The sequence below is a fragment of the Catenulispora pinistramenti genome (genome assembly GCF_018274385.1).
In the GTDB taxonomy this organism is placed as follows: Bacteria; Actinomycetota; Actinomycetes; order Streptomycetales; family Catenulisporaceae; genus Catenulispora; species Catenulispora pinistramenti.
In genome coordinates this window covers 1-56223 of the sequence record NZ_JAAFYZ010000024.1, presented here as the reverse complement: position 1 = coordinate 56223, position 56223 = coordinate 1, and the positions used below count along the sequence as shown (strand labels likewise).

Genomic DNA, 56223 nt, shown 5'->3' with positions numbered 1-56223 from the left:
GCGACCGACAGCGCACCGGCCACGATCAACGGCCGATGCTGCTTCTGCAACGCGTCGAGCGCCATCCCCAGCGCACCCGACCCGACGACCCACACCACGCCGAATCGCAGGAACCGGCCCAGCGGTCGGTCCCACAGCCATCCCAGCGGCTTGAAGGGTTCCACGAGGTCAGCATCCTGAGAAGCCGCGCAGGCGTCAATGGCCGACCCGGCGAGATGAGACGCCCGCGACCGCGCCGGCCCTACCGCCAGCGTCAGCGCCCGCGAGTGTCCCATCCCAACCGCCTCGGACCAGCGCCCGCGACCGCGTTACCGCAACCGCCATCGCAAGCGCTAGCCCGTGGCTCCGCCCTACTCAGCAACCAACCAAACCACCACATCAACCTCCAAAACCGCCCCCTCAACCTCCTCCGACCCAATCAGCACCCGATACCCCTCCGGCAGCGCCACCGGCGCCGCCGACAAGTTCGCGTAGCAGAGCACCTCCCCGCGCCGGAACGCCAGCACCCCGCTCGGCGCCGCGATCCACTCCAGCGGCGTCCCGTCGCCGAGGCCGCGCCCCAGCCACTCGCGCCGAATGTGCAGCAGCGCGCGGTAATGCGACAGGGTCGAGTGCGGGTCTTGTTCCTCCGCGGCGGCGGTGCGGTTCTTCCACTCCGCGGGCTGCGGGAGCCACGGCGCGGCGGTCGCCCCGGCCGGCGAGAAGCCGAACGGTGCCGCGTCGCCCGACCACGGCAGTGGTACGCGGCAGCCGTCGCGGACCGGGCCGTCGTGGTCGCTGTGGTGGCGGTTCGGGTCCTGCCACGTCTCCGGCGGCAGGTCCTCCACCTCCGGCAGTCCCAGCTCCTCGCCCTGGTACACGTACGTCCCGCCGGGTAGCGCGTTGATCAGCTGCATCGCCGCCCGCGCGCGGCGCTCGCCGAGGGCGTGGTCCACTGGGGTGCCGTACAGGCGGCGGGCGTCGGTCAGGGAGGTCTGCGTGCGGCCGTAGCGGGTCGCGTGCCGGATCACGTCGTGGTTCGACAGCACCCACGTGGCCGGGGCCCCGACCGCCGCCAGCACCCCCAGCGTCGCGTCGATCTCGGTACGCAGCGCCGTGGCGTCCCACGGGCAGCTCAGCAAGCCGAAGTTGAAGGCCGTGTGCAGCCGCGTCGGGGTCAGATAGCGTGCCACCCGCGAGGCGTCCGCGACCCAGGCCTCGGCCACGAACACCCGCTCGCCCTCATAGGAGTCCGCGACCTGTCGCCAGCCCTCGTAGATGGCCAGCGTCTCGTCGCGGTCGAAGTACGGGTGGTCCGCCGCCACGCCGTCCAGCATTCCCGCGGCGGCGGAGGCGGACGCGACATCGGGGAACGCGGGGTCCTTCGTCAGACCGTGCGCGACATCGATCCGGAACCCGTCGACCCCCAGATCCAGCCAGAACCGCAGGATGCTCTCGAACTCGGTCCGCACCTCGGGGTTCGTCCAGTTCAAGTCCGGCTGCTCCGGCGCGAACAGGTGCAGGTACCAGTCTCCGGGCTTCCCGTCGGCGTCGACGGTGCGGGTCCAGGCCGGCCCGCCGAAGATCGACGGCCAGTCGGTCGGGGGTTCCGAACCGTCCGCGCCCCGTCCCGGCCGGAAGTGGTACCGCGACCGGGCTGGGGAATGCGGCGTGGCGGCCAACGCCTCCTGGAACCAAGGATGCTGATCCGACGTGTGGTTCGGCACGATGTCCAGGATCAACCGCAGCCCGTGCTCGTGCGCGTCGGCTATCAGTGCCTTGGCATCCTCCAGCGTCCCGAACAGCGGATCCAGCCGCCGGTAATCGCTCACGTCGTACCCGGCGTCCACCTGCGGTGAGGCGTACCAGGGGTTCAGCCACAACGCGTCCACCCCGAGCGCCGCCAGATACGGCAGCCGCGACCGCAGCCCGGCGACATCGCCGACCCCGTCTCCGTTCCCGTCGGCGAAGCTGCGGATGTAGACCTGGTAAATGACGGCGTCACGCCACCAGCTGCTCATGTATTTCACTCCGAGACTCGATATAGGGGGATGGCTCAGCCGCGCTCGACGCGCCACACGTGGAAGGCCGGACCGTCGGAGGGCAAGGGGGCTCCGGGGACCAGATCCGGCCCGCCCAGCAAGTGCGAGGCGGCGAACGGCGCGGCCACCGGCTCGTGTGCGGTCCGGCTCACCTGAACCACCACCGTCTCCTCCGGTAGCGCGCGTTCGAACAGCACGAAATCCTCAGCCGCGTGCAGCCACCGCAGCCCGCCGGATCGCAGCGCGGCATGCGAGCGCCGCAGCGCGATCAGCGAGCGGTACACCTCGTACGTACCCTGATCCCACGCGCCCTCATCCCACGGGAACGGCCGGCGCCCGTCCTCCGTGTGCAGCGCCCCGGCCACCCCGACCTCGTCCCCGGCGAACACCATCGGCAGCCCCGGCAACGTCATCAACAATGCCACCCCGAGCGCCTGCCGTTCCGCGCCGACCACGGATCGGAACCGGGGCATGTCATGCGAATCCAGCAGCGTCATGTTGTGCGTGACGGCGCGCCACGGGATCAGCGCCGCGAACTGGCGCATCACCGCGGCCATCTCGCCGCCGCCATGGACCGGCGCCGGACCGGGTACGCCCCACAACTCCGGTGTTCCGGGACCGCCGAGCCAGCCCAGCACCGGCCGCGTGAACCCGGCGTAGGCCATCGTCCCGTGCCAGCCGTCGCCTTGCAGCGTCGCCGACGCGTCGAACTGGTGCTCCGCCAGCAACAACGTCTCCGGCGCCACCGCCCGCAACGTCTCCCGCACCGACCGCGCCATCCGGGCATTGAGATCGATCGCCCCGTACCGCCCCGCCGACTGCGCGACGTCCACGCGCCAGCCGTCCAACCCGAACTCGGCGGGATACCGCGCGATCACCGAATCCGGACCCTCATACAGTCGCCGCCGCAGTTCCTCGGACCGGTGGTCCAGCTTGGGCAGCGACGGCACGCCGAAGAACGACGCGTACTGATGGCGATCCGCCCCGAAGTAGTAGAACCCTGCTTCGGCACTCGCCGGGTCGGCCTGCCCGCGCCGGAACCAGGGATGCATGTCCCCGGTGTGGTTCAACGTGATGTCGCCGAGGACCTTGATCCCGCGCAGGTGCGCCTGTGCGGTCAGCTCCTTGAGCGCTTCATCGCCGCCGAGCAGGGGGTCGACGAAGTCGAACGACGAGGCGTCGTACCGGTGGTTGGAGCGCGAAGGGAAGAACGGCGTCAGGTACAGCGCGTCGATCCCGAGCCCGCGAAGATAGTCCAGCTTCTCCGCGATGCCCCACAAAGTTCCGCGGTAGACCTGCTTCGTCCCGGCCGGTGTCCCGTATGGCACCGGATCATCCCATTCGGCCGGAACGGCCCAATCCGGCAAGGCCCCCACCGGATGCGCCGCCGACCGCGCGAACCGGTCGGGGAAGATCTCGTAGACCACCGCACCCTCGGCCCACGCCGGTGGCGGGTCGTAGGTGGGCAGCTTGAAGTCGGCGGTGTCCGTGACGTCGACGTCGTGCAGCCCGGTGCCGTTCAGCCACTGCCGCCGCCCCGGCTTCCCGGGCTCGATGAGGAACCGGTACCCGAGTTCGGCGTTCACCACCGGCACGCTCGCGCGCCACCAGACCTCGTCGCCGGTCTCCCGGTCCACCAGCGCCTCGGTGTAGGCGGGCTCGCCGTCCGGCGTGCTGCGCACGTGTACCCCGCGCGCCGCCATCGCCTTGGAGGTCCGCACGAACACATCGACCTTCTGCCCGACCCGGGGCGCGGGATCGCTGACGTACAAAGGCGATCCGTCGTGGTGGGCCGAGGGGCCGAGGGCGGGGGGATTCACGGGCATGGGCACGGCTTTCCGGTGGGCACAGCATTGGCGCGACCCGGCAGACGCTAGGCAAACGGATCGTGATCCGTAAGAGGTTGCCGATGTTTGCCGCTGTGTTTCACCCTTCTGCTTCCATGTTTCGCAACGAAACACCTATAGTGCGGCGCATGTCTTCTCGACTCGACGACATAGCCCGCCAGGCCGGGGTCAGCAAGGCCACGGTCTCCCGCGTGCTCAACGAACGCCCCGGCGTCAGCCCGCAACTGCGCAAAGCGGTGCTCACGGCGCTGGACGTCCTCGGCTACGAACGCCCGTCCCGGCTACGGCCCCGTAGCGCCGGCCTGGTCGGCCTGCTGCTGCCGGAGCTGGAAAGCCCGATCTATCCGTTGTGCGCACAGGTGATCGAGACGAACCTTTCGCGTCAGGGTTTCACCCCGGTGCTGTGTTCCCAGACGCCGGAGGGCGCGGGGGAGGACGAGTACGTCGGCATGCTGCTGGACCGCGGTGTCTCCGGCGTCATCTTCGTCTCCGGGATGCACGCCGACACCGGCCAGGACCACTCCCGCTACCGCGATCTGGTGGCGCAGCGGCTGCCGTTGGTGTTCGTCAACGGGTTCATCCCGAACCTGGAGGCACCGTTCATCTCCTGCGACGACCGGGCCGCCGGGGAGCTGGCGGTGGCGCACCTGGCCGAACTCGGGCACCGCCGGATCGGGCTGCTGCTGTCCTCCGACCGGCACGTCCCGGCCCGCCGGCAACTGTCCGGCTACCGCACCGCGATGGAGACCCGGTTCGGGGCCGGCGGCTACGAACCGGACCTGGTGGACATCTCGTTCCCCGGGGTCGAGGGCGGGTACGCCGGGGCTTCCAGGCTGTTGCAGCGCAACGTCACGGCCATCGTCTGCGGTTCGGACATGATGGCGCTCGGTGCGATCCGGGCCCTGAAGCAACATCACAAGCGGGTCCCCGAGGACGTTTCCGTGATCGGTTACGACGATTCAGTCCTCATGGGCTACACCGATCCACCGCTGACCACGGTGCGCCAGCCGGTGCTCTCGATGGGTGTCGCCGCAGCCCGGACCCTCATCGACCAGATCCGCGGGGTGACCATCCGCAAGACCGAGTCGCTGTTCTTCCCCGAGTTGGTCGTGCGGGCCTCCACGGGGCCTCTTGCAGAAACGTAGAAACAGAAGTGCACGGACCTGAAACAGCGACGCAAGAAGCTGCAACGGATTGTCCGGTCCGAGTTTCCAGTTAGGGTCTGCGGTGTTAACGGCGAGTCACGGCCGGACCCCGCCGACATCAACGCTCTGACCTGTCTTCTTCAGGTCGTACGCGGAGCTGAACTCCTTCCCCCAACAACTGACCAAAGGGGTCATGGTGAGATACCGTCCCTCCTTGACGACCGCGGCTGTCGCGGTCGTAGCGGCAGCTCTTTCCCTGACCGGCTGCTCCAGCTCGTCCTCGAAGTCCGCTGCCGGATCGTCCTCCTCGCCGTCGGCGTCCGGTTCCAGTGCGTCGACCGCGGCTGCGGCCTCCGCCGGTTCTTCCTCGGCCAGCGCGCCGCCGGTCCGCGACCCCAGCACCGACCTGGTGATCTGGACCGACGCCCAGCGCGCCCCGGTGTTGCAGCAGTTCGCCCAGAGCTTCGCCACCGCGAACGGCATCTCGGTGAGCGTGCAGCCGGTGTCCACCGATCTGCAGTCGGCGTACGTCACCGCCACCGCGGCCGGTAAGGGCCCGGACATCGTGGTCGGCGCCACCGACTGGATCGGCAACCTGGTGCAGAACGGCGCCATCTCGCCGCTGCCGCTGACCGCGGCCCAGAAAAGCGGCTTCGAGACCACCGCGTTGAACGCCGTCACCTACAACAGCCAGGTCTACGGCGTGCCCTACGCGACCGAGAACCTGGCGCTGATCACCAACACCGGTGAGGCGGCGGCGAATCCGGCCACGTTCGAGGCCATGGTGGCCAACGGCCAGGCCGCGGTGAAGTCCGGCAAGGCCTCCGAGGCGCTGGCGATGCAGATCGGCCAGCAGGGCGACCCCTACACCGCGCAGCCGCTGCTCGGCTCGGCCGGCGGCGACATCTTCGGGACCAAGCCCGACGGCAGCTACGACCCCTCGCAGGTCGGTGTGGACAATGCCGGATCCAAGGCGTTCGCCGCGCAGCTGGCCAAGTACGGCGAGAAGGGCCAGAACGTCTTCAAGCGCTCCATCGACGCCGACAACGCGGTGTCGCTGTTCACCTCCGGCAAGACCCCGTACCTGATCTCCGGCCCGTGGTCGCTGGAGCAGATCCGCAAGTCGGGCCTGAAGTACGCGATCAGCCCGGTCCCCGGCTTCGCAGGACTCGGCCCGGCCGAGCCGTTCGTCGGCGTGCAGGCGTTCTACGTCTCGGCCAAGGCCAAGAACGCCGCGCTGGCGCAGGAGTTCACGCTGAACTACCTGACCCGCAAGGACGTCGAGGAGGCGCTGTACAAGGTCGACCCGCGGGCCCCGGCCCTGACCGAGGCGTACAACGACGTGTCCAAGACCGACCCGGACATCGCCGCCTTCCAGGCCGCGGCCGCGCACGGCGTCGTGCTCCCGCAGATCCCGGCGATGTCCGCGGTCTGGGGCCCGCTCGGGATCGCCGAGGCGGCGATCGTCGGCGGCGCCGACCCGAACACCTCGATGACGAACGCCGCCACCCAGATCCGCGCGGCGATCGCCAAGGGTTAGCCGGCCAACGGTTGGCCGGCCACCTCCTCATCCGTCCTTGAAACCGCAAGCCTCCGCACGGTGCGGCGACTCGAATCGCCCCCGGGCCGTCGCACCGTACGGAGCCGAAAGAAAGCAGGGGAGCGGCTGTGACCGTCTTGCCCTCTGAGCGTCTGGCCCGCCTGTCCTGGCCACGGGTCGTCTTCGTCGGCCTGGTCGTGCTCTTCGCGGTGCTCACCATTCCGACGCTGGTCGACAAGCACTCGTGGACCGGCGTGGCGGTCACCGTCGCGGGGACGGCGATCCTCGCCTACGTCTACCTGACCCCGAAGCGGATCGCGGCCCGGTTCCTGGTTCCCGGCACGATCCTGCTGCTGGCGTTCCAGGTCTACCCGATCGGCTACACGATCGACACCGCGTTCACCAACTACGGCGACGGGCACCGGCTCAGCCAGTCCCAGGCCGTGGCGCAGATCGAGGCCGACTCCGTGATGGAGAACCCCGGCGCGCAGCGCTACGAGCTGTCGGTGGCGACCAAGACCGCCGACACTTCCGGTGCGTTCGTGTTCTTCCTCACCGACCCGAACGGGAAGGTCGAGCGCGGCGACGCCGCCGGGCTCACGCCGGTCCCGGACTCCGAGGTGACCAAGGACCAGTTCACCGGCAAGGTGATCACCGCGGCCGGCTGGCACATCCTGACCGGCATCCAGGTCAACGGCCTGGGCCAGCGGCTGGCCTCGTTCGCGGTGCCGACCGGCAGCGGCTTTATTAAGTCCGTCGGCCTGTCCGAGGCGTACGTCGGCCAGTTCACGATGAAGTACGACGCCGCCGCGCACACCATGACAGACACCCGGACCGGCACCGTGTACAAGGCTTCTGACGGCGAGTTCAAGGCCGCCGACGGCTCCGGCAAGACGCTGCCGATCGGCTGGAAGGTCAGCGTCGGGTTCAAGAACTTCACCTCGGTGCTGACCAACGCGACCATCCGTGGACCGTTCCTGCGGGTCCTGGTCTGGACGATCGCGTTCGCCGTCCTGTCGGTGCTGAGCACTTTCGGCCTGGGCCTGCTGCTCGCGGTGGTCATGGACCATCCCCGGATGCGCGGCCGAAGGCTTTACAGCTCCCTGCTACTCCTGCCCTACGCGATGCCCGCGTTCATCTCGACCCTCGTCTGGGCGAGCATGTACAACAAGGACTTCGGCCTGCTGAACAAGCTCTTCGGCACCCACATCGACTGGCTCGGCAGCCCCTGGTCGGCGCGCGGTTCGGTGTTGCTGACGAACCTGTGGCTCGGCTTCCCCTACATGTTCCTGGTCTGCGCGGGCCTGTTGCAGGCGGTGCCGCAGGAATTGAAGGAGGTCGCGAGGGTCGACGGCGCCTCGCCGTTCCGGGTGTTCCGCTCGGTGACGATGCCCACGGTGCTGATCGGCGCGATGCCGCTGCTGATCGCCTCGTTCGGCTACAACTTCAACAACTTCAACGTGATCCGGCTGCTGACCGACGGCGCTCCGTACCCTTCCGGCAGCTCCACCGCCGGTGACACGGACATCCTGATCAGCTACACCTACCGCCTCTCGTTCGGCGGCCAGGGCGCGCAGTACGGCCTGGCCTCGGCGATCTCGTTCCTGCTGTTCGTATTGGTCGGCCTGATCTCCTACGCCGGCTTCCGGCAGACCCGACAGCTGGAGGAGGTGTACGCCCGATGAAGGACCGTCTGTGGTGGCGCCACCTGATAGGCATCGCCGCCCTGGTGTTCGCGCTGGTCCCGATCATCTTCCTGGTCTCGGCCGCGCTGAACCCGGTCGGCACGCTGTCCACCACCTCGCTGATCCCGAGCGGGGCGAGTCTGGCCAACTTCAGCAAGCTGTTCCACGACCCGAACTCGCCGTATGTCCGCTGGTACGTCAATACCCTGGTGATCTGCGGCGTCTCGTCGGTTCTCAACGTCCTGATCGGCGTCAGCGGGGCGTACGCCTTCTCCCGGCTGCGCTTCCGCGGCCGGCGGCCCGGGCTCACCGGCATCCTGCTGGTGCAGATGTTCCCGAACTTCCTGGCGCTGACCGCGCTGTACCTGCTGTTCATCAACATCGGGAGCGTGCTGCCGGCGTTCGGCCTGAACACCTCGCTCGGCCTGATCGTCGTCTACCTCGGCGGCGCGATGGGTGTGAACACCTGGCTGCTCAAGGGCTACCTGGACACCATCCCGGTGGAGCTGGACGAGTCGGCGCGGATCGACGGCGCCACCGAGGCGCAGGTGTTCTTCCGCATCATCTTGCCGCTGGCCCGGCCGATGCTGGTGGTGGTCGGGCTGTTCTCGTTCGTGTCGTTCCTGAACGAGATCATCCTGGCCGGCGTGTTCCTGACCGGCAGCGCGCACAAGACGCTGGCCGTCGGCCTCTACGGCCTGGTCTCCGGCAACCACAACACCGACTACGGCGAGTTCGCCGCCGGCTCGCTACTCGCCGGCATCCCGGTGGTCCTGATCTACCTCTACCTCCAGAAGTATCTCGTCAAGGGCTTGACGGCGGGCGCCGTCAAGGGCTGATCCGCATCATTCGTATAGGAGAGGCAACCATGCAACGACGCCGCAGACTCGCGTTGGCCGGCACGGCCGTGAGCCTGGCCGCGGCCACCGTGGTGACCGCCGCCGCGGCCCCCAGTTCGGCCGCCCCGATCCGGTCCGGCAAAACCGCCGCGACCGCCGCCGCCGCGGTGAGCTCCACCCCGGTCAGCACCGGCGACATGACCAACGACGTCATCTACCAACTGCTCACCGACCGCTTCTACAACGGCGACACCGGCAACGACAACCCGTCGTCCGCGCCGAACCTGAACGATCCCACCCACACCAACTGGCAGGAGTACTGGGGCGGCGACTTCGCCGGGGTCACCGCCAAGATGCAGTACCTGTCCGACCTCGGCGTGGGCGCGATCTGGATCTCGCCGCCGGTGCAGAACGTCAACGTGCCGGTCCCCGACAGCAACGGCAACACCACCGCGGGCTACCACGGTTACTGGGGAATGGATTTCTACACCCCCGAGCCGCACTTCGGGCAGTGGGCGGACTTCGACGCCATGGTCGCCGCGGCGCATGCCAAGGGCATCAAGGTGATCATGGACTGGGCGGTCAACGACTCCAACCCCGAGGACACGAGCAACCCGAACTACGGCGCCGGCGGCGCGCTGAAGCAGAACGGGACCACGCTCGCGACGTACGATAACGACCCGAACGGCTACTTCCACCACAACGGCGGCGTCGCGGACTACAACAACCTGTACGACGTCGAGTACCAGAACCTGTTCAACCTGGCCGACCTCGCGCAGGAGAACCCGGCCGTCACGAACTACGTGGAAGGCGCGGTCAACACCTGGCTCGGGCACGGCGTGGACGGCATCCGCATGGACGCCGTGAAGCACATGCCGGGCGGCTGGCTCAAGAGCTACGTCGACAACATCGAGGGCTCGCACAGCGTCTTCATGTACGGCGAGTGGGCCGACCCGAGCAGCGCGCCGCTGTGGCCGAACGAGGTGAAGTTCGCCAACACCGACGGCCAGTCGCTGGAGAACTTCGACCTGAACACCGCGGTCCGCGACGTGTTCGCCAACAACGCGAACATGTCGGAGCTGGACTCGGAACTGAGCCGCCAGCAGAGCTCCGTCAACTGGTCCAACGACCTGGTGGACTTCGTCGACAGCCAGGACGAGAACCGCTTCCTGTCGGTCAATAACAACACCACGCTGCTGGACCAGGCGACCGTGGTGGACATGACCGTGCCGGGCATCCCGTCCATCTACTACGGCGACGAGCAGTACCTGCACAACGACACCACCAACTCCTTCGGCCAGGTCGGCGGCGACCCCTACAACCGGCCGATGATGAGTTCGTTCGCTGAGAACACCCGCGGCTTCGGCGACATCCAGAAGCTGGCCGCGTTGCGCAAGAGCAACCCCGCGCTGCGCTACGGCACCTCGACCCAGCGCTGGATCAACAACGACGTGTACGTCTACGAGCGCAAGTTCTACAACGACACGGTCCTGGTCGCGGTGAACAAGAGCACGTCGGCCAGCTACCCGCTGACCAACCTGAACACCGCCCTGCCCGCCGGCAGCTACAACGACGTGCTCGGCGGCGCCCTCGGCGGCGGCACGCTGACCGTCGGCGCCGGTACCGGCGGCAACAATCCCGTCGGCTCCTACACCCTGAACCCGGGCCAGGCCGCGGTGTGGTCCTACGTCGCCCCGACGCAGTCCACCCCGCAGGTCGGCAACATCGGCCCGACCATCGGCCACAGCGGCGACGTGGTCGCCGTGACCGGCACCGACTTCGGCTCCTCCGCCGGCACCGCCACGGTCGGCGGCGTCCCGGCGACCGTCGACTCCTGGTCGAACGGCGAGGCGGACATCACCATCCCCTCGGGCGTCACCCCGGGCCTGGCCTCGGTGGTGCTGAAGTCCTCCGGCGGCGTGGCGGGCAACGCCATCTCCTACCACGTGGAGACCGGGACTCAGGTCCCTGTGACATTCAACGTCACCGGCACATCGACCCAGCCGGGCGACGAGCTCTACTTGGCCGGCGACCAGGACGAACTCGGCAACTGGAGCACCGACACCTCGGTCGCGATCGGGCCGATGCTCGACCCGAGCTACCCGACGTGGTTCACCATGGCCAGCGTCCCGGCCGGGGCGAACATCCAGTTCAAGTTCTTCATCAAGCACTCGGACGGGACCGTCACGTGGGAGAGCGGTTCGAACCACACGTATACCGTGCCGACCTCCGGGACGGGGAACGTGACCGTCGCCTGGTGAGGCGTATCTGAGTCCTGATGAACAGGCGGCGACCGGGTTGAGGGGCCCGGTCGCCGCCGCTTTGTCGTCAGAGGACCGAAGGGCACGCCCGCGGGCGGTCAGCTCACCGCGGCAGTCCGCTTGTCGTCGCCGACGGGTCGATCACCCCGCCGTCCATCGACGCCGGCAGCATCGCGCGCACCTCGTTCGTGGCCGCCACCTTCGACGCGGCCGTCGTCACGGCCGGGATCGTCGCGGCCGGGCTGGCCGTCGCGGCGGCCGTCGCCGGGCTCCCGCGCCACCCGGACGTGTCCGTCCCGGTCGGTGCCTTCGAGGCGATGTAGGCCGCGTACACGCCGAACCACTGCGCGTCCGTGTACGGCGACCATCCGTGCTGCTTCTCGCGGCCGTAGGTGAAGGTCGCGTCGGCCGGGGGCGAGGTCTGCGAGTCAAGGTTCTGCTGGAGCAGCTCCACGGCGTCGTTCAGGAAGTACGTGTCCATGTCGCCGACGTACATGTGGATCTCGCCTTGCAGCCGCGGGCCGAGCGTCGGCCACTGCGCGGCCAGCTTCGCGTCCAGGTCCTTCGGCTTCCACTGTGCGGCCACGGTGTGGTCGATCGCGCCGGTCCGCTTGTCCCAGACCAGCGCCGGGTAGCCGTCCTTGCCCTGCGGCCCGTACACCGCCTCCCAGATCGCCCACGCGCCGCCGCTGCGGTCGTGGTCGCCCAGGGCCAGCTCCCACAGGTTCTCCTGGGCCATGTCGTAGATGGTGTCGCCGGCGGTGTTGCGGTCGTCGGGGCGTTGTGTCGGGTAGTCGAACTGGCGCAGGGTGTTGTAGGCGTTGGCGTCGTCGTAGATGTCGACGATCTGGTGCCGGTGGAAGTCCACCGGGTCGGGGTAGCCGGCGAAGGTGCCGCCGAACACGTCCGGGTTGAACACCAACGAGGCCAGCGCTTCCCAGCCGCCTGTCGAGCCGCCGGACGTGACGCGGGCCCAGGGTGCGGCGATCGTGCGGAACTGTGCGTCCAGGGCCGGGATCAGCTCCTTGGTGGTGGCGGTGCCGTAGGGGCCGACGTTGGGGGAGTCGACGATGTAGGAGGAGTCGTAGAACGGGTTCTCCTCGCGGACCTCCACGCTGATGAACTTCGGCGAACTCGGGTTCAGCCAGAACTGGGAGAAGGAGTTGCTGCCGTCCTCCTTGAAACCGTGTGGCGCGGCTTCCGTGAAGTGCGCGAAGTGGTATTCGACCGGGTAGTGCACGTCGGCGTTCTTCGGGTCGTCGTAGCCCTGCGGCAGCAGCACGTTGGCGCCGATGTAGATCGGCGTCCCCCAGAACTTGGTCAGCGCCGGGCTCAGGATCTTGATGTGCTTCACGTGCTGGCTGTCGGCCGGGTTCCCCTGTTGGCAGGTGCCGCCGGCCGGGATCGGGTCAGCCGGCGTGATGACGTGGTCCAGCGCCAGCTTGATCGGCCGGTCCTGGTCGCCGGTGATGGTGATCCACTGCGGCGTGCTGTACATGTTCCGCGGCGAGTTGAATATGTCCTGGCCGTCGCCGCAGGGCATGTGCATCTGGACGGTCGAGCCGTCGCCGCGGTGGAAGGTGTCGTAGACGGTGAAGAATGCCTGGACGTAGTACCGGCCCGGCGGCAGCTGGTTCAGTGCGGCCAGCGGGTAGCCGTAGGTCGAGGCGCCGGAATCCAGGGTCACCGAGCGCCCGGGCCTGAGCCCGTTCACGTCCTTCCCCCAGTACGGCGCGCCATTGATGATGTTGATCTGCTCGCGCGGATCGGAGTCCGCGTTGGTGGACACGATCACGAACGCCCGGCCGTCGGCGGGCGCGGCGCGGGTGGCGGCGGGGAACGAGACGTCGAACTTCAGCTCGTGCCGCGGCCGGGCGGCGGCAGCGGTGGCGCCCACCAACGCCAACACCAAAGTGAGCAACACGGCGGTACGTTTCCGCAAAGACAACCGACGAGACATGCGGCACCTCCAGGGCGCGCTGTCGGGGGAAAAGGGACGGTGCGATCCTTACCCGGCGCTCACCAGTCAGAATCCTGATCGCAGCTGAACACCGGTCGACGCCGAACCGTCCGCGGCGGCTTCAAGGGCGGCCTGCTCGACGCCCCAGGTGAGTTCCTCGGCCACCTCCGGCGCGATGGCGCGGGTGTCGAAGTGCACTGATACAGCCAGCGCGCCGTCGGCGTCGTCGATCGTCACCGACAGCGGTTCGGCCGGGTCCGGCCGGCGGTCCAGCCAGCCGAACGCCGACGTCGACCCGCCGCGCGTCCGCTGCGGCCCGCGCGGACTCGGCGCGGCCGTCGTGGCGTAGTCGACCCCTGATTCGGCGGCGTGCCGATCGTTGAAGTACATCGCGACCTCCGGCCCGCGACCGTGGTCGACGGCGAACCGGTCGAGCATCGCCGCCAGGGCCTCGGGATCGAAGTAGGCGTTCTTCACCGCGGCCAGCGACGCGCCGCGCGCCCGGTCCAAGGCCTCATCGAAACCGGTGTCGCCCAACTCCAGCACCAGCAGTCCGCTCTGGGCCGCGAAGCAGACGACGTCGGCCAGCGCCGACCGGAAGCGGTTGCCGACCCGGGGCCGGATCAGCACGCGGTCGGTGTCGGCCAGCCGGGCGAAGGCGATCGCCGTCGCCGTGGTGAGCACGACGGACTCCTCCACCGCGCGCCGGGCGGCGATCGTCGCGACCGCGGCGGCCAGCGCGGGGGAGACCAGGCGTCCGGACCAGTGCCGCAGGCGGCGCGGGCCGGGACGCAGGGCCGGCGGCGGTCCGGCGGCCAGCCGTTCCAACGACTTCGCGAAGTACCGCAGTGTTCTGTCTTCGTGCCGCAGCCCGGCCTCCGACGCCTGCCAGCGCGCCTGCTCCAGCGGCTGCATTCCCGCCGGTTCCCGGTCTTCGCCGGCGGCGACCTCGCGGATCATCACCGCCGCACCACCGGCATCGAGGGCCAAGTGGTGCATGATGACGACCAGATGCCGGCACACCCCGCCGCTTCGGACCACCGCCATCCGGATCGGCCACTCTGCGCGCAGGTCGTAGGGGCGGCGCCGGTAGACGGCTTCCACCCGTGCGGCGAGTGCGTCAGGGTCCTGTCCTGGCGGGGTGTCGTAGACGTCGAGGAAGGTCTCACCGGCCGAGGCCACCGACTGGCGGACCTTGCCGCCCGGTGCGTCCTCGACGGCGCCATCGTGGACGCCGTCGAACACGAGCCGGGTCCGCATGGACTGGTAGCGGCTGTGCAGATAAGCCAACTCCGCCGCGACATCCTCCACGCGCGTCCCCGGCGCCAGCGGCCGCCGCCCGCCCTGCGGCAGCCAGTTCCGCTGCCGGATCATGGTGACCCAGATGTCGCGCTGCCCCCAGGTCAGGGCGGCGCGGCCGGAATCGGCCCCGGCGAACGTCACCCGGATCCGTTGGCAGGGCAACGGCTCCGGCCGCGACCCCGGCCCGAGCCCCGGCAGCCAGGCGCCGGCCAGGAAGTCACGATGCCGCTGTCGGGTCGCGTCGACATCGACGCGGCCGCCGAAGTCCCGGACCAGCCACTCGTCGGTGACGACCCGGACCTCGGCGGCCGACACCACGGTGCGGACGGCTTCGTCCCACGCGGCGTTCGGATCGGCATCGGCCCGCAGCGTGAGCAGGAGGTCGCGGCGTCCGCCGCCGATCGGCACGGCCACGCAGACGGCGATGTCGGGGAAGGCGGCCAGCACGGCGGACTCCGCGGCCGTGCCTTCTGCCACCTCGCTGCCGGTCCGCACCTGGCCCCCTCGTCGTTGTTCGGCGAAAGGGCCAGGATAGGGATATACGTGTTCTGTGATCCAGCCGCGATCCGGCTACCGGGCGGCGTCCTCCAGATCGGCCGCCGCCCCCAGCGCGATCGGCGTCCCGGCCGACTCGATCACGGCCCAGTCGTAGTGCATCGGCACCAGCCGTGCGGCGTACCACTCGTCGGTCTGCTCCGGCACCACCCAGCCGCTGGCCTCCCAGTCGCCGAGGTCGAAGACGTAGCGGGCGACCGAGCCGGAGCTGGCGGCGGTGGTCTCGACGCCGTGCAGGCCGGCGGCGCGCACGGTCTCGTTGTCGCCGGGGACCGGGCGTCCGGCCACCGCCGGGACGCCGGGGAGCAGTGCGGTGAAGCGGCTCTGGTGCAGGCGGCCCCAGGTCCAGTCCGCCAGGTCCGGGCCGATCTCGCTCGCCAGCCGTTCGGCCGCGCGGTCCAGCGCCTGGCCGACCGCGTCCGACCAGGGCCCGAACAGGGACTCGTCACCGGCGCGGGCCCCGGCCAGCAGCGCCTGGAACGACAGCCACAGCGTGCCGGTGCGCTGCTGGGGCGACAGGAGCTGGGCGTGCGAGGCGTCGGATCCGGGCAGCGGCACGGTGGTCAGCAGCTCGCGGCGGGCCTCGGTGTAGACGGTGGCGGCGACCGAGCCCAGGCCCATCGTGCCGTCCCAGCCCCGCAGCAACTCAAGGAGCTGCGAACGCCGGCCGCCCTCGGCCGCCTTCACGTTCCCCAGCGAGGCCACGAACTCCCGCGCGGTCAGCGACGACACGTCCGCGTGGATCCGCTCCATCGCCGCGCGGTCCAGAGCCTGCGGCGCTGCCACGCCCTCGCGCAGCAGCTGCAGGATCCGCGTGGCCCGCGCCGGCCCGGCGAAGTCGTGCGCCACATACGGCGTGGGGTCGGCGGTCGGCCGGTTGTTCGCCGAGACCAGCAGCCCCTCTTCGGGATCGCGGGCCGCCGGCATCTGGTCGAACGGCACCCAGCCCCGCCATTCGTAAGCCGGGTCCCAGCCGGGGACCGCAGCCCACGAATTCGCCTGGTCCCGGCTCGGCACCCGGCCGCGCAGCCGGTAGCCGATCGCGCCGTGCACGTCGGCCGTCATCAGGTGGTCCACCGGCACCGACCAGCCGCGCATCACGTCATCGAGCTCTGCGACCGAGGTGGTCTTGAGCATCGGCAGCAGGCAGTCCAGGGTGCGGTCCGGTTCGGCGGTGCCGGTCCAGCGCAGCGCCAGCCCGGTGTTCGCGGTGTCGTCCTGGACCACCACGCCGCCGCGCGGGCTGGTGTGCACGGTGATCCGCACCGGCTCGGCGTCCCGGACGGTGATCAGCTCGGTGCGGGTGTCCAGCCGGTCCAGGTTCTCCACGAACAGGTCTTGGTCGTCGCCCATCCCGTGGGTGATGCCCCAGGCCACGTGCGCGTTGTGGCCGAAGTGCGGGAAGCCGGGGACGCCGGGGAACGACAGGCCGATGGCGTCGAAGGCGTCGCAGGACACGTGGTTCTGCCAGTACGGGCCGGGTGTCTCGAACGGCCGGTGCGGGTCCCCGGCCAGCAGCGGACGGCCCGAGGCGGTGTACGCGCCGGAGACCGCCCAGTTGTTGCTCCCGGCCGCCGGGTCCGCCGAGGCGGCCACGGTCTCGACCTCCGCCAGGCCGTTGAGCCAGCCGCGCACCTTCTCGCCGTGCCCCTCCGGCGGCCCCGCGGTGTCGACCCGCGCCACGGCCCCGGTCGGCAGCACCATCAGCTCCTCGCGGGCGTTGGAACGCACCCGCCAGACGACGCCGGCCGGGGCCACCGGTAACAACGCGGTCCGGAACAGCTTGTGCGCCATGCTTCCCATGCCGACGTGCCGGCCGAGGTAGACCGCGACACTGTGCCAGGGCTCCCACTTCCGCGGCGGCTCCGGCAGGTCGCACCCGGCCAGACTCGTGCCCAGCGCGTCGTTCACCCCGTCGGCGTAGGCGGCGAACACTGCCTTCGTCTCGTCCGCCAGCCCTTCATAGGAAAGGCGGGCCGCCGCCGCGAGGCCGACCCGCCGGGAGAACATGTCGTCGGTGAGAGCTCGCGATCCGACGACCTCCGCCCACGTTCCCAGGGCTTTGCGACGGACGTACTCCATCTGCAGGCCCCGGTCCAGGGCCGCGAGATGGCCCTGGGCGCGGAACGCCGCCTCGACGGACGCCGCGCGGGCGTGGGGGATGCCGTGCTGATCGCGATAAGCCTGCATGGTCAGCCATTCTGCATGGCCGTCCTGGCGATCGGCAGCAGGGTCTACCCCCAGACGACGGTCAGGCCGTCCCGTCGCCCGACCCGCTCCAGCGTCCGGGTCACCGCCTCTTGCAGAGCCCTGAGCTGCTGTTCGTCGTCCGCCTCGGCACGCAGTGCGAGCTCGGTCGGACCCGCTGTCAGCTCGCACCGGGCGGTGCCCAGGGTGATGCGGCCGGTGGTGTCGGACGTGGCCTCGGCACTCGGGCCGGCCTGGCCGCGGCCCGACCGGAAGCCATGACCGGGGCCGTGGCGCAGGCGCGAGGCGTGGGAGCAGAGCTGTTGCAGATAGCGGCCGGCGCGGTCGGTGGCCACGTGGGCTTCGGCCGTGGGCATAGTCAGGACTCCTCTTGATTGCGGGTTTGATTGCGCGTGTAGCTGGCCAGCCATGCGGTGACGCCGTCGGGGGCCAGGTTCGACAGGCACCTCGTCTCGCGGATCTCGTCCACGGTCCAGCCGTCGGCGAACGCCTCGTGCAGGTCGGCGCGCGAGACCTGGTGGGGCGGGTTCGGCGGGCCCACGTGGAGGTCGCTATAGCCGAGGACGTGCAGCCGTCCTCCTGGCCGCAGTACCGAACGCAGCCCGGCGACGTACTGCTTGCACGCCGGGCCTTTGAAGGCGTGGAACACCAGCGAATCCAGGACGGTGTCGAAGACCTCGCCGAGTTCGGCCAGGTTCCGGACGTCGAACCGGATGAACCTCGTTCGGCCGTCCAGCGAACGCTCCCGCGACAGCTGCGCGGCCCGCCGCAATCCTTCGTCGTCGCGATCCACGCCTGTCACGTGCAGCCCCGAGGCCGCTATGAGCAGCGCGTTCTCCCCGTAGCCGCAGCCCACGTCCAATACCCGGCCGCCGAACCCGCCGGCCTCGACCAGCGCTCGAACCGCGGGCTGCGGCTCGCCGACGTCCCAGGGCGGGGGAGAATCCATGGCTTTCATGGCTTCAGTTTTTCGATACAGAGTGTCTCTGTCAATGGCACTATGTCTCGATCATCGACAGAGTGGATAGCATGGACCCCGTGCCGAAGATCTGGAGCGACACCCTCGCCGACCACCGCGACTCCGTCCGCGAGGCGATCCTGGACGCCACCGCGGCCCAGGTCGGCGAGCACGGCCTGACCGGCGTCACGATGTCCGGCATCGCCCAGGCCGGCGGCATCGGCCGCGCGACGCTCTACAAGTACTTCCCGGACGTCGCCTCGATCCTGGCCGCCTGGCACGACCGGCAGGTCGTCACGCACCTGGCGGAGCTGATGGAGGCGGCGGCCAAAGCCTCGGACGCGGACCGGCTGGCGGTCGTGCTTCGTTCCTATGCCCAGCGGAACCGTCGCGACCGAGGCGACCACCACGGCCCGGACCTCGCGGCATCGCTGCACCACGCGGCCGGAGTCGAGAAGGCGCACCGGCACTTGGAACACTTCGTCAGTGAACTGATCGCCCAGGCTGCTGCTCGCGGCGAAGTGCGTACCGACGTGCCGCCGCCCGAACTCGCGGTGTACTGCGTGAACGCGTTGAACGGTGCCGGCAGCCTGCCGTCGAGGGCGGCGGTGGAGCGGCTGGTGGCCGTTACGCTGGCCGGGCTGAGGCCTTAGGCGCTCGCTCCGCGCATCAGCTCGACATAGCTCCACAACCGCGAAGCACCCTCCAACAACGCTGCCGAGCGCTGGTCGAGCCAGAGCCGACGATCGGCCAGCGCCTCCTGCAAGGCCTCCGAGCCGCCGGTGCGCCGCAGGCCGTCGATGATCGGCCGGATGCGGTCGAACAGGTAGTGGCTCTGGCGCAGGGTGTGGATGATGCGGGCGTCGCGGACGTCCCGCGCGCTGTAAACGCGGTATCCGGTAACGGGTTCGCGGGCCGGGGCGAGCAATCCCGCTGCCTCCCACACCCGCAACGCGGAGGTGCGCACGCCGAGCAGCCGGGCCAACGCGCTCACCCGAAGGCCGTCCGGCGCATCGGCCGCCGGCTCCTGCGCGACAGCCGCCGCCAACGTGCGCTCGATCTCCACCAGCGAAGCCCGACCGTGATGCAACGCCGCGTGCGCCGCGTCCAACAGCTCTGTGGCCTCGCTGACCCGCCGTTCGCCGACCGCCGCCACGATCGCCCGCGCGTCCGGGGCGCCGACCCCCGGTGCGAGAGCGGTATAGGCGAGCAGCGCGGCCAGATGCCGCTCGTTGTAACGCCGGTACCCCGACACGCTCCGCTCCGCCTCCGGAAGCGCTCCGGCCGCCTCCAAGTTGCGTACTTGCTGGGTCGACACCCCTGCGGCGCGGGCCAAGTCCACCGGACGCACAGCGGAACGCTCCTCTCGGTATCGGCCTTCTCATAGCGGCTTTAACCCCGGAGTTTAAACTTTTACCTTCACTTGCGCGGTATGAAGCGCGAAAGTCTCAACAAACACTTCAAAGATAAACTTTAATCATGCAAAACGTGACGGAATGGATCGAGGTCCGAGGAGCCCGAGTACACAACCTGCGGGCCGTCGACGTGGCGGTCCCGAAGCGCGCCCTGACCGCCGTGACCGGGGTGTCCGGTTCGGGCAAGTCCTCGCTGGTGTTCGACACCATCGCGGTCGAGGCCAGGCGCCAACTCAACGAGACGCTGCCGGCGTTCGTCCGCGGTTTCCTGCCGGCGCTGTCCCGGCCGGCCGTGGACACCGTGGAACACCTCCCGGCGGTCATCATGGTCGACCAGCGGCGGCTGCGCGGCGGCGCGCGCTCCACGGTCGGCACCATCACCGACATCGCGCCGTTGCTGCGCCTGCTGTTCAGCCGCGCCGGGGAACCCTTGGTGCCGCACGCGGACGCCTTCTCGTTCAACATGCCGGCCGGGATGTGCCCGGCGTGCGAAGGGCTCGGCGAGGCGACGGTCGTGGACCTGGACGTGTTCCTCGACCGCTCCCGCTCGCTCGACGAGGGAGCGCTGCTCTGCGAGGTCTTCGCCGTCGGCAGCCGGAACTGGCAGATCCTCGTCGGCTCGGGGCGGTTCGACCCCGCGCGGCCGGTCGCCGAGTACTCCGACGCCGAACTGCACGATCTGCTCTACGCCGATGACGGCATCGTTGCCATGGAGTTCCAAGGCCAGGCCTACAACGCCTCGTATGAAGGAGCCGTCACCAAGTTCCGGCGGCTGTATCTGGACCAGGACCCTGAGACCCGCGGCGGACGCACTCGCAAACTGATCGCGGCGTTCACGACCACCGCCTGCTGCCCGGACTGCGGCGGCACACGCCTGTCGCCGCTGGCTCTGTCCAGCCGGGTCGCCGGCTACACGATCGCGGATCTGTCGGCCATGGCCGCCTCGGACCTGGTGACCGTGCTGGATCAGATCTCGAATCCGACGATCGAGCCGTTGCTGAACGCGCTGTGGGCACGGCTGGAGGATCTGGTCGGCATCGGTCTGGGATACCTGAGCCTTGACCGGCGCACCGCGAGCCTGTCCGGCGGCGAGGCGCAGCGGGTGAAGCTGGTGCGGCAGCTCGCGTCGAGTCTCAACGACCTGTTGTACGTGTTCGACGAACCGAGCATCGGGATGCACCCGCGCGACGTGTCCCGCATGACCGACCTGCTGCGGGCCTTGCGGGACAAGGGGAACAGCGTGCTGGTGGTGGAACACGACCGGGACGTCATCATCGCCGCGGATCACGTCATCGACCTCGGGCCCGGTGCCGGGACCGCCGGCGGCGAGGTCGGCTACACCGGCGACGTCACCGGCCTGCGCGGGTCCGGGACGCTGACCGGCCGGTTCCTCGACGAGCCGGTCCGGCTGAAACCGGACCACGCGCTGCGCGAACCCACCGGGAAGCTGCCGGTCGTCAACGCCCGAGCGCACAACCTGACCGGGTTCGACATCGACTTCCCGACCGGCGTGCTGACCGTCGTCACCGGCGTGGCCGGCTCGGGCAAGTCCTCACTGGCCCACGCCGTGCTGCGGGTCCAGCACCCGCAGGTGATCGCGGTCGACCAGTCCGCGCCCGGGGCGAACCGGCGCTCGACCGTCGCCACTTACACCGGTGTGCAGGACCGGATCCGCAAGGCCTTCGCCGCCGCGAACGGCGTCCATCCGGCGTTGTTCAGCGCGAACTCGGCCGGGGCGTGCCCGGAGTGCGCCGGGCTCGGCGTGATCGAGCAGGACCTGGCGTATCTGGACACGGTCACGTCGATGTGCGTGGCCTGCCACGGCCGCCGCTTCACCGAAGACGTGCTGGGATACCGGCTGCGCGGACTGTCGATCGGGGACGTGCTGGAATCGACGGTGGCCGAGGCCGCCGAGTTCTTCGCCGCCGATCGCAAAATCGCCTCGATCCTCGGCGCGCTGGCCACCGTCGGCCTGGACTACCTGCGCCTGGGCCAGCCGCTGACCACGCTGTCCGGGGGTGAGAGCCAGCGGCTGAAGCTGGCCGGACACCTGTCGGAGCCGGGCGGTGTCTACGTCCTCGACGAACCCACCACCGGCCTGCACATGAGCGACGTGCACCGGCTGCTGGCGGCCCTGGACCGGCTGATCGACGAGCACGGCGCCACGGTGATCGTGATCGAGCACAACCTGGACCTGGTCGGGCACGCCGACTGGCTGATCGACCTCGGGCCGGAGGCGGGGGCCGGGGGCGGATACGTGCTGTACGAAGGGACTCCGGCCGGGTTGCTGACTACAGAGGGATCACACACGGGGGAGTACCTGCGGCGCGCGGTCGGTGGGGCTCCGATCCTGGGGATCCTGGAGCAGGCCGCGCGATGACTCCCGAATTCCTCCCTGAATTCCTCACCGCGGTCGCGGAATCCGCCGGCCGGGTCGCCGACACCTTCCAGTCGCTGCCCTTCCGGGCCGACCGGCCTTACGATCCGCGCCCGGTTGCGACCGTGGCGGCCGAGGAGTTGGCTGTTTTGTGTGACGTCGTGGCCGCTCTCGACCGGCCGTTGGTGATCGGCGGGGACACGCCGACCAGGACCGAGCCGTTGGGCGTCGACCTCGCGGGCTTGATGAGCTTCTTGCAGCTGGTCGCGGTGCTCTATCACGGGCTGGAGACCGTGCCCCCGGTGCTGACCGTGAGTGCGGGACGAAATCTGTCGGCGACCCAGCTGATCGCGCGGCGCGTGCGGGACCGGGCGCGCAGGGAGGCGATCCGGGCCTGAGCGGGACCATAGACTTACGTTCTCGTCCGGGCACTCCGGGCGGTTAAGGAGGACTGAGATGGCTAAGCGCGGTAACAAGAGGCGAGGTCGTAAGAAGAAGGGCGCGAACCACGGCAAGCGCCCCAACGCCTGAGCGACCCTTCAGGTCCCGCTCCGAGCTGCTGCTCAGAGCGGGACCTTGTGGTTTCCGGGGATCTTCGGCCGGCCTCCTGCCGATCTTCGACCTCCGCAATTAATACGCATCCCATAATTTCAAGGTCTCATGTATTATGAGTCTCGTATCAATGACGACGGAGGCTTGCCATGAGTACCGACCCGGGCACCAGCACCGCCGGCCGATCGACCGGCCGCATCGACTTCACCTTGATGTACGTCACCCACGACGCCTTCCGCCGCGATCTGGCGCGGCTGCGCCGGGCCGCCGCCGAGGGCCGCACCGACAGCGTCGGCGTCCGGCTCGGGTGGGCCACCTTCAAGCAGCAGCTGCACGTCCACCACACCGCCGAGGACGAGGCGCTGTGGCCTCGGGTCGAAGCCGCCTGTGCCGGCCGTCCCGATGCCGCCGAGCTCCTTGCCGCTGAGACCTCGGCCGCTGAGATCTTGGCCGCCATGGCCGCCGAACACGCGAGCCTGGACCCGTTGCTCGAAGCCGTGGACGCCGCTTTGGAACAGCGCTCGGCGGATCCTGCGGATCCCGCTGGTCCCGCCGAGCTCGCCGGTCCTGCCGATCTCGTCGGTCTCGTCGGGGACCTTGAAGCAGCGCTCGGCGGCCATATGAAGCATGAGGAAGACGCCGCGCTGCCGTTGATCCAGGAGGTCCTGAGCCCTGACGACTGGGCCGCCTTCGGAAAGACGATCGCCCGCAAGCAGAAGCTGTCGGGCGCCGCCGTCTACGTCCCGTGGGTCATCGACGGCGCTGACGAGGCCCACCAAGCGGCGTTCTTCCACGCTATGCCCGCTCCCGTCAAGGTTCTGAATCGCCTGTTCTGGGGGCCGCGTCACCGCCGGCGTCACCCCTGGGTCTGAGGGGGAGCGTGGGGCGACGGTGATCGACATCTCTTTGACGGCTGCCCCTGGCGGCCCTACGCTGCCCAAGCAAGGTACTGGGATAGGAAGCCGGTGAGATTCCGGCACGGTCGCGCCACTGTGAGCCCTCCCCTCGTCGGGCAGACGAGGTGACGGGTGAGTCAGACCCTCCCCGGTCGACCCGCTCCATCGAACAGGGACGCTGGATCCCGAAGGAGGCTCATTGTGAGCACCATGCCCGTTTCTTCCCCTGCCCCGACTTCCGTTCCCACCCCGCTGGTGGTCTCCGCCACCAAGGCCCGGCTGTGGATCGGCGGCGCGCTGCTGTTCGGGCTGCTGGCGTACTACTTCATCGGCGTGGACCAGGGCGCGGTGTCGGTGTTCGGCAGCGACATGCACATCCACGAGTTCGTGCACGACTCCCGCCACCTGCTCGGCTTCCCCTGCCACTGAGCGCGGGGAATCAGAGCCCTCATGGAAAAGCAACTCATCACGCGCGGCCTGCTGGCCGGCGCGCTGGCCGGCCTGGTCGCCTTCTGCTTCGCCCGGATCTTCGCCGAGCCGGTGATCGACAAGGCGATCGCCTACGAGAACGGCCGCGACGCCGCCCAGGCGGCCCTGAACACGGCCGCCGGCCTGCCGATCGACCCCGCCGGCCCGGATCTGTTCAGCCGCACGGTGCAGAGCAACATCGGCATCGGCGTCGGCCTGATCGGCTTCGGCGCGGCCATGGGCGCCCTGTACTCGGTGGTCTACCTGCTGTGTCTGGGCCGCGTCGGCCGGATCCAGCCCAAGGTACTGGCCCTCCTGGTGGCCGGCGCCGGTCTGGCCGGCATCTACCTGGTGCCCTACCTGAAGTACCCGGCCAACCCGCCGGCCATCGGCCACCCCGAAACCATCAAACCGCGCGCGGCCCTGTACCTGACGATGGTCGTCTGCTCCCTGGCCTTCATCCTGGCCGCCACCTGGCTGGGCCGCCGCCTGGCCCCCCGCTTCGGCAACTGGAACGCCACCCTGCTCTCAGTGCTCGGCTTCGCGGTCGCGATCGGCATCGTGATGGCGATCCTGCCCAGCCTCGGCGAACTCTCGGCGAACGTCCACGCCTACGGACACCACGCCACCGAGACGCCACTGCCCCTGACGGACCCGAAGGGCAACATCGTCTACCCGGGCTTCCCGGCCGACGTGCTGTTCTCGTTCCGCTTCTACTCGATCTGCAACCAGCTCATCCTGTGGGGCACGCTCGCCCTGATCTTCGGCCCCCTGGCCGAGCGCGTCCTGCGCCCGGTGATGGAACGCGCCGAGGCGACAGGCGGCGCGGGTTCGGGTGTTACCGCGGCGGCGGTGTGACGGCTGCCGACGACAGATTGACGGCCCCGGCGGTAGTGAGCGAGGAGCTTGCTGCGCTGGGGCCTTACTTCGGGGTGGGCTTTCACGGCGGGGTTGGTGGCGGCGCGGCGGAACAACAAGCGGGGCTGTGGCGACCGATGCGCGAGCTGGTCGACCATCCTGATGTGCTGGTGGAGCGGGTCGCGGGGGTTCGTGGCTTCTTGGCTGCCGGGACTGGTCAGGAGGCGGCGGGGGTGGAGCTGCGGGTCGCGGCGTCGGTCGTGCACCTGGGGCTGGTGGCGCGGGTGGTTTCGCCTTTGCTCGCGCTGGCGGTGCTTCATCAGCGGTGCGGCCGTGTCCGGGCAGCAGATCTCTGGTGGCAGCCGACACTCGGCAGCCTCTTTCCGCTGTCGTTGCGCGGAGCGGCGCTCGACTCCGGCGCCACGTTCGCCGATGGCGTGTTGGGCGGCGTGGTCGGCGAGTTCGGTATGGCGATCGCCCGCTTCGGCGTCAACGAGCGCATCGTGCGCGGCAACGTCGCCTCCGCTCTGGTCGGCGCGGGCAAGATGCTCTCCGCAGCGCATCCCGAGGCCAGTGCCCTGATGCAGGATCTACTTTCCGGCCCCTACCTCGCGGGCTCCGGCGCCTTCGAGCCGGACGGCACGTTCCGCCGCCGCAGCTGCTGCCTCATCTACCGCGCGGCTCCCGACCGGGATGGGGCGCTGTGCGGTGACTGTGTCCTGGGCCCGGCGCGTGGTGCAATGGACACCTAGATCGAAACAGGACGGAGCGGGACCATGCGCATCGCGGTGTCGGCGGATGAGGTGGCCGGGGTGGCCGCGGAGATCGGGCCGGAGTTGGAGCGGCGCGGGCATACGGTGCTGCTCTTCGGTGCACTGGTCCCGGGCGAGCGTGCGGATTGGGCGTGGTGCTCGGAGGCGGCGGCGCGGGCCGTTGCCGAGGGGCGTGCTGATCAAGCGGTGGTGGCGTGCTGGACCGGCGCCGGGGCGTCGATCGCGGCGAACAAGGTGGACGGTGTGCGGGCCGCACTGTGTACGGACGCTGTGATGGCCGACGGCGCGCGCAAGTGGGCCGACGCCAACGTGCTGGCCCTCAGCCTGCGCCTCACCTCTGAGCCGCTGCTGGTCGAGATGCTGGACGCGTGGTTCGCCGGCGAGCCGAGCGCCGATCCGGCGGATCAGGCGAATGTGGAGCATGTCGCGCAGATCTGAGGTGCGGTCGCGGCGCGGTCGGCCTGAAGCCGTGAGCGTGAATCATGCAGATGAGCCGACTGTCGCGGAGCTCCGGAGTTCCCCGGCGCCCGCTTCCCGTTCGACCCGGCGACTCCCCGAGTACCCGCAGGAGCAGATCGCTTGGCGTACGCGGCGAAGGCGTTCTTCGCCGCGTAGCGCGCCTCGTCTCCTTCGCGGCCTATTCCCGGGGAGTCACCTTGCGGACCGCTGTCGGCGCCCCGGGCCGCCCGGCTGGTTTGGAGGTGTTGCCGGGCACCCCGACGCAGGTGAACAGCAGGGCATCCGGGGTCTCGGGATCGCCGAGCAGCGCCGGGATCTCGGTGTCCAGGAACGTCATGCCGGTCGCGCTGGCGTCCAGAGCGTAGGCGGCCAGGTGCAGCCGGCCCTCGACGATGCCCGCGGCGAGTTGGGCTTCGCGGTACTCGCGGTCCGACAGCCCGGCGACGTCGGTGCCGGCGATGACGACGAACGCGGCGTCGCGGCCCAGGGCCTGGCCCAGGCAGACGCGGTGGAGTTCGGCGCGCATCGCGTCCTGGTGTTCCGAACGGACCGGATTCCCCAGCTCTGGCCAGCGATACAGCCCGGAGGGCAGGCCGGTCACGTCGTGGACCGCGATCCAGTGCGGGACGTCGATGCCGCGCAACGCGACGCTCATGCAGGTACGCAGGGTCTCCAGCGGGAGGCCGCGGCTCGGGTCCATGCGGCGCTGGGATCCGCGCTTGACGATGACCGCGTCGAGTGTCGGGGAGTCCTGGGTCGGCACCGTGGGGGTGTCGAAGTCCCAGGGTTCGCCGAGCCGGTCCAGGTCGCCGGCGTGCTGCGCGGCGGTGACGAGCGGGAACTCGGCGGGCTCCGGGTCGGTGACGCCGGCGACCGGCGGTTCGGCCGCCGTGATCGACGGTGCTCCGGCACCGAGGGTCACAAGGGCGATCGGCCACTCGTGGACGCCGTCGACTCCTACGAGCTCTGATACGGCGGCATCGGGGAACCGGGTGAACAGGCGCGGGGCGAGGCCGCCGGAGTCGGCGAGCGCGAGGAGCTGCGAGAGCATGGTGCCGCAGTCCCAGTAGATGTGCCGGAAACCGCGCTCGGCGTAGCGCCAGCCGGTGCGCCAGGGGACGCCGGTCACGATGATCGTCGGCGCGCCGGTGTCGGTGTCGGTGTCGGAGCCGGATCCGGTGCCGGAATCGGCGGGCGGCGGTCCGATGCGGACGAGGGCGTGGTCCACCGGGTCGTACCAGTGCACGCCGGAAGGCAGGTCGGAGCCCGGGAGCTCGGGGATCGCGACGTATAGTTCGAGCGGGAAGCGATTGCCGGCCGAGCCCGAGGCCCGGAAGAGCACGGTTCCGAAGTCCTCCTGCCGGCTGCGCACGACGCCCGCCGCCAGGAACAGCACCCGGCTCAGCGCGGCCAAGTCCAGCGGCGCGGTGCCGGCTGATGCCGACTCGGTTCCGGTCGGCGCGGTGCCGCCCTGGCCGTCCGACGCCGACTCGGCCCCGGCTGACGTCGTCCCGCCGAGCACCGCGAGCGCCGGCTTAGACCCTGCCGGCAGATCCCGGGGCAGCGCGGTCCGGGGCAGTGTGTCCTGGTATGACTTCACCGGCGGTGTGCGCCGCTTCTCGTCGTTGGATTCGATGTCGTGCCGGATCCGCGGGTCGTCCGCGCGCTTGTTCCACTCCCAGTCAGGGGCCAGACGCGTCAGCCTGTGCAGCGCCCCGGTAGCCGATTCGATCTGGTTGTCTTCCACAGCATTCACCACTTGCTCCCCGCCAGTGCTTCCCTTAGCTGCGGCGACACCGCATCGGACTGTGCCAATGCCCCGATATGGTCGTGCCCCGCCAGCTCGATTACCTCGAATCCTAGGCCGCCCGGCTCCGGTGCGTCGGTGTGATTGCGGCGGGCGATGGTGGGGACCTCAGGAGACCTGGGCTTGTCCGAGTTACTACGGAACAGTATTATCCGATTCCGTGAAGACCGGATCCGTATCACCTGAGGAATCAGCCCTTCTCGCCCTCCAGCGCGCCACTCACGCCACACTGCACAGGCTGGCCACCGAACTGGTCGACCTGGACCTCACGTCGTCGGAGATCAACGCGCTGGCGAACCTCGCGGACGGCCGCGGCCGCACCGTCTCCGACCTCGGCGCCGCGATCGGGACCAAGCCGACCACGCTGACCGGGGTCCTGGACCGGCTGGAGCGGCGCGGGCACATCACCCGCGGGACGCTCGCGGGCGACCGCCGCTCGGTGCTGATCGGGCTGACACCGTCCGGGCGGACGGCCGCGGACGCGATCCGGCAGACGATCGACACGTTCGAGCGGCGCGTGCTGGCATCGCTGGGCCCTGAGAAGGTCGCGGCGTTCCACGAGGTGCTGCGGGCATTGACCGAGGAGTCGAGATGAGCTTCCAGGCGTTGTACGACGAAGTCATGGCCGGCTCCGAACGCTTCGGACACCGGCAGCACGTTCACCTGACGTGGCTGGCGGTCCGGCGTTTCGGCACCGCCGAGGCGATCACCGTGGTGAGCGACGGGATACAGGAGACCGCGCGCTACGCCGGAGCGCCGCAGAAGTACCACGCCACCGTCAGCCGGGCGTGGGTCGAGGTGGTCGGATACCACGCCGCGGAGCACCGGGTCGACGAGATCGACCAGATCGACGAGAACGAGAACTCCGAGAACTCTGAGAACTCCGAGAACTTCGAGAACTTCGCCGCGTCGAATCCGGCCTTGCTGGACAAGCGATTGCTGTCCCGCTTCTACTCCTCGGCACTGCTCGCGTCCGCCGAGGCCCGTGCTGATTGGGCGGAGCCGGACCGTGAGCCGTTCCCGTGGACGGTGAACAGGTAGGTTTTCTCTGGGACGCAACACGGGGGAAGACCGCTATGACCGAAGAAGTGATGACCACCGCCGCCGAGGAACTGTCCGACGCCGACGAACTGTCCGACGCGGAGCTGGCGGCGCTCGCCGCCGAGCTGTGCGCGGCGGTCCTGGCGCGGCCCCGGCCCTTCGGACCGCCGTGGGCACATCCGCCGCTGGCCGCCGGCCCCGCCGACCAAATCGACAGCATCGGCAACCCGTACTGGCGAGTCGTCCGGAACCTGCCGACCCAGATCTGGGACGACAGCGCCGGTCCGACCACCATGTGGCTGCATGCCGACGCCGGGATCCGGGACCGGGTGCGGGCCGCCGGTCTGGACCGGGACGGGTTGTCGCGCCGGTACAGCTGGTCGATCCCCAGTCCGGGGGACATCGCGTGGATCGCGGCGACGGCCGGTGAGCGCGGCGTCGTTGAGATCGGCGCCGGTGGCGGCTACTGGGCCTGGCTGATGCGCGCCGCCGGTATCGACACGCTCGCCTACGATCCGTTCGCGGCGTCGGAGCTCAACGGGTACGCGAAACGCGCCTACACCGCTGTCGAGCCCGGCGACGACAGTGTCGCGGCCCTTCACGGCGACCGGGCACTGTTCCTGTGCTGGCCCAACAACGACGACGCCTGGGCGGCTCGCGCGCTCACCGCCTATCGTGGTGATCTGCTGATCTACGCGGGCCAGGAGGCCGGTGGCTGCACTGCCGACGACCGCTTCTTCGAGGTCCTCGAAAGCGGCTGGGAACAGGCCGGCGCCAGTGCGGATCACGTCACCTACGTCGGCGTCCCCTGCCGCCTGACCGCTTGGCGTCGCTGAGGTCGACTCAGACGTCGGCTCAGAACGCCGGCTCAGGACATTGACTCAGAACCCGGTTACCGGGGCGGCGACAACCGTCGGGTGATCCGGCCGAACAGTTCCTCCAGCGGCTCGCCGAGTTCCCGCCCGAAATCGGTGAGCCCGTAGGTCACCCGGGGTGGCGTCGTCGGCTCGACCTTGCGCCAGACCAGGCCGTCCTCGACCAGGGCCCGCAGCGACTGGGACAGCATCTTCTCGCTGACGCCCTGGATCTGGTCGCGGAGCTCGTAGAAGCGGAGATCGCCCTGCCGCAACGAGATCAGGACCCAGATTCCCCAGCGGCTGGTGACGTGGTCGACCACATCGCGCGCCGGGCAGTCGGTGTGAAACACGTCATATCGGGGTGCGGTCACGGGGTCGGTGAGCTGTGCGCCTGCCGTCATGGGAGGAGCTTACCCCAGGGTATGTCCTTACCAAGAGTTAGCCCGATCTCCTAACGTCGTCAGCACGCAAGAACGTCGGCACGAAGGAGCAGTTCATGATTGTGGTGACCGGTGCTACCGGAAACATCGGGCGGCCGTTGACCCAGGCGCTCGCCGCGGCGGGGGAGCAGGTCACGGCGGTCTCGCGGCACCCCGCCGCGGTGCCGGAGGGGGTGCGGCACGTGGCGGCTGACCTGGCCGACCCGGCCGGCCTGGAGCCGGTGCTGGACGGCGCGAAGGCGTTGTTCCTGCTGCTGTCCGGCGGTCTGCACGCGGCCGACGCGGACCCGGCCGCCATCGTCGGTGCGGCCGCGGCCGCCGGGGTGCGCCGGATCGTTCTGCTGTCGACCCAAGGGGTGTCGACGCGGCCCTTCGGCACGACCCGGATCATGATGCGGGGGCTGGAGGACACGGTGCGGGAGTCCGGCATGGAGTGGGCGATCCTGCGGCCGGGTGGCTTCGCGTCCAACGCGCTGTGGTGGGCCGAGTCCGTCCGCACGCGGCAGCTGGTCGCGGCCCCGTTCGGCGACACCGGCGTGCCGGTCATCGACCCGGCGGACATCGGCGAGGTGGCGGCGGCGACCCTGACGGACGGCCGGTTCCTGGGCGGCGTGTACACGCTCACCGGCCCGGCGGTGATCACGCCGCGCCGGCAGACCGCGGACATCGCCGCGGCGCTGGGGTCGCCGGTCCGCTTCCAGGAGCTGACGCGCGCGGAGGCGAAGGCGGGGATGGAGCAGCAGGGGATTCCGGGCGAGCTCGCCGACGACACGCTGGACATCATCAGCGCGCCGAACGCGGAGGAGTCGCAGATCAGCCCGGATGTGGAGCGGGTGCTGGGCCGGGCTCCGCGGTCCTTCGCACAGTGGGCGGGGCGGAACATCGAGGCGTTCCGCTGAGACGCGGAATCCCGCGACCGGAACACAGAGCTCTGCGAAAAACAAAGTCCCGCCGCCGACAACCCTCGTCGGCGGCGGGACCCGATCGTGCGGAACCTGCCCCGGTGTCCCGGCGTGCCCCGGTGACCCGGAACCGGCCGGTACTAGATGTAGCCCAGGGAGCTCAGCGCCGACTTGATGGCCGGGCCCGCCGCCTGGAAGCCCATGCCGCCGTTGAGGACCAGGGCGCAGAAGGCGATGTCGTGCGTCTTGTCGAAGACGATCATCCAGCTGTCGGTCGTGGGGGTGTCAGAGGCCTCGGCGGAGCCGGTCTTGGCGCCGAGGCCCATGTTGTGCGGGAAGACCGTGGACGCGGTGCCCTCCGGGGAGTTGACCACGCCCTGCATCAGGGAGACGAGCTGGCTGTCGACCGCCGGCGGGAGCGGGGTGGCCGGGATCTGCGGCGTGCCGGGGACCAGGATCGGCTGCTTGAACTGGCCGGTGGACACCGTGGCGGCGACCGAGGCCATGGTCAGCGGGGACATCGTGATGTTGCCCTGGCCGAAGGCCTCGCGGGCGAACAGGCCCTGGCCGTCGGCCGGCGGGACCTGCTGGTCGCCGGGGGTGCCGTAGGTGGCCGGGCCCATGCCCAGGTCCCACTTCTGGTTCATGCCGAAGTAGGTCTTGGCCTCGTTGGTCAGCGCGCTGTAGTCGCTGCCGAGCTTGCCGTCCATCGCCAGGTGGACGTACGCGGTGTTGCAGGAGACCAGGAACGCGTCCTTGAGCGTGGCGTTCGGGAATCCGCTGCGCAGGCTGGCGTCGTTGTTGATGATCTGGCCCTCGACGGTGGCGTTGGGGCTGCAGTTCACCGAGTCGGTGGTCTTCAGACCCTGGGTGAGCGCCAGCGCGGTGGTGACCACCTTGAACGTGGAGCCCGGCGCCCGGGTGCCCTGGTACTCCAGGGCCGTGAAGCTCGGGTCGTTGCTGGCCATGCCCAGGATGTAGCCGGTGGACGGCTGGAGCGCGACGATGCCGGAGTTCTTCCAGGGCTTCAGCGCGCTCTCGAGCGCCGACTGGACCTTGGGGTCGATCGTCGTCTTCAGGGTCGGGGTGGTCCCGTTGGATGTGCCCAGCGGCCAGTCCTGCGAGTTCGGGATCTGGTTGTTGGTCTTGGGATCGATGAACTGGATGGTGAGCTGCGTCGGGTTGGCCGGGATCGCGGCGTGGTTGGCCAGCGTGTTCATCGCCGGGGCCAGCGTCGGGTGGGCGGTGAGGTTGATCGGGTTGCCGGTGCTGTCGGTGACGGTCTGCTTCGGTGCCACCGCCTTCAGCAGCGCGGTGGGGCCGAGTTGCGGGTTGATGACCGAGGAGGACCAGTGCACGACCGGGGTGCCGGACGGGCCCTGGACGATGTCCAGGGACGACGGGTAGGCCCAGACCAGGTTGCCGGCGAAGGTGTCGTTCACGTTGAAGCCGAAGCGGGCCAGCGCCGACGAGCCGGAGGACGAACCGCCGGACGGGGTGGCGGCCGAGCCAGAGGTCGACGTGCCCGAGGTGGACCCGGACGGCGTGGACCCGCCGCTGTTGGCCTGGACGTTCTCCTGGGAACCCAGGGTCAGCTGGACCTTCTGGGCGTTCAGCGAACCGGCGATCGCCTTCAACCGGTTCGTCGCGTTCGTGGTGTCGTCGGTGAGCGCACCGGCCCCGGCGTAGTCGCCGCTGGACCAGGCCGCCAGGAACGCCTGCGCCACGCTCTGCGGCGTGGCCGCGGGCGAGGAACTGGTGCTCGCACCGCCGGACCCGCCCTTGGCGTCGCCCGACGCCTTCGACTTGCCGCTGCTGCCGCCGCACGCGCTGGTGGCCAGCAGGGCCGCCGCCGTCAGGCCACAGGCCGCAGTCTGCAACGCCGTTATTCGCCGCCCCGTCATTCTGTCATCTCCCCAAGTGCTTTCGGCTGTCCCGCACGAAGGCGGTATCGGCCAAACTACACTGTCAAGCCTTTCGGCCAGGCTTCAGGGCTGTTTCTTTGTTCGATTTGTCAACCATCGAAGGGTCCGGCGGCGGATGGGTCGCCGCCGCCGGAACCTGGCGAATCTCAATGCGTCCGGATGACGTCCATGAACGCGCTCACCGAGAACTCGGCGTTACCGGCGCCGGGGCGGCCGTAGCCGGGCGGGACCGGCAGGCTGTACTTCTCGAAGGTGTCGCGCCAGGCGCGCAGCAGCTTCACGAAGTACTCCAGCGACGGGCCCTTCTGCCGGCCCAGGTTGCTGGTCGGCTCCGGGCACCAGGTGGTGAACCGGGGCATCACCCCGTGGCTCATGAAGAAGTCCAGGCCCTCGGTGGTGGAGGCGATCGCCTGGTCGACGTCGGTGAACCCGTGCGGCTCGGCCATCTCCACGCCGCCGACGAAGTTCGGGATGACGTTGGTCGGGCCGAAGATCTCGGCGGAGTCCAGGATGCGCTTCATCCACTCGTCGCGGCCGACGTAGCGGTCCTTGCCCGGGCAGATCCAGGCGAACAGGTCCTTGTCCCACACCTCGTAGTTGGGGTGGTAGACCCGGTACCCGGCGTCGAAGAGCATCTGGACCTCGTCCACCGGCAGCGCCTGCACCACGGCCTTGGGGATCCAGCGGCCGGCGAACCGGGACTCGATGGCCTCGGCGAAGCGCGCGTAGAACTCGCCCTCGCGCATGCCGTCCAGCTTCTTGGTGATCGAGCCGCCGGTGACGGTGTAGGCCTTGGTGACGGTGTCGTACTGGTTGATCAGCGTCATCGCCTCGACGATGTCCTCGATCTCCTTGACCGCCGTGTACTCCCGCCCGGCCGCCCGCTGCTGGCGGAAGTTCTCGTTGAGGTCGCAGAAGCGGCACTCCTCGTCCCGGCCCCAGTACTGGCACAGCCGGTAGACCGTGAGGTACACCAGGTAGCCCCACTCGATCGCCGGGGCGATCTGGCTGATCTTCTTGCCGGAGGACAGGGTGTGCTCGTAGTAGGCCGGGATCGGCGGGAACTCCAGGTCGGCCAGGTACACGCCCTCGCAGTTGAGTGCGAGCTTGCCGTCCCGCAACTCCACGATGTACGGGCTGTCCGGCGCGACCCGCGTGGACACCACGGTGCGCCGCAGGTCGTAGGGCCCGCCGGTCATCCGGATCTCCTCCGGGGCCCGGAACTGCGCGTGCTCGGCCATCTCCGCGACCGGCACCAGGTCGAAGGTGAAGATGAAGTAGTCCTTGGGCTTGTACCCGCTGGCCACCCGCAGCGCGTCCGGGCTGAACGCCAGGCCCTGCCGCAGGATGTCCTGCTTGATGACGGCCTCGACCGGCAGGTCTGGGAACTCCGCCATCATGCGTTCCAGCTCGCGTGTCGTCGCCCCGTCCGCTGTGAGTTCAGCGACCATCGTGGACCTCGCTTCCGGCTAATCGGGTCAGGTCTTGAATATCTCATGCGGGCCCGGCGCCGGATGCCCGCGGTGCCTTCAGCGGGAGCATCAGATAGCGGAAGTCGTCGCGGGCCGGGACGTCGAGGGACTGACGAGGCATGAGGACGGTCGGCTTGCCGGGCGCGGTGAACGACAGTTGTGCGTACGGCGTGTCGATCACCTGGAGACCGTCGAGCAGGAAGGCGGGGTTGAACGAGGCGGTGGTGTCCTCGCCGGTCAGCACGGCTTCGACAGACTCAGAGGCCTGCGCTTCGTCTCCGGCGCCGGCCTGCAAGGAGAGCGTGCCTCGGGCGAAGGCCAGGCGGATCGGCGAGGTGCGTTCGGCCACCAGCGACACGCGCTTGGCGGCGGCCAGGAACGGAGCGGTCTCGACGGTCGCGGTGGTGGCGTAAACGGATGCGAACAAGCTGCGGTACTTCACGAACTCGCCGGACAGCAGACGCGAGGTCATCTGCCGCGGGCCCCTGGGGTGGTCCTGTGAGGCGAAGCCGATCAGGCCCGCGCCGCTCTGCCCGCCGTCCAGCGCCAGCGTGACCCGGTCGCGTCCGGCCAGCGCGCGGGCGGCGGCGGCCATGACCTTGGCGGGCAGGAGCGCGGTGGTGGCGGGGCAGTCCGCGTCGGGTTGCCAGGGGAGCTCGCGGTACGCCAGCCGGAAGCGGTCGGTGGACACCAGGGTGAGGGTGTCGCCGTCGATCTCGATCCGGATCCCGGTGAGCATCGGGACGGTGTCGTCCCGCGCGGCCGCGACGGCCACCTGAGCGACGGCCTTGGCCAGGTCCGAACCGGCCACGGTGCCGGTGGCGCCGGGCATGCCCGGCAGCTCGGGGTAGTCCTCGACGGGCAGGGTCCGCAACGCGAACTGGGACGAGCCGCAGGACAGCAGGACCTTCGACCCCTCAGAGACGATCCGCACCGGCCGGTCCGGCAACGACTTGGCGATGTCGGCGAGCAGCTTGCCGTGGACGAGCAGGCGCCCGGGCTCGCCGACCTCGGCGGTGATCCCGGCCCGCCCGGAGGTGTCGTAGTCGAACCCGGACACGCTGACCGAGCCCCGGTCGGAGGCCTCGAAGAGCAGGCCGGCGAGCACGGGCGCGGCGGGGCGGCCCGGCAGGGATCGCGCGGTCCACGCGACCGCCTCGGCGAAGATGTCTCGCTCGGCCTCGAACTTCATGGGCACCGCTTTCTGGTCGCGACGAAGGATGACGAAGGATCCTGATGTGGGTCGGGCGGCATCTTGCCCGGTGGCACCCACGGGCGGCGGTCGTCCCGGCGCGGCGGCGATCCGGGCGATCTGATGGGGGAGAGCTTCGCGCTGGCGATCGCCTGCCTGGCTGCCGGGCAGGCGTGCAGCTGGGCAGGCGTGCAGCTGGGGAGGCATGCCTGCCACGAGGTGTGCAGCTCGGGTGGCATGCCTGCCACGAGGTGTGCAGCTCGGCAGGTGTGCCGCAGACGGCCGCCTCCGACAGGCGACCCCGCCCCGGCCTGGGCATACTGGACCCGTGTCCAGCACGGACTGGGTGCTGCACGTCGACCTCGACCAGTTCATCGCGGCTGTCGAGGTGGCGCGGCGGCCGGAGCTGCGGGGCCGGCCGGTCGTGGTCGGCGGTCAGGGCGATCCGACGCGCCGGGGCGTGGTCGCGACCGCTTCGTACGAGGCGCGCGAGTTCGGCGTCCACTCCGGGATGCCGCTGCGCACCGCCGCCAAGAAGTGCCCGGACTGCGTCTTCCTGCCCGCCGATCGCGCCGCCTACGAACGGGCGTCCGAGCAGGTGATGACCACGTTGCGGGAGTTCCCGGTCGTGGTCGAGGTGATGGGCTGGGACGAGGCGTTCCTCGGCGCCCGCACCGAAGACCCCGAGGCGCTGGCCACCGATGTCCGCGAAGCCGTCCTGGGCGAGACCGGCCTGTCCTGCTCGGTCGGCATCGGCGACAACAAGCTGCGCGCCAAGACCGCCACCGGGTTCGCCAAACCGGCCGGCGTCTACCGGCTCACCCACGAGAACTGGGCCGCCGTGATGGCCGCCCGCCCGACCGAAGCGTTGTGGGGCATCGGCTCGCGCACCGCCAAGAAGCTCGCCGAGCTGGGCCTGCACACCGTCGCCGAGCTGGGCCGGGCCGACCGCGCCGTACTGGCCGACCGGTTCGGGCCGAAGATGGGCCCCTACTTCTGGCTGCTGGCCCAGGGCGCCGGGGACGCAGAGGTGGCCGGCACGCCGCACGTGGCCAAGGGACGTAGCCGCGAGGTCACGTTCCAGCAGAACATCGCCGACGCCGGGGAACTGGCCGTGCAGGTGCGGCAGCTGGCCCGGCACGTCGCCGAGGACGTCGTGGCGGAAGAGCGGCCGGCGGCGCGCGTGGGGCTGAAGATCAGGTACGCGCCGTTCATCACCAAGACGCGGAGCATCACGCTGCCCGCTCCGACGGCTGACGCGGAGGAGATCGAACGCGCCGCGCTGGAGGTGTTCAGGCTCCTGGAGCTGGACCGGCCGGTGCGGCTGCTCGGCGTGCGGGTGGAGTTCCCGGATGTCGAGCCAGAGTCAGCGTCAGAGCCGAGCCAGAGTCAGAGTCAGAGCCGGAGTTAAGACCGGAGTTAATACCAGAGTTAAAGACAGAAGCTGAAACCCTTACGGACCCACAGTCTTCAGCCTCATGAGGCGTCGGCAGGGTCCGGCTCTGTGTGCTTGGCCCGGCTCGGCGCCACCCGCGGCGGCTCGTTCGGCTGCTTCGGATACACCGGCGGCCACGGCGCGTCCATCAGCCCGTTCGCCATGTCCCGGCGGGACATCTCCAGCAGCGGCTCCAGCGACTGCGGCCGCGCGTTGTACTCCGCCCACGGATCCCCGCGCTCGGCGACCCGGGCCGGGACCGTGGCGATCGTCAGCTCGTCGGGGACGACCGTCATCAGCTCGTCCCAGAAGATCGGTGTGGACACCTGCGCACCGACCCGCGGCCGGACGCACCACGCCCCGAACACCGTCTTGTGCGGCGCGTTCTGATTGAAGTCCACAAACACCCGTGCACCCCGCTCCTCCTTCCACCACTGTGCGGTGATCTGCTCCGGATACCGGCGTTCCATCTCCCTGGCCAGCGCGACCGCGGCCGCCCGGACCTCGTAGCCGTCCCAGCGATGCAGGAGGCTGACATAGATGTGCAGCCCCCGGGATCCGGAGGTCTTCACGTAAGCCTCGATGCCCAGCTCGGCCAACAGCTCCCGGGTCAGCACCGCGGCGTGCCGGACCTCCGGGTAGCCGACGCCGGGGGAGGGGTCCAGGTCGATGCGCAGCTCATCGGTGATGTCCGGGTCGCAGGCCCGGATCGGCCAGACGTGGAACCCCAGGCAGCCCAGGTTCACGCCCCACACGATGTGCGCCATGTCCGCCGCGACCAGCGCGTCGCTGGTAGTGCCGTTGGGCGTGGAGACCTCCATGGTGGTCAGCCACGGTGGCGCTGTCTTCGGCACCCGCTTCTGGAACCAGGACTTGCCGCCCGCGCCGTTCGGATAGCGCTCCATCAGCAGCGGGCGGTCCTTCAGGGTGTTCATGATCGGCCCGGCGACCGCCAGGTAGTAGCGGACTAGGTCCATCTTGGTCTCGCCGCGCTTGCTGAAGTACACCTTGTCCGGGTGCGACACCGCGACCTCGGTGCCGTCGAGGTCGAGGATGGTCTCCTCGGTCATTTCTCCCCCTCCGCACCGAACACCTCGGCCAGCTCGGCCGGCGGCACCTGCTCCAGCTGGGCGTAGGTGCACGACTCCGGCGTGCGGTCCGGCCGGAAGCGGACCAGCCGGCCGCCGTGCCGGAAGCGGCCGGACAGCAGGTGCTCGTACCGGACCTCGGCGACCAGCTCCGGACGCAGCGGCTCCCAGGCCAGGTCCTTGTCGGCGGCCCACCGGCTGCGCGCGCCGGGCATCCGGCCGCCGGCCTGCTCCTGAGCCTCGGCCCAGTCGCGCCAGGGATGGCCGTCAATGGCGTTCTCGCGCAGCGGCGCCAGCTCGGTGACCAGTTCGCGACGCCGCACGGCGGTGAAGCTGCTGGCCACGCCGACGTGATGCAGCACGCCCTGGTCGTCGAACAGACCCAGCAGCAGGGAACCGACACCCTCGCCGTCCTTGTGCCAGCGGAAGCCCGCCACGACGCAGTCCGCGGTGCGCTCGTGCTTCACCTTGAGCATGACCCGCTTGTTCTGTTCGTAAGGCAGGTCCAAGGGCTTGGCCATCACGCCGTCGAAGCCCGCGCCCTCGAACCGGGTGAACCAGTCCTGCGCCACGTCCGGATCCTCGGTCAGCGGGGTGAGGATGATCCGCTCGCTGCCGGCGTTCAGCGCACCGGCCAGCAACCGGCGGCGCTCGCTGAACGGCTCCCCGGTCAGGTCCCGGTCGTCGAGTGCCAGCAGGTCGAAGGCGACGAAGCTGGCCGGGGTCTGGGCCGCCAGCTTCCGGACCCGGGAGGCGGCCGGGTGCAGCCGGTTCTGGAGCGTGTCGAAGTCCAGGCCGGAGCCGGTGACCACGACGATCTCGCCGTCCACCACGCAGCGCGGCGGCAAGGCGGCCAGCAGCAACTCCACCAGCTCCGGGAAGTACCTGGTCAGCGGCCGGTCGTTGCGCGAGCCCAGCTCCACCTCGGCACCGTCGCGGAAGACGACGCAGCGGAACCCGTCCCACTTAGGTTCGTAGGCCAGGCCCGCGCCGCGCGGCACGTCCCGCACAGCGGTGGCCAGCATCGGCCGCACCGGCGGCATGACCGGGAGATCCACGTTCCGACCGTAAGACGAAGATCCGGGGTCGGCACTCCGGCGCGGGCGAACGGGCGGCGCTCGCCTCCCGCGACGCTCGCCTCCCGCGGCGGTTGCCTACTATCGAGCGATGGACAAGGAGCAGCTGGATGCCTTCTACGCCGAGAGCGCGCGCCTGCGGGACGTCGCCAAGCGCGAGTTCGTGGAGCGGACCCACGGCTGGCACTTCCAACTGGCCCCGGAGGCGGATCAGTGGGCTGAGTCACACGCCGACGGAGATCACTGGTCCGCCGGCGGATCGACGATGGTCGAGCGGGCCGACGCGGCCGGGATGATCCGCAAGCCGGAGCCGGGCCGCATCAGCAGCGCCTACTCGCACCGCGACATGAGGACCGAGGAGACGACGCACACCGGCTTCGGCTTCTGGCCGGCCGCCGCCGAGGCGCTGATCGTGCACGCCGGCCGGGCGATCCCGCTGGACGCCCTCGAACCGCCGCCGGCCCGCGGCGACGGCGCCGCGGTCCTGGCGACGCTGCGGCTGGTGGTCGAGTCGTTCGCGACGGTGCAGCCGGTCAGCGGTCCGCCCGGCGCGGCCCGCCCTTGACCGGGGCGTCGATCCAGCGCGTCGCGTAGAAGCGGCCCTGCTCGTCCGGCTTCGTATTGCAGAACAGCGTGGTGCCGATGCCCTTGTACGTCACCAGCTGTGGCAGCCGCACCTCTGATCATTCGCTCGATTAGGCAAATGAGCAATGATCGGGGTATCCTCTCTTCTGTCAAGAAGGCACCTCGTTAGGTGAGGCGTCTGCACCGGACACAAGCCACTGATCTCACGACGTCGAGAGACGCCCAAGGTCAGGACAGGTCTCCTCGGCTTAAGGGGTGACCCGAAGTGGCTACCGGCCGATCGGTCGGGTTACGCCGGGCAGTGCCAAAGCTCTTACGAGAGGGAGTGCTCCGGCTTTTCAGCTGGACTCAGCACGCGTTCCAGCGCGTGCACTCCCGTGAGGATTGCGGTGCAGGTGGATTCCTGCGGCCCTGTCGGGTGGAGGTGAGTGGCGTGGATATTCCCAGTAGTAGCACTACGTGGCAGCCGATCGCGGCTGGCCGACCGTGCTCCACGTTGCTCTTCGATCCGACCGACGCGCAGCAGCCCTGACTCTTTTCCCATAACGGCCCCTGTTGGGGGCTCTATGTCTGCTGCCGTCTCCTGCATGCCCGCCAAGCGGGCCGGGAGGGGTGAACCATATGACCACCGCACTGCTCGACCGCCCGACCACCGCAGTCCTCGACGACGCGCACGTCGGCGACATCAAGGGCGCCTTCGGCACCATCCAGCTGGGCGACCACGACGCCCGCCGCGGCCTGTCGGCGAAGCTGAAGACGCTGCTGGCGATCGTCGGCCCCGGGCTGATCGTGATGATCGGCGACAACGACGCCGGCGCCTTCGCCACCTACGGCCAGGCCGGCCACGACTACGGCACCAAGCTGCTGTGGACGCTCCTGCTGCTGGTCCCTGTTCTGTACGTCAACCAGGAGATGGTGCTGCGCCTCGGCGCGGTCACCGGGGTCGGGCACGCCCGGCTGATCTTCGAGCGCTTCGGCAAGTTCTGGGGCGCGTTCTCCGTCATCGACTTGTTCCTGCTCAACGCTCTGACTCTCGTGACCGAGTTCATCGGCATCACCTTGGCGACCGGCTACCTGGGCCTGCCCAAGGTGCCGTCGGTGATCCTGGCCGCGCTGGTGATCGTCGCCGCCGCCTCGACCGGCTCCTTCCGCCGGTTCGAGCGGCTGGCGCTGGTGTTCTGTGTCGGCTCGCTGCTGCTGATCCCGATCTCGCTGATGGCGCACCCGGCGGTCGGCGGTATGGCGCACGACTTCGTCCGGCCCTCGTTCCCCGGCGGCGCCGGCGGCATGGCCCCGCTGATGCTGCTGATCATCGGGATCGTCGGCACGACCGTCGCGCCCTGGCAGCTGTTCTTCCAGCAGAGCTACGTCATCGACAAGCGGATCACCCCGCGCTTCATGAAGTACGAGAAGGCCGACCTGTGGATCGGCATCGTGGTCGTGGTGATCGGCGGGGCGGCGATCATGGGGCTGGGCGCGGTGGCCTTCGCCGCCAAGGGCGCCCCGGACTTCACCAACGCCGGTTCGCTGGCGACGGCGCTGCAGAACTACGGCGGCCGGGCGCTGGGCGACATGTTCGCCGTGGCGCTGCTGGACGCCTCGATCATCGGCGCGTTCGCGGTCTCGCTGTCCACCGCCTACGCCATCGGCGACGTCTTCAAGATCAACCACTCGCTGCACCGCGGCGTGAAGCAGGCCAAGGGCTTCTACGCCGTCTACGCCGGGGTCATCGCGCTGGCCGCGACGATCGTGCTGGGCGCCTCGGACCACGTGCTGGGCGTGCTGACCACCGGCGTGCAGGCGCTGGCCGGCGTGCTGCTGCCCTCGGCCACGGTGTTCCTGCTGCTGCTGTGCGTCGACAAGGAAGTGCTCGGGCCCTGGGTCAACAGCAAGAAGACCACGCTGTTCACCTCGACGGTGATCGGCGTCCTGATCGCGCTGTCGATGGTGCTGACCGCCTCGGTGATCTGGCCGGCCATCAGCACCGGGCAGATCGAGCAGATCCTGGTCGGCTGCGCGGTCGGCGGGCTGGCCGCCGCCGGATTCCTGGGAGTCAAGGCCCTGCGGGCCCGCCGCGCCCCGGACTTCGTCGCGGAGTTCATCGACCGCTCCGGCCGGGACGAGTGGCGGATGCCGCCGCTGGCGCAGCTGGGCCAGCTGAAGTTCTCCAGGACCCGCCGCTACTCCATGGGCGCGCTGCGGCTGTACCTGCTGGTGTCGATGGTGATGTGCGTGTGGAAGCTCGTCGAGATGATGCTCGGGCACTGACCCGGCCCGTGACGCGAACCGTCACCCACGCGCCCCCGGACGGACTGAAGCCGGGGGCGCGTCGTTTGCCCGGCCGTCATCACACGGCCGACGAATCCTGATAGAGCTGTCCTTCGCACCATAAGGAGGCGAACATGCAGAACCTGACCACTTGGGAGTTCATCGCGCGGCTGGCGGTCGGGCTGGGCTGCGGCGCCGCGATCGGCGTGGAGCGGCAACTGCGGGCCCGGATGGCCGGCCTGCGGACCAACGCGCTGGTGGCGGTGGGCGCGACCCTGTTCGTGCTGTACTCGGACGTCAACGGCTCGGAGAACAGCACGCAGGTCGCGGCCTACGTGGTCTCCGGCATCGGCTTCCTCGGCGGTGGCGTGATCCTGCGCGACGGGTTCAACGTCCGCGGCCTGAACACCGCCGCGACCCTGTGGTGCTCGGCGGCGGTCGGCGTCATGGCGGCCTCGGGGCACCTGGCCTTCGCGATGATCGGCACCGTCACGGTGCTGCTCGTCCACCTCTTCGGCCGCCCGGCCGGCCGCTTGTTCGACCGCGACAACCCGGCCGAGGAGGACGAGGACCTGCAGCCCTACCGCCTGCACCTGACCTGCCGGCCCAAGTCCGAATCGCACATCAGGGCCCTGCTGGTGGCCGACACCACCGGTGGCGACGTCTACCTGCGCGGCCTGGACACCACCCGCACCGACGCCCAGGACGCCACCAGCCTGACCGCACACCTGCTGCTCGACGGCGACGCGACCAGCCGGCTGGAGCAGTTGGTGGCCCGGCTGTCGCTGGAGCCGGGGATCCACACGGTGCACTGGCACAAGGACGATCCGGAGGCCGAGGCGCTGACGCACGCGCCGAAGACGGATCCGGACGACTGAGCTGTGAGAAGAGCGGCCCGGGAGCTGAACAGCTCCCGGGCCGTACTTTTGCGGCTTGCCGCTTCCCGCCTCGTGCGGATCCCCGGCTCAGCCCTCGAAGCCGAACTCGGCCAGCGCCTTGTCGATCCGGGCCCGGTGCGCGCGCTCCCACTCGTCCAGGGTCTCGGCCTCGTCCTTGGCCAGCTTGGCGCGCGCGGTGGTGAACACCTCGTCCCGGCGCGCCGCCGGCACCACCACGATGCCCTCCTCGTCGGCGACCACGATGTCGCCGGCGTGCACCGTCACGCCGCCGCACCGCACCGGCGCGTTGTGCGCGCCGATCGCGTTCTTGGTGCCGGGGATGGGGACGTTGCCGCGGGCGTAGACCGGGAAGCCGGCGTCGCGGGCCTCGGCCAGGTCCCGGATCACGCCGTCCACGACCAGGCCGGCCACGCCGTGCCGCTGCGCCACCGCCATCACGTTGCCGCCGGCCACCGCGAAGTCCACGTCGCCGCCGGTGTCCACGACGATGACCGAGCCCGGCCCGGCGCGGTAGATGGCCGCGTGGACCATGAGGTTGTCCCCGGGCGGGCACCGGACGGTGAAGGCCGGTCCGGCCAGCCGCGGCGACGTCGCGGTCAGCGGCCGGATGCCGAGGTCCATGACGTTCTCGCGGCTGAGCACGTCGGCCAGGGTGGTGGTGGGTACGTCGGCGAAGGTGTCCATGGTTCCGTGATCGTATTCCAGGCGGCTCGGCGGCGGGTCCTCGGTGGGTCCTCGGTGGGCCGGCGCTGGGCCGGCGGCGGGCCGGTCGCGGCCCCGGTGGCGGGGCCGGTGGTGCCTCAGCGGCCGCGGCGCGTGGCGAACACAGCCAGGCCCACCAGCACCGCGATCAGCGTCACGTAGATGACGGCGCCGAGCGTCGGGTGCTGGTAGGCCGGGCGGGTCAGCGCGAGGGGTATCAAGCCTCGACGCGCCAGTGCTGCTCGACATGGGGCCGGCCGTCTTCGCCGGGCACTTCGACCCAGACGGCGTGCGGCTGAGCGTCAGCCATCGCCCGCCGGGCCGCCGTCCTGGGCAGCGCCGGCCCTTCGAGCGCCGCCAGGACCGGGCTGGTCAGCGCCGAGCGGGTCAGGCGCCGCCGGGTGCGCCGCAGATGCAGGAGGTTCATGGCGTCCCTCTTTCAGTTCCCGCCGTGGAACACGGCGTAGCAGACGAGAATCACGGCGATCAGCAGATAGGCGCGCAACGTCAGCAGCCCGGCCTTGCGCAGTGGCGAGAACACCGGCCGCTCCAGGCTGTCCAGGTGCGGGGTACGCCACTCGGCCCGGTCGGCGTCCCGCAGCGCCTTGCGCTCGGCGCGCGTCAGCGGGGTGTTGTCGATCGCCGTGACCTGTTCGCTGTCGATGCCGTCGAACGCCGCGGCGGCCCGCGCCAGCTCCGCCTTGCGCGCGCCGCGCCGCGTCACCGCCGCGATGACCCCGCCGCCGACCACGCCCAGCCCGGCACCGACCGCGAAGCCGGTCTCGTACTGCGTGGCGGTGATCGAGTGGAAGAACGTCGCGGCGGTCAGCGCCAGCGACAGCAGTACCAGTGACCAGACGATCGCCCCGGCCACGATGTTCTGCCGCAGCGTGTTCACCCACGGCCCGAGCACCGGCTTGTCGTTGCACAGCAGTACCAGGAACACCGTCGCCGAGGGCAGCAGCACCCCGGCCAGCGCCTGCACCCACTGCGTGATCAGGCCCTGGGTGTGGGCGTCGGAGGAGAGCATGATGGTCGCCGAGATGCCGATCAGCACCGCGTAGCCGACGTAGAACAGCTTCGCCTCGGACAGCTTCCAGTGCAGCGAGTGCCGCCGCCCGAAGGTGTCGCCGAGGGTGTAGGCGGTGGCCAGCGAGACCGCGTTCGCGCCGACCAGCGAGGCGTCCAGCAGGACGATCGCGAACAGCGCGCCCAGGGCGTGCGAACCGTGCTGCTTCAGACCGGAGGCCACGCCGCCGGCGTCGGAGAACTGCCCGAACAGGTCGGTGTCCTTGAAGACGAACGCCGACGTCGCCATGATCGCGACCGCGCCGATCATCACCACCGCGATGCCGATCCACAGATCGGCCTTCTCATACTTCATCCAGCGCGGCGTGATGCGCTTGTCGACGACGTTCGACTGCTGGAAGAACAGCTGCCACGGCGCGACCGTGGTGCCGACGATCGACACGATCAGCAGCAACAGCGTGGAGTCCAGGCCGCCGGCGAACTGCGGCACCAGGCCCCTGGCCGACTCACCGGCGCTCGGGTGCGCCATCAGCGCCATCGGGAACATCACGATGTTCACCGCGATCAGCCCGAACAGGAAGCGCTCCCAGCGCCGGAACGAGCCCCCGGCCACCACGGCGAACAGCAGCACGGCGGCCAGCGGCACCGACACCTTCTGCGGTACGCCGAAGTAGTTCAGGGCCAGCGCGACGCCGATGAACTCGGTGACGATCGTCAGCGAGTTGACCAGGAACAGGTCCCCGACGCTGAACGCGCCCCAGAACCGGCCGAACCGCTGGAAGATCAGCCGCGCGTGCCCGACCCCGGACACCGCGCCGAGCCGGACCACCATCTCCTGGTTGACGTAGAGCACCGGGATCAGCAGCGCCAGCGTCCACACCAGCTTCATGCCGTAGTTCTGGCCGGCGTCGGAGTACGTCGCCACGCCGCCGGCGTCGTTGTCGCCGACCATGACGATCAGGCCCGGGCCCATGATGACCAGCAGCGTGCGCAGCTTGCGCCGCCAGGTCCGGCGGCTGTCCCGGTCGTCCCGGCGGATCCGGCCGAGCGCGCCGACGATGTCCCCGACGTGCGCCGAGTCCACAGACGCGCCGGTGTTCGCGCCGGTGTCGGCGGCACCGTCGTGCGCGCTGGTCGGTGGTCCTTCGGAGTTCGGGTGGTGGATGGTCATCATTCCTCCAGAAAACGTGCTGATATAGCGGATATAAGGGCGCGACGGCATGACGCCGGGGCCGGAGGGCCCAGGCGTTCGCGAACGCGAATCAGGGAGCGATGTCAGCCGGAGCAGACGCGGCCGGACACGGCCGGACGTGGCCGGACGGGCCTAAGCGACGGCGCGCGGCGCGGCGGTCTCGGAGCGAGCGGAGCAGCGGGGACTGTCACTGTGACCAGAGCCCATGTCACCCACCTCCCTCCGGTCGCTGCGCCGCGGCGCAGGTCACACCCTCACCGAACGGGGGTGCCACGGTGAAGTACAGCACCGGGCCGGTCGAATAGTCAAGCGATTGCGCAAGTGTTTGAGTGGGCCCGCGGCCGTCGGGCACAATGGACCTCTGGTGAACCGGGCCCCGACCCGGACGAAACGAGGAGGTGACATGCGCCGCAGACAGGAGTCCCGCACCGAGGACGACGCCGTTCCGGACGACGGGGCACCCAGCCCAAGGCTCCTGCAGGACGCGGCCGCCACCTTCGGCATGCTGGCGGCCACCACCCGGCTGCACATCGTGTGGCTGCTGGCCCGGGCCGAGCAGGACGTGACCGCGCTGGCCGAGGCGACCGGCAGCAACGTGGCGGCGGTCAGCCAGCACCTGGCCAAGCTGAAGCTGGCCGGTCTGGTCAGCTCCCGCCGCGAGGGCCGGCGTCAGGTCTACGTCGTCGACGACCCGCACGTCGTCGCGATCGTCCGGCAGATGCTGGACCACCACGCCGAACTGGCCGAGGAGCCCTTCCCGGTGATCGGGAGGCCAGCGAAGACGGCCTAGCAGTACAGCGCGCGGTCCGCCGCCGCACGACCGAAAACGAACCGCCATGTCGCTGCTGTCCCCGTTCCGCGCCGCCACCTCGGCCCCCGCTACCCCCGCTACTCCGGCGACCCCTGCCGGTGCGGCTCCGGCAGTCGCTCTGACGGACCGCGGCGCCGAGTTGACGGCGTGCGGCGGACAATCGGTCCTGCAAGTGCTGCGCGGCCTGGACAGCGGGCTGCGGGGCCTGACCGAGGCCGAGGCGGCCGCGCGCCTGGAGCGTGACGGCGAGAACGAGATCGCCCGGGGGCCGGACGGATTCCCCGCGCACGCCTTCGCCGTCGCGTTCCGGGCGCCGTTCCTGCTGGTGCTGACGGTCCTGGACGTGGTGCTCGCGCTCAGCGGGGACGTCGGCGGGGTGCTGGCGATCACCGCGATGATCGTGATCGCGGCCGTGATGCGGTTCTGGCCGGAGCGGCGCTCGCGGCGCACGGTCGACGCGCTCCGGGCGTTGGTGCTGACCACGGCCACGGTCGTGCGGCGGGCCGACGACGGCAGCGCGCCGATGGCCCGGGAGCTGCCGTTCGACCAGCTGGTGGTCGGGGACGTGGTGCGGCTCGCCGCCGGTGACCTGATCCCGGCCGATCTGCGGTTGCTGCGCTCCAAAGACTTGTTCCTGGACCAGAGCCTGCTCTCCGGTGAGGCGATGCCGGTCGGTAAGCACGCGGAGTTGTCCGGGCTGGGGACGGACAGCGGCTCGTCCGACGCGCATCCGTCAGAGCACTCAGCCCTCTGCCTGGCCGGCACCCACGTCCTGTCCGGCACCGCGACCGCCGTCGTGATCGCCACCGGCGGCGGCACCTACCTGGCCGGACTCGGTCGAGAGCTGGACGGAGGCCGCCCGGCCACCGCCTTCGACCGGGGGGTCTCCTCGGTCAGCTGGATGCTGCTGCGCTTCATGGCGGTGCTCGCGCCGCTGGTCTTCGTGGTCAGCGGCCTGGCCTCCGGCAGCTGGCACCGGGCCTTCCTGTTCGCGGTCGCGGTCGCCGTCGGCATCACCCCGGAGATGCTGCCGGTGGTCGTGACCACGACGCTGGCGCGCGGCGCGCTCGCGATGGCCCGGCGCCGGGTGATCGTCAAGCGGCTGCCGGCGATCCAGGACCTCGGCGCGATGGACGTGCTGTGCGTCGACAAGACCGGGACCCTGACCGAGGGCCTGCCCACGCTCGACCGGTACACCGACGCCTGGGGCCGCCGCGACGAGACCGTCCTGGACTACGCCGCCCTCAACAGCCTCCTGCAGGCCGGCTGGCGCAACCCCCTCGATGAGGCCGTCGTGGCCCACGCCGAAGCCCTCGGCCTGGGCCCGGACCCGGACCCGGACCCGGAACCGGGATCGGGATCGGGATCGGAACCGGCCGGACTCCAGTGGCAGAAGGTCGACGAGATCCCGTTCGATTTCACCCGCCGGCGGATGAGCGTGGTGGTCGCCGCACCCGGCGGGTTCGAACCCGACCACGTGATCATCACCAAGGGCTCCGTGGAGGAAGTCCTGGAGTGCTGTACGTCAGTACTCGACGAAGGCCGTATCGTCCCGCTGGACGCGGACATCAGAGCCGGTATCGACCAGGTCGCGACCGCCGATCGGGACGCGGGCCTGCGACTGCTGGCCGTCGCGTCCCGCACGGTCCCCGCCTTCGCCTTCGGCGGCACCGCGCGTCCCTACGGCGTCGCCGACGAATCCGGCCTCACTCTGCTGGGCCTGCTCGGCTTCACCGACCCGGCCAAGGACTCGGCCGGCGCGGCGTTGGCGGAGCTGGCCGCGCGGGGCGTCGCCGTCAAGGTCATCACCGGCGACGATGCCCCGGCCGCGGCCCGGGTCTGCCGCGAGGTCGGCCTCGATCCGGGTGCGGTGGCCGACGGCCGGACCGTGTCAGGCCTCGATGATGACGAACTGACCGGTCTGGCCGCCCGCACCACGGTCTTCGCCAAGACCGACCCCCTGGCCAAAGCCCGCATCGTCCAGGCTCTGCGCCGCGGCGGCCACACCGTCGGCTACCTCGGCGACGGCGTCAACGACGCCCCGGCCCTGCACGCCGCCGACGTCGGCCTCACCGCCCCGGACGCCACCGACCTGGCGCGCGAGAGGGCGGACGTCATCTTGCTCGACAAGGATCTGCGGGTGCTGGCCGCCGGTGTCGAGGAAGGCCGCCGCACCTTCGCCAACTCGCTGAAGTACATCCGCGCCGCGACCAGCTCGAACTTCGGCAACGTCCTGTCGGTGACGATCGCGGCGGCGTTCCTGCCGTTCCTGCCGATGGTGCCGATCCAACTGCTGGTCCAGAACCTGCTCTACGACCTGTCGCAACTCTCGCTGCCCTGGGACGCCGTCGACGCCGAGGAGCTGGCCGAGCCCCGGCGCTGGGACAGCAGGGGCCTGCGACGCTTCATACTCCGCCTGGGGCCGCTCAGCTCGCTGTTCGACTTGGCGACGTGGGCGGTCCTGTGGTGGGTGCTGGCGGCCGGGGATTCCCGGGTGCCGCTGTTCCAGACCGGCTGGTTCGTCGAGGGCCTGTTGTCCCAGGTGCTCGCCGTCCACATCATCAGGACCCGAAGAATCCCATTCCTGTCCTCCCGCGCCAGCCGTCCGGTACTGCTGGCGACCGGTGCGGCAATGGCGGTCGGCTTGCTGCTGCCATTCAGCATGCTGGCCGCGGATATGGGCATGACCTCCTTGCCGGCACTGTATTTCGGTTTCCTGGCACTGATCCTGCTCGGCTATTGCGCGCTGTTGCAGATCGTCAAGGACTGAATGTAAGGGTCCACGCCGCCCCGAACCTTTCACCGCCGAGTAAGTACCCTTATGCTCGGCCCTGTGACCATCGGGGACGATCTACTCCTACTAGCGATCAATCCGCGTGACGGCCGGGTCCAAGCGGCCGAGTACCTCGGCACGGCCTTACGGGGAGCCGAAGCACTGGATCTGAGCCTGGCCGGCCGGGTCTCGGTGGCCGACGGGCGCATCGCGATCGCCAATCCGCGGCCGATCGGCCATCCGCTGGCCGACCGGGCGCTGGCCACCCTGCACGCCGAGGGCGGCGCGCCGCGGCTGGACCTGTGGCTGACCGAGCGCCCCACCGAGCCGGACGCGCTCAACCAGTACGTGACGCTGCTCGCCGACCGGGGGGTGATCCGGACCGAACGTCGGGGGGACGGCGGCCGGACCCGCACCCGGCTGGTGCCGGTGGACCTGGAGCGCTGCGCCTATGTGCGCACCCGGATCGAGAACGTCTCCAGCGTCGGCGATCGCGCGCTGGGCACCATCGTGCACTCCTGCGGGCTGGACGAGTTCCTGTATCCGGGCTTACGCGGCCGCTCGGCCCGGCGCCGGCTGTCCCGGCTGGCCGACGACGAGCAGGTGCCGCCGGCGCTGCGGGAGGCGATCGAGGCGGTCGGCGCGGCGGTGGCCGGGTTGGTCGGGCGGCGGGACCAGCCCGGCGGCGGGGGCGGGGCGCGCCACTCGCAGTGAGGTTCTTCGGCGGCGGCACATCTGGGAGCTGAGATACCTCAAAGTTCGCTGATTCTCGCGCTGGTCGTCTCTCGATGCCGATCTCGATGCCGGGTCCGATGGCGGGTTCGACGCCGATCTCGATGGCGGGCCCGATGCCGATCTCGATGCCGAGCTGACTTGCCGCCGAGGTGTGCCGCCTACTGACCGTCGGCGTCGTGCCGATGGGCCCGCGTGCCGTCATGGTCGAGGACCGTCAGGATCTCCACCGCCTTCCCGTGCGCGGTGATGAGGTGCGGCGTCATCGTGCTGAACTCCGCGGCGTCGCCGGCCTGGACCAGCACCACGCGCTCGCCCAGGTGCAGCTCCGCGACGCCGGACAGCACGGTGAACCACTCGTGCCCGGGGTGCACGCGCAGCTCGTCGGGGCCGGCCGGGCGCTCGTCGGTGATCCGCATCTTGGCGACGCTGACCCCGTTCAGCGACCGCTCCCGGGACAGCAGCCAGCTGGTCAGGCCCCGGGTGTGGACCGGCTCGGGCCGGATCACCACCCCGGCCTCGTCCGGGGCCTCGGCCAGCTGGTCGATCGTGGTGCCCAGGGCGCGGGCGATCGGCACCAGCTGGTCCAGCGCGATGCGCCGCTGGCCGGTCTCGATCCGGCTGAGGTTGGACGGGCTCAGGCCGCAGCGGGCGGCCAGCGAGTCCAGGGTCCAGCCGCGGGCCAGCCGCAGGCTGCGGATGCGCTGGCGGACCAGGGCGTCGACGTCCGGTTCTTGCGTCATGCGCAAGATGATATGCCGTAGGCGCAGGCGACGCCTACGCTGGAGGCATGGAACACAGCCACGGATCCCACGGCCACGGTAGCCATGGCGGTCACAGCCACGGCGGCGACCGCCCGGACGACGAAGCCTCCATGGCCGACGTCCTGGACCTCGACGCCGAGGTCGTCCGCCCCTACCTCGAGGAGCTGACCGCCTGGGCCGCCGGCCACGCCAAAACCGCCCCGCACACCATCCTCGACATCGGCGCGGGCACGGGAACCGGCACCCTGGCCCTGGCCCGGCGCTTCGCCTCCGCCGACCTGGTCGCCGTCGACCTCTCGCCGAACATGCTCGACCGGCTCCAAGCCGCGGCGGGCGCCGCCGGCATCGCCGACCGCCTGCGCACCGTCCAAGCCGACCTCGACCCGGCCTGGCCCGCGGCCGCGATCGGCACCGCCGATCTGGCCTGGGCCTCCTCCTCCCTGCACCACGTCGCCGACCCCGACCGCGTCCTCGCGAACATCTACGAGGCGCTGAACCCCGGCGGCCTCCTCGTGGTCGTCGAGATGGACGCCATGCCGCGCTTCCTGCCCGACGGCGTGTACCCGGGCATGGAGGAGCGCTGTCGCCAAGCCGGGGCCCGCAACGGCTGGAACGCCTGGCCGAACTGGACCGGCCACCTGGAGCGCGCCGGCTTCACGGTCGCCGAGGAACGCACCTTCGCCATCGACCTGCGCCCCGCCCCGCCGGCCGCCAACCGCCTCGCCCACCGCATCCTGGGCGGTATGCGCGGACGCCTCGCCGACCAGCTGCCGCCGGAGGACATCGCAGCGCTCGACCGCCTGCTCGATCCCGCCGACGAGGAGTTCGTGCTGCGGCGCGGCGATCTGGAGGTGCGCAGTGCCCGGACCGCGTGGGCGGCGCATCGGCTGACCGAGTGACGTCGCAGGCACCGGGGTCGCCGCCGCCACCGGGGACGCGGCGGGTTTGAGCATGCCGCGGCCACCCGGACGGCCCTGCCGTACCGGGGCACCGTTGCCCGGCCGTGCCTACCGTGGGGGTCCGGGGCTGATCTTGAGGAGGCCTTATGAGCTCGGAAACGGTGCGTGCGCCCGGTAGTAGCACCTCAGTCCTCGATCAAGTCGAGGGCGGCTGGCGATCGCTGGTGGCGGAGTTCGTCGGGACGATGCTGCTGGTCCTGCTGGCGGTCGGGACGGCGATCTTCGCCGGCAAGTTCGTCGGGGACATCGGGATCGCCCTGGCGTTCGGGTTCACCCTGCTGGCGCTGGTCTACATGATCGGGCCGGTGTCCGGCTGCCACGTCAACCCGGCGGTGACGCTGGGCATGGTGCTGGCCCGCCGGATGACGCCGATCGCCGGGGCGCTGTACTGGGTCGCGCAGTTCGCCGGCGGCATCATCGGGGCGCTGCTGCTGCACTGGATCGCCAGCTCGGTCCGGGACCCGCTGGGCGGCGGACCGTTCCTCCGCAAGTCGTTCGGGTCGCCGGGCTGGGGCAAGGACTCCGACCTGTTCATCTCCGCTTCCGGCGCGTTCCTGGTCGAGATCCTCCTGACCGCGGTGCTGGTGCTGGTGGTCCTGGGCACCACCCACGGCAAGGGCGACAAGCCGGTGGCCGGTATCGCGATCGGCGCCTCGCTGACCGCGATCCACCTGATCGGCATCCCGTTGACCGGTACGTCGGTGAACCCGGCGCGGGCCCTGGGCCCGGCGCTGTTCGCCGACAACAACGCGCTGTCGCAGACCTGGCTGTTCATCGTGGCGCCGCTGTGCGGGGCGATCGTCGCGGTCGCCATCCACTGGCTGGTGCACGGCGAGCCGGAGTCCGCGCACTCCGAGCCGGGACGGCCGGATCCGGGACGGCCGGAACCGGGACGACCCGAGCCGGTCGGCGGCCCCGCCGTTTGAGGTCCGCACAGAGCTAGGCGGTAGCGTGGCTGCATGCCCGACACACAGTACGAAGACCTGCTCCGACGCGTTCTGGCCACCGGTACGGCCAAGGCCGACCGGACCGGCGTCGGCACCCGGTCACTGTTCGGGCACCAGCTGCGCTACCGCCTGCAAGACGGCTTCCCGCTCATCACGACCAAGAAGGTGCACTTCAAGTCGGTCGCCTACGAGCTGCTGTGGTTCCTGCGCGGCGAGGGCAACGTCCGCTGGCTCCAGGAGCACGGCGTCTCGATCTGGGACGAGTGGGCCGCCCCGGACGGCGACCTCGGCCCGGTCTACGGCGTGCAGTGGCGCTCCTGGCCCACGCCGGACGGCCGGCACATCGACCAGATCTCCGAAGTGCTGAACCTGCTGCGCACGAACCCGGACTCGCGCCGCATCATCGTCTCCGCCTGGAACGTCGCCGAGCTCACCGACATGGCCCTGCCGCCCTGTCACGCCTTCTTCCAGTTCTACGTGGCCGACGGCGAACTCTCCTGCCAGCTCTACCAGCGCAGCGCCGACATGTTCCTCGGCGTGCCGTTCAACATCGCCTCCTACGCCCTGCTCACCCACCTGATCGCGGCCCAGACCGGCCTGGCCGTCGGCGACCTGGTCTGGACCGGCGGCGACATCCACGTCTACGACAACCACGTCGAGCAGGCGCGGCTGCTGCTGACCCGCGAGCCGCGGCCGTTCCCGAGCCTGGAGCTGAAGCCCGCGGACTCGCTGTTCGACTACGGCTACGAGGACTTCGCAGTGCTCGGATACGACCCGCATCCCGCGATCAAGGCGCCGGTCGCGGTCTGAGGCAAGCGGCGAGAGCGAACAGGGTTCAGAGCGTGGGAGGCGGCTGCGGCAGCGCGTGCGCACCCTCCGGCCGCAGCCCGTCGAAGATGATCGCGAGATAGCGCTGCCACAGGTCCGGTGACGCGTTCGGGACGTACTCGCTCACATAGTTCGGCGCGCACATCAGCAGGAAGACGTCGGTGCCGGTGACGTCCTCCCGCACCGCGCCGTGCTCCCGGGCCCGGACCGCCAGGCCCTCGACCGCCTGGAACAGCCCGGCCTGGGCCCGCTTCACGTCGGGCTTCCACTCCGCGGAGCCCATTAGGAACGACAGGTCCCGTTGCTGCCGCTGGCCGCCGGCGATGGTCAGGAACTCCAGCAGTGCCGCGCCCGCGTCCTCGGCGTCCAGCAGCTGCTCGCCGGCCGTCCGCAGGTCGTTGATCCGGTCCACGACGATCGCGGCGATCAGGTCGTCCTTCGTCGGGAAGTGGCGGAAGACCGTGCCCTTGCCGACCCCGGCCCGGCGCGCGATGTCCGCGACCGAGGCCTCCAGCCCGTGCTCGGCGAACTCGTCGGCCGCCGCGGCGAGCAGCAGCGCGCGGTTGCGGGCGGCGTCGGCGCGCAGTGGACGGGCGTCCGGAGGGGTGGTCACCGCCGTAGCCTAACAAGTTGACCGCGCGGTCCGCTTATCGCTAGCCTCCTGTCGGGCGGAACCTGACCGCCTGGTCCGTTTACTGAGGGGTAGAGACATGCTCAAGCAGGACTCGATGAAGGCCGTCGTCGCCACCGACTACGGCTCGCCGGAGCAATACGCCGTCGCCGAGGTGCCGGTGCCGGTGCCCGGACCCGGGCAGCTCCAGGTACGGATCGCCGCGTCCTCGATCAACCCGTCCGACGTGAAGCTGGTCGGCGGCGAGTACCGCGAGGTGATGCCGACGCGGTTCCCGCACGTCCCGGGCATCGACTTCGCCGGGACCGTCACCGAAGTCGGGGCGGGCGTCACCGGCTACGCGGCCGGGGACGAGGTGTTCGGCATCGCCGTGCCCAGAGTGCTGCGGGCGATGGCCGGGAACCGTCCGTCGGTGGGCACCGGCGCGCTGGCCGAATACGCCGTCATCGAAGCGGACACTCCGCTGATCGCGCACCGGCCGGCCGGTCTGACGGCCCTGGACGCCGCGGCGCTGGGAGTCGCGGGCCAGGCCGCGCTGGCCACGGCCCGGGCCGCCGATATCCAGCCGGGGGAGCGGGTGCTGGTGGTCGGGGCGACCGGCGGTGTCGGCACCGCGCTGCTCCCGCTGCTCGCCGCCGCGAAGGCGCACGTGATCGCGACCGGGACCGAAGCGGACGCCGCCGCGCTCCGCGAGCTGGGTGCGGACGAGGTCATCGGTTATCAGGAAGCTGACTACCCGGCCGAGGTGGACGTGGTGGTCAACGTGGTCCTGCTCGGCGACCGCCTGTCCGGACCGGCCGCCGCGCTGCGTCCCGGCGGCCGGCTGCTGAGCATCACCTTCCCGTTCCCCACGCCGGAGATGATCGGCCGGGACGACGTGAGCCTGCGGATGATCCTCGACATGGACGGCGAACTCGCGCCCATGCGCGACGTCGGCGAGGCCGGGGCGCGCGGCGAGCTGCGCGCGACCATCGCGCGCCGGTACAGCCTGGACGAGGGCCCGCAGGCCTGCGTGGACTTCTTGCGGGAGCACTCGCTGGGCAAGCGGGTGGTGGTTATTTAGCCGTGGGCGTCCAGTAGCGGGCGGGGCCAGGTGTGGGTGACGGGTGATGGGTGACGGTGATGGGTGACGGTGACGGGTACGAGTGGCAGGGTTTTGGCTTGTGGCTTGTGGCTTGTGGCTTGCGGTTGGTGTGTTGGTTAAAGGCATTTCTTTACGGAACTACCTAGTATTGACTAATCACGGATCGAGACGCAGTTCGCTGTGCCACTCGATGTGCGTAGGCGGCTGCTGGTTGTGGCAGTGGTGCGCGTGGGTCCGAGTCACTACCGCACGCGTTGTGCTGGCGGGCGGCGGTCGTGCGTGGTGGGTGCCTGAAGTCAAAGGCAGGCGCCTCCGGCGGGGGCTCTCGGCTCCCTCGGGGAACTGGCGCGGTTCCATAGGGTGGTCCGGTCAGGGCTCTGCGGCGGCGGTTTGTGAGGTGGTGCGGTCCGTTCCCCTCGGTCGCGTCGTCAGCCCGGGGGGTACAGCACCGGTGTCCGGGGGTAAAGTCCGCGCGCTTGCGGTCGAGCATTTGAGCTGCGGTTTCGTACGGCGCGAACTTGACCCCCGGCCACCGGCGCTGTAGGCGAAGCCCTGCCGACGCGACCGAGGGGAACGAACCGAAAACCAGCCGGAAGAATAGCAATCGCAAGGAACGAAGACGCAGGTTAGCGATGCGGCTGCCGGTGAGGATGCGGCGGCGGGCC

At 70.2% G+C, this 56223-nt stretch carries 53 protein-coding genes and 2 riboswitches (1 of these 55 only partly in view); of the genes, 29 read left to right on the top strand and 24 right to left on the bottom strand.

The window, feature by feature from the left end; all coding sequences use genetic code 11:
* The 3 genes from KGQ19_RS10110 to KGQ19_RS10100 form a co-directional block, all read right to left on the bottom strand.
* On the bottom strand, positions 1–164 hold the 5' portion of the coding sequence (locus KGQ19_RS10110; protein WP_212008823.1) for a hypothetical protein. It extends 67 nt beyond the left edge of the window; only the first 164 of its 231 coding nucleotides appear in the window; the start codon lies at positions 162–164; its stop codon lies beyond the left edge, outside the window.
* Positions 165–350: 186 nt separating this feature from the next.
* The gene (locus tag KGQ19_RS10105; RefSeq protein ID WP_212008822.1) at positions 351–2000 is read right to left on the bottom strand and encodes a glycoside hydrolase family 13 protein; all 1650 of its coding nucleotides are present in this window, start codon (positions 1998–2000) and stop codon (positions 351–353) included.
* A gap of 35 nt (positions 2001–2035) precedes the next feature.
* Positions 2036–3847 (bottom strand): glycoside hydrolase family 13 protein, encoded by a 1812-nt coding sequence (locus KGQ19_RS10100; RefSeq protein WP_212008821.1) that lies wholly within the window; start codon positions 3845–3847, stop codon positions 2036–2038.
* Positions 3848–3996: 149 nt separating this feature from the next.
* On the opposite strand from KGQ19_RS10100, the gene KGQ19_RS10095 reads away from it, so the two are divergent.
* A complete protein-coding gene (locus KGQ19_RS10095) occupies positions 3997–5013 on the top strand; it encodes a LacI family DNA-binding transcriptional regulator (protein ID WP_194893015.1) in 1017 nt (338 codons plus the stop codon).
* Between the two features lie 96 nt (positions 5014–5109).
* Here KGQ19_RS10095 and KGQ19_RS49465 read toward each other — a convergent pair whose 3' ends face one another.
* Complete coding sequence (locus KGQ19_RS49465; RefSeq protein ID WP_230418442.1) at positions 5110–5415, bottom strand: hypothetical protein; 306 nt, start codon at positions 5413–5415, stop codon at positions 5110–5112.
* Between the two features lie 7 nt (positions 5416–5422).
* Here KGQ19_RS49465 and KGQ19_RS10090 point away from each other — a divergent pair, with 7 nt between their 5' ends.
* From KGQ19_RS10090 to KGQ19_RS10075, 4 genes are all read left to right on the top strand, one after another.
* The gene (locus tag KGQ19_RS10090) at positions 5423–6553 is read left to right on the top strand and encodes a sugar ABC transporter substrate-binding protein (protein WP_307856382.1); all 1131 of its coding nucleotides are present in this window, start codon (positions 5423–5425) and stop codon (positions 6551–6553) included.
* Between the two features lie 128 nt (positions 6554–6681).
* Positions 6682–8238 (top strand): ABC transporter permease subunit, encoded by a 1557-nt coding sequence (locus KGQ19_RS10085; RefSeq protein ID WP_212008819.1) that lies wholly within the window; start codon positions 6682–6684, stop codon positions 8236–8238.
* Positions 8235–9077 carry a sugar ABC transporter permease gene (locus tag KGQ19_RS10080; protein WP_212008818.1) on the top strand — a complete coding sequence of 281 codons (843 nt, stop codon included), beginning with the start codon at positions 8235–8237 and terminating at the stop codon, positions 9075–9077. Before KGQ19_RS10085 ends, KGQ19_RS10080 begins: the two co-directional genes overlap by 4 nt.
* Before the next feature lie 29 nt (positions 9078–9106).
* Positions 9107–11338, top strand: a complete 2232-nt coding sequence (locus tag KGQ19_RS10075) for an alpha-amylase family glycosyl hydrolase (RefSeq protein ID WP_212008817.1) — start codon at positions 9107–9109, stop codon at positions 11336–11338.
* Positions 11339–11441: 103 nt separating this feature from the next.
* Here KGQ19_RS10075 and KGQ19_RS10070 read toward each other — a convergent pair whose 3' ends face one another.
* The 5 genes from KGQ19_RS10070 to KGQ19_RS10050 form a co-directional block, all read right to left on the bottom strand.
* Entirely contained in the window at positions 11442–13262 is a 1821-nt protein-coding gene (locus KGQ19_RS10070) for an alpha/beta hydrolase-fold protein (RefSeq protein ID WP_212008816.1), read from the bottom strand.
* 102 nt (positions 13263–13364) lie between these two features.
* On the bottom strand, positions 13365–15095 hold the full coding sequence (locus KGQ19_RS10065; RefSeq protein WP_212008815.1) for a condensation domain-containing protein: 1731 nt from the start codon (positions 15093–15095) through the stop codon (positions 13365–13367).
* Positions 15096–15170: 75 nt separating this feature from the next.
* Positions 15171–17345 (bottom strand): penicillin acylase family protein, encoded by a 2175-nt coding sequence (locus tag KGQ19_RS10060; protein ID WP_212008814.1) that lies wholly within the window; start codon positions 17343–17345, stop codon positions 15171–15173.
* A gap of 44 nt (positions 17346–17389) precedes the next feature.
* Complete coding sequence (locus tag KGQ19_RS10055; RefSeq protein ID WP_212008813.1) at positions 17390–17719, bottom strand: DUF2218 domain-containing protein; 330 nt, start codon at positions 17717–17719, stop codon at positions 17390–17392.
* A 2-nt stretch (positions 17720–17721) separates the two neighbouring features.
* Positions 17722–18312, bottom strand: coding sequence for an SAM-dependent methyltransferase (locus KGQ19_RS10050; protein ID WP_212008812.1), 591 nt, complete (start codon positions 18310–18312; stop codon positions 17722–17724).
* 80 nt (positions 18313–18392) lie between these two features.
* Here KGQ19_RS10050 and KGQ19_RS10045 point away from each other — a divergent pair, with 80 nt between their 5' ends.
* Positions 18393–18974 carry a TetR/AcrR family transcriptional regulator gene (locus KGQ19_RS10045; RefSeq protein WP_212008811.1) on the top strand — a complete coding sequence of 194 codons (582 nt, stop codon included), beginning with the start codon at positions 18393–18395 and terminating at the stop codon, positions 18972–18974.
* Here KGQ19_RS10045 and KGQ19_RS10040 read toward each other — a convergent pair.
* Positions 18971–19672 carry a MerR family transcriptional regulator gene (locus KGQ19_RS10040; protein ID WP_212008810.1) on the bottom strand — a complete coding sequence of 234 codons (702 nt, stop codon included), beginning with the start codon at positions 19670–19672 and terminating at the stop codon, positions 18971–18973. The two genes, KGQ19_RS10045 and KGQ19_RS10040, sit on opposite strands and share 4 nt — an antisense overlap.
* A 128-nt stretch (positions 19673–19800) precedes the next feature.
* On the opposite strand from KGQ19_RS10040, the gene KGQ19_RS10035 reads away from it, so the two are divergent.
* From KGQ19_RS10035 to KGQ19_RS10005, 8 genes are all read left to right on the top strand, one after another.
* Positions 19801–22116, top strand: a complete 2316-nt coding sequence (locus KGQ19_RS10035) for an ATP-binding cassette domain-containing protein (protein ID WP_212008809.1) — start codon at positions 19801–19803, stop codon at positions 22114–22116.
* The gene (locus tag KGQ19_RS10030; protein WP_212008808.1) at positions 22113–22511 is read left to right on the top strand and encodes a hypothetical protein; all 399 of its coding nucleotides are present in this window, start codon (positions 22113–22115) and stop codon (positions 22509–22511) included. The genes KGQ19_RS10035 and KGQ19_RS10030 overlap by 4 nt, the downstream gene beginning before the upstream one ends.
* 58 nt (positions 22512–22569) lie before the next feature.
* Positions 22570–22644 (top strand): 50S ribosomal protein bL37, encoded by a 75-nt coding sequence (locus tag KGQ19_RS53400; protein WP_370343036.1) that lies wholly within the window; start codon positions 22570–22572, stop codon positions 22642–22644.
* 170 nt (positions 22645–22814) lie between these two features.
* Complete coding sequence (locus tag KGQ19_RS10025) at positions 22815–23537, top strand: hemerythrin domain-containing protein (RefSeq protein ID WP_212008807.1); 723 nt, start codon at positions 22815–22817, stop codon at positions 23535–23537.
* Positions 23538–23568: 31 nt separating this feature from the next.
* Positions 23569–23727, top strand: a riboswitch (cobalamin riboswitch).
* 44 nt (positions 23728–23771) lie between these two features.
* On the top strand, positions 23772–23990 hold the full coding sequence (locus tag KGQ19_RS10020; protein ID WP_230418434.1) for a CbtB domain-containing protein: 219 nt from the start codon (positions 23772–23774) through the stop codon (positions 23988–23990).
* 21 nt (positions 23991–24011) lie between these two features.
* On the top strand, positions 24012–24887 hold the full coding sequence (locus KGQ19_RS10015; RefSeq protein WP_212008805.1) for a CbtA family protein: 876 nt from the start codon (positions 24012–24014) through the stop codon (positions 24885–24887).
* A gap of 35 nt (positions 24888–24922) precedes the next feature.
* Positions 24923–25639 (top strand): (2Fe-2S)-binding protein, encoded by a 717-nt coding sequence (locus tag KGQ19_RS51800; protein WP_212008804.1) that lies wholly within the window; start codon positions 24923–24925, stop codon positions 25637–25639.
* Between the two features lie 24 nt (positions 25640–25663).
* The gene (locus KGQ19_RS10005) at positions 25664–26098 is read left to right on the top strand and encodes an RpiB/LacA/LacB family sugar-phosphate isomerase (RefSeq protein WP_212008803.1); all 435 of its coding nucleotides are present in this window, start codon (positions 25664–25666) and stop codon (positions 26096–26098) included.
* A 199-nt stretch (positions 26099–26297) separates the two neighbouring features.
* Here KGQ19_RS10005 and KGQ19_RS10000 read toward each other — a convergent pair whose 3' ends face one another.
* The gene (locus KGQ19_RS10000) at positions 26298–27875 is read right to left on the bottom strand and encodes a nitroreductase family protein (RefSeq protein WP_307856381.1); all 1578 of its coding nucleotides are present in this window, start codon (positions 27873–27875) and stop codon (positions 26298–26300) included.
* A gap of 211 nt (positions 27876–28086) precedes the next feature.
* Here KGQ19_RS10000 and KGQ19_RS09995 point away from each other — a divergent pair, with 211 nt between their 5' ends.
* The 3 genes from KGQ19_RS09995 to KGQ19_RS09985 are packed head-to-tail and all read left to right on the top strand — an operon-like array spanning position 28087 to position 29803.
* Positions 28087–28521: a MarR family winged helix-turn-helix transcriptional regulator gene (locus KGQ19_RS09995; RefSeq protein ID WP_212008802.1), complete on the top strand. Its 435-nt coding sequence runs from the start codon at positions 28087–28089 to the stop codon at positions 28519–28521.
* Complete coding sequence (locus KGQ19_RS09990) at positions 28518–28967, top strand: hypothetical protein (RefSeq protein WP_212008801.1); 450 nt, start codon at positions 28518–28520, stop codon at positions 28965–28967. Before KGQ19_RS09995 ends, KGQ19_RS09990 begins: the two co-directional genes overlap by 4 nt.
* Before the next feature lie 35 nt (positions 28968–29002).
* Complete coding sequence (locus KGQ19_RS09985; protein WP_212008800.1) at positions 29003–29803, top strand: class I SAM-dependent methyltransferase; 801 nt, start codon at positions 29003–29005, stop codon at positions 29801–29803.
* A gap of 56 nt (positions 29804–29859) precedes the next feature.
* Here KGQ19_RS09985 and KGQ19_RS09980 read toward each other — a convergent pair whose 3' ends face one another.
* Positions 29860–30225, bottom strand: coding sequence for a winged helix-turn-helix transcriptional regulator (locus tag KGQ19_RS09980; protein WP_212008799.1), 366 nt, complete (start codon positions 30223–30225; stop codon positions 29860–29862).
* A gap of 95 nt (positions 30226–30320) precedes the next feature.
* On the opposite strand from KGQ19_RS09980, the gene KGQ19_RS09975 reads away from it, so the two are divergent.
* A complete protein-coding gene (locus tag KGQ19_RS09975) occupies positions 30321–31163 on the top strand; it encodes an NAD(P)H-binding protein (protein WP_212008798.1) in 843 nt (280 codons plus the stop codon).
* A 143-nt stretch (positions 31164–31306) separates the two neighbouring features.
* Here the strand turns inward: KGQ19_RS09975 and KGQ19_RS09970 are convergent, their stop codons facing one another.
* The 3 genes from KGQ19_RS09970 to dnaN form a co-directional block, all read right to left on the bottom strand.
* Positions 31307–33070, bottom strand: coding sequence for a penicillin-binding transpeptidase domain-containing protein (locus tag KGQ19_RS09970; RefSeq protein WP_212008797.1), 1764 nt, complete (start codon positions 33068–33070; stop codon positions 31307–31309).
* A gap of 167 nt (positions 33071–33237) precedes the next feature.
* Positions 33238–34542: a radical SAM protein gene (locus KGQ19_RS09965; RefSeq protein ID WP_212008796.1), complete on the bottom strand. Its 1305-nt coding sequence runs from the start codon at positions 34540–34542 to the stop codon at positions 33238–33240.
* 43 nt (positions 34543–34585) lie between these two features.
* Entirely contained in the window at positions 34586–35755 is a 1170-nt protein-coding gene (dnaN, locus tag KGQ19_RS09960) for a DNA polymerase III subunit beta (RefSeq protein ID WP_212008795.1), read from the bottom strand.
* 328 nt (positions 35756–36083) lie between these two features.
* On the opposite strand from dnaN, the gene KGQ19_RS09955 reads away from it, so the two are divergent.
* Complete coding sequence (locus KGQ19_RS09955) at positions 36084–37166, top strand: DNA polymerase IV (protein WP_212008794.1); 1083 nt, start codon at positions 36084–36086, stop codon at positions 37164–37166.
* Between the two features lie 65 nt (positions 37167–37231).
* Here KGQ19_RS09955 and ligD read toward each other — a convergent pair whose 3' ends face one another.
* Both ligD and KGQ19_RS09945 read right to left on the bottom strand, forming a co-directional pair.
* The gene (gene ligD / locus KGQ19_RS09950; RefSeq protein WP_212008793.1) at positions 37232–38260 is read right to left on the bottom strand and encodes a non-homologous end-joining DNA ligase; all 1029 of its coding nucleotides are present in this window, start codon (positions 38258–38260) and stop codon (positions 37232–37234) included.
* Positions 38257–39336: an ATP-dependent DNA ligase gene (locus KGQ19_RS09945; protein WP_307856380.1), complete on the bottom strand. Its 1080-nt coding sequence runs from the start codon at positions 39334–39336 to the stop codon at positions 38257–38259. Before KGQ19_RS09945 ends, ligD begins: the two co-directional genes overlap by 4 nt.
* 109 nt (positions 39337–39445) lie before the next feature.
* Here KGQ19_RS09945 and KGQ19_RS09940 point away from each other — a divergent pair, with 109 nt between their 5' ends.
* Entirely contained in the window at positions 39446–39919 is a 474-nt protein-coding gene (locus tag KGQ19_RS09940; protein WP_212008792.1) for a hypothetical protein, read from the top strand.
* Here KGQ19_RS09940 and KGQ19_RS09935 read toward each other — a convergent pair.
* Positions 39888–40031 (bottom strand): hypothetical protein, encoded by a 144-nt coding sequence (locus KGQ19_RS09935; protein WP_212008791.1) that lies wholly within the window; start codon positions 40029–40031, stop codon positions 39888–39890. The two genes, KGQ19_RS09940 and KGQ19_RS09935, sit on opposite strands and share 32 nt — an antisense overlap.
* A gap of 62 nt (positions 40032–40093) precedes the next feature.
* Positions 40094–40271: riboswitch (M-box (ykoK) riboswitch) on the top strand.
* A gap of 289 nt (positions 40272–40560) precedes the next feature.
* Between KGQ19_RS09935 and KGQ19_RS09930 the strand changes: the two genes are divergently transcribed.
* The gene (locus KGQ19_RS09930; RefSeq protein WP_212008790.1) at positions 40561–42207 is read left to right on the top strand and encodes an NRAMP family divalent metal transporter; all 1647 of its coding nucleotides are present in this window, start codon (positions 40561–40563) and stop codon (positions 42205–42207) included.
* A 134-nt stretch (positions 42208–42341) separates the two neighbouring features.
* Positions 42342–43085, top strand: a complete 744-nt coding sequence (locus KGQ19_RS09925) for an MgtC/SapB family protein (protein ID WP_212008789.1) — start codon at positions 42342–42344, stop codon at positions 43083–43085.
* An 87-nt stretch (positions 43086–43172) separates the two neighbouring features.
* On the opposite strand, the gene KGQ19_RS09920 is transcribed toward KGQ19_RS09925, so the two are convergent.
* The 4 genes from KGQ19_RS09920 to KGQ19_RS09910 form a co-directional block, all read right to left on the bottom strand.
* Positions 43173–43790, bottom strand: coding sequence for an RraA family protein (locus tag KGQ19_RS09920; RefSeq protein WP_212008788.1), 618 nt, complete (start codon positions 43788–43790; stop codon positions 43173–43175).
* A 116-nt stretch (positions 43791–43906) separates the two neighbouring features.
* Positions 43907–44029, bottom strand: coding sequence for a hypothetical protein (locus KGQ19_RS50955; RefSeq protein WP_268907774.1), 123 nt, complete (start codon positions 44027–44029; stop codon positions 43907–43909).
* A complete protein-coding gene (locus KGQ19_RS09915) occupies positions 44026–44235 on the bottom strand; it encodes a hypothetical protein (protein WP_212008787.1) in 210 nt (69 codons plus the stop codon). The genes KGQ19_RS50955 and KGQ19_RS09915 overlap by 4 nt, the downstream gene beginning before the upstream one ends.
* Before the next feature lie 12 nt (positions 44236–44247).
* Positions 44248–46008: an NRAMP family divalent metal transporter gene (locus KGQ19_RS09910; protein ID WP_212008842.1), complete on the bottom strand. Its 1761-nt coding sequence runs from the start codon at positions 46006–46008 to the stop codon at positions 44248–44250.
* 424 nt (positions 46009–46432) lie between these two features.
* On the opposite strand from KGQ19_RS09910, the gene KGQ19_RS09905 reads away from it, so the two are divergent.
* The 3 genes from KGQ19_RS09905 to KGQ19_RS09895 all read left to right on the top strand — a co-directional run bounded on the left by KGQ19_RS09905 (position 46433) and on the right by KGQ19_RS09895 (position 50327).
* Positions 46433–46819, top strand: a complete 387-nt coding sequence (locus KGQ19_RS09905) for an ArsR/SmtB family transcription factor (RefSeq protein ID WP_212008786.1) — start codon at positions 46433–46435, stop codon at positions 46817–46819.
* Positions 46820–46865: 46 nt separating this feature from the next.
* A complete protein-coding gene (gene mgtA, locus KGQ19_RS09900) occupies positions 46866–49610 on the top strand; it encodes a magnesium-translocating P-type ATPase (RefSeq protein WP_212008785.1) in 2745 nt (914 codons plus the stop codon).
* 63 nt (positions 49611–49673) lie between these two features.
* Positions 49674–50327 (top strand): GOLPH3/VPS74 family protein, encoded by a 654-nt coding sequence (locus tag KGQ19_RS09895; RefSeq protein ID WP_212008784.1) that lies wholly within the window; start codon positions 49674–49676, stop codon positions 50325–50327.
* Between the two features lie 179 nt (positions 50328–50506).
* On the opposite strand, the gene KGQ19_RS09890 is transcribed toward KGQ19_RS09895, so the two are convergent.
* Complete coding sequence (locus KGQ19_RS09890; RefSeq protein ID WP_212008783.1) at positions 50507–51088, bottom strand: helix-turn-helix domain-containing protein; 582 nt, start codon at positions 51086–51088, stop codon at positions 50507–50509.
* A gap of 47 nt (positions 51089–51135) precedes the next feature.
* Between KGQ19_RS09890 and KGQ19_RS09885 the strand changes: the two genes are divergently transcribed.
* The 3 genes from KGQ19_RS09885 to KGQ19_RS09875 all read left to right on the top strand — a co-directional run bounded on the left by KGQ19_RS09885 (position 51136) and on the right by KGQ19_RS09875 (position 53825).
* Entirely contained in the window at positions 51136–52008 is an 873-nt protein-coding gene (locus KGQ19_RS09885) for a class I SAM-dependent methyltransferase (protein ID WP_230418425.1), read from the top strand.
* 146 nt (positions 52009–52154) lie between these two features.
* Entirely contained in the window at positions 52155–52994 is an 840-nt protein-coding gene (locus KGQ19_RS09880) for an MIP/aquaporin family protein (RefSeq protein ID WP_212008782.1), read from the top strand.
* 33 nt (positions 52995–53027) lie between these two features.
* Positions 53028–53825, top strand: a complete 798-nt coding sequence (locus tag KGQ19_RS09875) for a thymidylate synthase (RefSeq protein ID WP_212008781.1) — start codon at positions 53028–53030, stop codon at positions 53823–53825.
* Between the two features lie 25 nt (positions 53826–53850).
* On the opposite strand, the gene KGQ19_RS09870 is transcribed toward KGQ19_RS09875, so the two are convergent.
* A complete protein-coding gene (locus KGQ19_RS09870) occupies positions 53851–54456 on the bottom strand; it encodes a TetR/AcrR family transcriptional regulator (RefSeq protein WP_212008780.1) in 606 nt (201 codons plus the stop codon).
* A 97-nt stretch (positions 54457–54553) separates the two neighbouring features.
* Here KGQ19_RS09870 and KGQ19_RS09865 point away from each other — a divergent pair, with 97 nt between their 5' ends.
* Entirely contained in the window at positions 54554–55537 is a 984-nt protein-coding gene (locus KGQ19_RS09865) for an NADP-dependent oxidoreductase (protein ID WP_230418424.1), read from the top strand.
* Positions 55538–56223 lie beyond the last annotated feature (686 nt).

Bases quoted from the DNA above. Each gene is read 5' to 3' on its own strand.
- KGQ19_RS10105 (WP_212008822.1), bottom strand. From the start codon at position 2,000: ATGAGCAGCTGGTGGCGTGACGCCGTCATTTACCAGGTCTACATCCGC.
- KGQ19_RS10100 (WP_212008821.1), bottom strand. From the start codon at position 3,847: ATGCCCGTGAATCCCCCCGCCCTCGGCCCCTCGGCCCACCACGACGGA.
- KGQ19_RS10095 (WP_194893015.1), top strand. From the start codon at position 3,997: ATGTCTTCTCGACTCGACGACATAGCCCGCCAGGCCGGGGTCAGCAAG.
- KGQ19_RS10080 (WP_212008818.1), top strand. From the start codon at position 8,235: ATGAAGGACCGTCTGTGGTGGCGCCACCTGATAGGCATCGCCGCCCTG.
- KGQ19_RS10075 (WP_212008817.1), top strand. From the start codon at position 9,107: ATGCAACGACGCCGCAGACTCGCGTTGGCCGGCACGGCCGTGAGCCTG.
- KGQ19_RS10060 (WP_212008814.1), bottom strand. From the start codon at position 17,345: ATGCAGGCTTATCGCGATCAGCACGGCATCCCCCACGCCCGCGCGGCG.
- KGQ19_RS10055 (WP_212008813.1), bottom strand. From the start codon at position 17,719: ATGCCCACGGCCGAAGCCCACGTGGCCACCGACCGCGCCGGCCGCTAT.
- KGQ19_RS10050 (WP_212008812.1), bottom strand. From the start codon at position 18,312: ATGGATTCTCCCCCGCCCTGGGACGTCGGCGAGCCGCAGCCCGCGGTT.
- KGQ19_RS10045 (WP_212008811.1), top strand. From the start codon at position 18,393: ATGGACCCCGTGCCGAAGATCTGGAGCGACACCCTCGCCGACCACCGC.
- KGQ19_RS10035 (WP_212008809.1), top strand. From the start codon at position 19,801: ATGCAAAACGTGACGGAATGGATCGAGGTCCGAGGAGCCCGAGTACAC.
- KGQ19_RS10030 (WP_212008808.1), top strand. From the start codon at position 22,113: ATGACTCCCGAATTCCTCCCTGAATTCCTCACCGCGGTCGCGGAATCC.
- KGQ19_RS10025 (WP_212008807.1), top strand. From the start codon at position 22,815: ATGAGTACCGACCCGGGCACCAGCACCGCCGGCCGATCGACCGGCCGC.
- KGQ19_RS10020 (WP_230418434.1), top strand. From the start codon at position 23,772: ATGCCCGTTTCTTCCCCTGCCCCGACTTCCGTTCCCACCCCGCTGGTG.
- KGQ19_RS10015 (WP_212008805.1), top strand. From the start codon at position 24,012: ATGGAAAAGCAACTCATCACGCGCGGCCTGCTGGCCGGCGCGCTGGCC.
- KGQ19_RS10005 (WP_212008803.1), top strand. From the start codon at position 25,664: ATGCGCATCGCGGTGTCGGCGGATGAGGTGGCCGGGGTGGCCGCGGAG.
- KGQ19_RS09990 (WP_212008801.1), top strand. From the start codon at position 28,518: ATGAGCTTCCAGGCGTTGTACGACGAAGTCATGGCCGGCTCCGAACGC.
- KGQ19_RS09985 (WP_212008800.1), top strand. From the start codon at position 29,003: ATGACCGAAGAAGTGATGACCACCGCCGCCGAGGAACTGTCCGACGCC.
- KGQ19_RS09980 (WP_212008799.1), bottom strand. From the start codon at position 30,225: ATGACGGCAGGCGCACAGCTCACCGACCCCGTGACCGCACCCCGATAT.
- KGQ19_RS09975 (WP_212008798.1), top strand. From the start codon at position 30,321: ATGATTGTGGTGACCGGTGCTACCGGAAACATCGGGCGGCCGTTGACC.
- KGQ19_RS09970 (WP_212008797.1), bottom strand. From the start codon at position 33,070: ATGACGGGGCGGCGAATAACGGCGTTGCAGACTGCGGCCTGTGGCCTG.
- KGQ19_RS09965 (WP_212008796.1), bottom strand. From the start codon at position 34,542: ATGGTCGCTGAACTCACAGCGGACGGGGCGACGACACGCGAGCTGGAA.
- dnaN (WP_212008795.1), bottom strand. From the start codon at position 35,755: ATGAAGTTCGAGGCCGAGCGAGACATCTTCGCCGAGGCGGTCGCGTGG.
- ligD (WP_212008793.1), bottom strand. From the start codon at position 38,260: ATGACCGAGGAGACCATCCTCGACCTCGACGGCACCGAGGTCGCGGTG.
- KGQ19_RS09940 (WP_212008792.1), top strand. From the start codon at position 39,446: ATGGACAAGGAGCAGCTGGATGCCTTCTACGCCGAGAGCGCGCGCCTG.
- KGQ19_RS09930 (WP_212008790.1), top strand. From the start codon at position 40,561: ATGACCACCGCACTGCTCGACCGCCCGACCACCGCAGTCCTCGACGAC.
- KGQ19_RS09925 (WP_212008789.1), top strand. From the start codon at position 42,342: ATGCAGAACCTGACCACTTGGGAGTTCATCGCGCGGCTGGCGGTCGGG.
- KGQ19_RS09920 (WP_212008788.1), bottom strand. From the start codon at position 43,790: ATGGACACCTTCGCCGACGTACCCACCACCACCCTGGCCGACGTGCTC.
- KGQ19_RS09915 (WP_212008787.1), bottom strand. From the start codon at position 44,235: ATGAACCTCCTGCATCTGCGGCGCACCCGGCGGCGCCTGACCCGCTCG.
- KGQ19_RS09910 (WP_212008842.1), bottom strand. From the start codon at position 46,008: ATGACCATCCACCACCCGAACTCCGAAGGACCACCGACCAGCGCGCAC.
- KGQ19_RS09905 (WP_212008786.1), top strand. From the start codon at position 46,433: ATGCGCCGCAGACAGGAGTCCCGCACCGAGGACGACGCCGTTCCGGAC.
- mgtA (WP_212008785.1), top strand. From the start codon at position 46,866: ATGTCGCTGCTGTCCCCGTTCCGCGCCGCCACCTCGGCCCCCGCTACC.
- KGQ19_RS09890 (WP_212008783.1), bottom strand. From the start codon at position 51,088: ATGACGCAAGAACCGGACGTCGACGCCCTGGTCCGCCAGCGCATCCGC.
- KGQ19_RS09885 (WP_230418425.1), top strand. From the start codon at position 51,136: ATGGAACACAGCCACGGATCCCACGGCCACGGTAGCCATGGCGGTCAC.
- KGQ19_RS09880 (WP_212008782.1), top strand. From the start codon at position 52,155: ATGAGCTCGGAAACGGTGCGTGCGCCCGGTAGTAGCACCTCAGTCCTC.
- KGQ19_RS09875 (WP_212008781.1), top strand. From the start codon at position 53,028: ATGCCCGACACACAGTACGAAGACCTGCTCCGACGCGTTCTGGCCACC.
- KGQ19_RS09865 (WP_230418424.1), top strand. From the start codon at position 54,554: ATGCTCAAGCAGGACTCGATGAAGGCCGTCGTCGCCACCGACTACGGC.